Origin of the sequence: Streptomyces sp. MS06 (genome assembly GCF_047200655.1) — a bacterium.
In the GTDB taxonomy this organism is placed as follows: Bacteria; Actinomycetota; Actinomycetes; order Streptomycetales; family Streptomycetaceae; genus Streptomyces.
Genome location: NZ_JBJZOJ010000015.1, coordinates 1 through 56,706, shown reverse-complemented (window position 1 = coordinate 56,706; position 56,706 = coordinate 1). Strand labels below are relative to the sequence as shown.

53 protein-coding genes (1 of these 53 only partly in view) are annotated in these 56,706 nt (G+C 73.4%); 30 read left to right on the top strand and 23 right to left on the bottom strand.

Annotation, left to right across the window (positions count from 1 at the left end; genetic code table 11):
* Positions 1-309: the 5' portion of a succinate dehydrogenase, cytochrome b556 subunit gene (gene sdhC / locus ACL02U_RS10505; protein ID WP_412790434.1), read on the bottom strand. 72 nt of this gene lie to the left of the window's left edge; 309 of the gene's 381 nt are visible here — the first part of the coding sequence; its start codon is at positions 307-309; its stop codon lies beyond the left edge, outside the window.
* Positions 310-465: 156 nt separating this feature from the next.
* Positions 466-996 carry a 2-oxo-4-hydroxy-4-carboxy-5-ureidoimidazoline decarboxylase gene (locus tag ACL02U_RS10500; protein WP_412790508.1) on the bottom strand — a complete coding sequence of 177 codons (531 nt, stop codon included), beginning with the start codon at positions 994-996 and terminating at the stop codon, positions 466-468.
* Between the two features lie 211 nt (positions 997-1,207).
* On the opposite strand from ACL02U_RS10500, the gene ACL02U_RS10495 reads away from it, so the two are divergent.
* From ACL02U_RS10495 to leuE, 10 genes are all read left to right on the top strand, one after another.
* Entirely contained in the window at positions 1,208-2,851 is a 1,644-nt protein-coding gene (locus ACL02U_RS10495; RefSeq protein WP_412790433.1) for a beta-N-acetylhexosaminidase, read from the top strand.
* Between the two features lie 315 nt (positions 2,852-3,166).
* Positions 3,167-3,730 carry a hypothetical protein gene (locus ACL02U_RS10490; RefSeq protein WP_412790432.1) on the top strand — a complete coding sequence of 188 codons (564 nt, stop codon included), beginning with the start codon at positions 3,167-3,169 and terminating at the stop codon, positions 3,728-3,730.
* A gap of 597 nt (positions 3,731-4,327) precedes the next feature.
* Complete coding sequence (locus ACL02U_RS10485; RefSeq protein ID WP_412790431.1) at positions 4,328-4,723, top strand: hypothetical protein; 396 nt, start codon at positions 4,328-4,330, stop codon at positions 4,721-4,723.
* 208 nt (positions 4,724-4,931) lie between these two features.
* Positions 4,932-5,366, top strand: a complete 435-nt coding sequence (locus ACL02U_RS10480) for a hypothetical protein (protein ID WP_412790430.1) — start codon at positions 4,932-4,934, stop codon at positions 5,364-5,366.
* Positions 5,367-5,642: 276 nt separating this feature from the next.
* Positions 5,643-6,272 carry an RNA polymerase sigma factor gene (locus ACL02U_RS10475; RefSeq protein ID WP_412790429.1) on the top strand — a complete coding sequence of 210 codons (630 nt, stop codon included), beginning with the start codon at positions 5,643-5,645 and terminating at the stop codon, positions 6,270-6,272.
* A 169-nt stretch (positions 6,273-6,441) separates the two neighbouring features.
* Complete coding sequence (locus tag ACL02U_RS10470; protein ID WP_412790428.1) at positions 6,442-7,275, top strand: hypothetical protein; 834 nt, start codon at positions 6,442-6,444, stop codon at positions 7,273-7,275.
* Between the two features lie 673 nt (positions 7,276-7,948).
* The gene (locus ACL02U_RS10465) at positions 7,949-8,623 is read left to right on the top strand and encodes an RNA polymerase sigma factor (protein ID WP_412790427.1); all 675 of its coding nucleotides are present in this window, start codon (positions 7,949-7,951) and stop codon (positions 8,621-8,623) included.
* A complete protein-coding gene (locus ACL02U_RS10460; RefSeq protein ID WP_412790426.1) occupies positions 8,623-9,690 on the top strand; it encodes a hypothetical protein in 1,068 nt (355 codons plus the stop codon). The genes ACL02U_RS10465 and ACL02U_RS10460 overlap by 1 nt, the downstream gene beginning before the upstream one ends.
* A 552-nt stretch (positions 9,691-10,242) precedes the next feature.
* Positions 10,243-11,823, top strand: a complete 1,581-nt coding sequence (locus ACL02U_RS10455; RefSeq protein WP_412790425.1) for a methylmalonyl-CoA mutase — start codon at positions 10,243-10,245, stop codon at positions 11,821-11,823.
* A gap of 93 nt (positions 11,824-11,916) precedes the next feature.
* On the top strand, positions 11,917-12,570 hold the full coding sequence (gene leuE, locus ACL02U_RS10450; protein ID WP_412790424.1) for a leucine efflux protein LeuE: 654 nt from the start codon (positions 11,917-11,919) through the stop codon (positions 12,568-12,570).
* 170 nt (positions 12,571-12,740) lie between these two features.
* Here the strand turns inward: leuE and ACL02U_RS10445 are convergent, their stop codons facing one another.
* From ACL02U_RS10445 to ACL02U_RS10430, 4 genes are all read right to left on the bottom strand, one after another.
* Complete coding sequence (locus ACL02U_RS10445; protein WP_412790423.1) at positions 12,741-13,679, bottom strand: class I SAM-dependent methyltransferase; 939 nt, start codon at positions 13,677-13,679, stop codon at positions 12,741-12,743.
* Positions 13,680-13,959: 280 nt separating this feature from the next.
* Positions 13,960-15,123 (bottom strand): acyltransferase family protein, encoded by a 1,164-nt coding sequence (locus ACL02U_RS10440; protein ID WP_412790422.1) that lies wholly within the window; start codon positions 15,121-15,123, stop codon positions 13,960-13,962.
* Between the two features lie 274 nt (positions 15,124-15,397).
* On the bottom strand, positions 15,398-16,777 hold the full coding sequence (locus tag ACL02U_RS10435; protein ID WP_412790421.1) for an alpha-2,8-polysialyltransferase family protein: 1,380 nt from the start codon (positions 16,775-16,777) through the stop codon (positions 15,398-15,400).
* Positions 16,774-17,751: a glycosyltransferase family 2 protein gene (locus tag ACL02U_RS10430; protein WP_412790420.1), complete on the bottom strand. Its 978-nt coding sequence runs from the start codon at positions 17,749-17,751 to the stop codon at positions 16,774-16,776. The genes ACL02U_RS10435 and ACL02U_RS10430 overlap by 4 nt, the downstream gene beginning before the upstream one ends.
* 199 nt (positions 17,752-17,950) lie before the next feature.
* Here ACL02U_RS10430 and ACL02U_RS10425 point away from each other — a divergent pair, with 199 nt between their 5' ends.
* From ACL02U_RS10425 to ACL02U_RS10370, 12 genes are all read left to right on the top strand, one after another.
* Positions 17,951-19,285 carry a DUF6716 putative glycosyltransferase gene (locus ACL02U_RS10425; RefSeq protein ID WP_412790419.1) on the top strand — a complete coding sequence of 445 codons (1,335 nt, stop codon included), beginning with the start codon at positions 17,951-17,953 and terminating at the stop codon, positions 19,283-19,285.
* Between the two features lie 59 nt (positions 19,286-19,344).
* A complete protein-coding gene (locus ACL02U_RS10420; RefSeq protein ID WP_412790418.1) occupies positions 19,345-20,640 on the top strand; it encodes a cytidylyltransferase domain-containing protein in 1,296 nt (431 codons plus the stop codon).
* A 14-nt stretch (positions 20,641-20,654) separates the two neighbouring features.
* Positions 20,655-21,593, top strand: a complete 939-nt coding sequence (locus tag ACL02U_RS10415; protein WP_412790417.1) for an N-acetylneuraminate synthase family protein — start codon at positions 20,655-20,657, stop codon at positions 21,591-21,593.
* A gap of 37 nt (positions 21,594-21,630) precedes the next feature.
* Positions 21,631-22,764, top strand: a complete 1,134-nt coding sequence (locus ACL02U_RS10410; RefSeq protein WP_412790416.1) for a hypothetical protein — start codon at positions 21,631-21,633, stop codon at positions 22,762-22,764.
* A gap of 506 nt (positions 22,765-23,270) precedes the next feature.
* Positions 23,271-24,497, top strand: coding sequence for a M20 family metallopeptidase (locus tag ACL02U_RS10405; RefSeq protein ID WP_412790507.1), 1,227 nt, complete (start codon positions 23,271-23,273; stop codon positions 24,495-24,497).
* 299 nt (positions 24,498-24,796) lie between these two features.
* Positions 24,797-25,858: a BMP family lipoprotein gene (locus ACL02U_RS10400; RefSeq protein WP_412790415.1), complete on the top strand. Its 1,062-nt coding sequence runs from the start codon at positions 24,797-24,799 to the stop codon at positions 25,856-25,858.
* A 198-nt stretch (positions 25,859-26,056) separates the two neighbouring features.
* Positions 26,057-27,583: an ABC transporter ATP-binding protein gene (locus ACL02U_RS10395; protein ID WP_412790506.1), complete on the top strand. Its 1,527-nt coding sequence runs from the start codon at positions 26,057-26,059 to the stop codon at positions 27,581-27,583.
* Complete coding sequence (locus tag ACL02U_RS10390) at positions 27,580-28,704, top strand: ABC transporter permease (RefSeq protein ID WP_412790414.1); 1,125 nt, start codon at positions 27,580-27,582, stop codon at positions 28,702-28,704. Before ACL02U_RS10395 ends, ACL02U_RS10390 begins: the two co-directional genes overlap by 4 nt.
* The gene (locus ACL02U_RS10385) at positions 28,704-29,990 is read left to right on the top strand and encodes an ABC transporter permease (RefSeq protein WP_412790413.1); all 1,287 of its coding nucleotides are present in this window, start codon (positions 28,704-28,706) and stop codon (positions 29,988-29,990) included. The genes ACL02U_RS10390 and ACL02U_RS10385 overlap by 1 nt, the downstream gene beginning before the upstream one ends.
* Complete coding sequence (locus ACL02U_RS10380) at positions 29,987-30,388, top strand: cytidine deaminase (RefSeq protein WP_412790412.1); 402 nt, start codon at positions 29,987-29,989, stop codon at positions 30,386-30,388. Before ACL02U_RS10385 ends, ACL02U_RS10380 begins: the two co-directional genes overlap by 4 nt.
* 112 nt (positions 30,389-30,500) lie before the next feature.
* Entirely contained in the window at positions 30,501-31,784 is a 1,284-nt protein-coding gene (locus ACL02U_RS10375; protein ID WP_412790505.1) for a thymidine phosphorylase, read from the top strand.
* Between the two features lie 97 nt (positions 31,785-31,881).
* On the top strand, positions 31,882-32,274 hold the full coding sequence (locus tag ACL02U_RS10370) for an STAS domain-containing protein (protein WP_412790411.1): 393 nt from the start codon (positions 31,882-31,884) through the stop codon (positions 32,272-32,274).
* On the opposite strand, the gene ACL02U_RS10365 is transcribed toward ACL02U_RS10370, so the two are convergent.
* Both ACL02U_RS10365 and ACL02U_RS10360 read right to left on the bottom strand, forming a co-directional pair.
* Positions 32,155-33,168 carry a sigma-70 family RNA polymerase sigma factor gene (locus tag ACL02U_RS10365; protein WP_412790410.1) on the bottom strand — a complete coding sequence of 338 codons (1,014 nt, stop codon included), beginning with the start codon at positions 33,166-33,168 and terminating at the stop codon, positions 32,155-32,157. The two genes, ACL02U_RS10370 and ACL02U_RS10365, sit on opposite strands and share 120 nt — an antisense overlap.
* A 192-nt stretch (positions 33,169-33,360) precedes the next feature.
* Positions 33,361-34,671 carry an MFS transporter gene (locus ACL02U_RS10360; RefSeq protein WP_412790409.1) on the bottom strand — a complete coding sequence of 437 codons (1,311 nt, stop codon included), beginning with the start codon at positions 34,669-34,671 and terminating at the stop codon, positions 33,361-33,363.
* Between the two features lie 63 nt (positions 34,672-34,734).
* Here ACL02U_RS10360 and ACL02U_RS10355 point away from each other — a divergent pair, with 63 nt between their 5' ends.
* Entirely contained in the window at positions 34,735-35,685 is a 951-nt protein-coding gene (locus ACL02U_RS10355) for a LysR family transcriptional regulator (RefSeq protein WP_412790408.1), read from the top strand.
* Positions 35,686-35,698: 13 nt separating this feature from the next.
* On the opposite strand, the gene ACL02U_RS10350 is transcribed toward ACL02U_RS10355, so the two are convergent.
* A complete protein-coding gene (locus ACL02U_RS10350) occupies positions 35,699-36,460 on the bottom strand; it encodes an alpha/beta hydrolase (protein ID WP_412790407.1) in 762 nt (253 codons plus the stop codon).
* Positions 36,461-36,573: 113 nt separating this feature from the next.
* Between ACL02U_RS10350 and ACL02U_RS10345 the strand changes: the two genes are divergently transcribed.
* A complete protein-coding gene (locus ACL02U_RS10345; RefSeq protein WP_412790406.1) occupies positions 36,574-37,737 on the top strand; it encodes an adenosine deaminase in 1,164 nt (387 codons plus the stop codon).
* Between the two features lie 137 nt (positions 37,738-37,874).
* Positions 37,875-38,228, top strand: coding sequence for an ATP-binding protein (locus ACL02U_RS10340; protein WP_412790405.1), 354 nt, complete (start codon positions 37,875-37,877; stop codon positions 38,226-38,228).
* Between the two features lie 92 nt (positions 38,229-38,320).
* On the opposite strand, the gene ACL02U_RS10335 is transcribed toward ACL02U_RS10340, so the two are convergent.
* The 5 genes from ACL02U_RS10335 to afsQ1 all read right to left on the bottom strand — a co-directional run bounded on the left by ACL02U_RS10335 (position 38,321) and on the right by afsQ1 (position 42,475).
* Positions 38,321-38,524 carry a PspC domain-containing protein gene (locus ACL02U_RS10335; RefSeq protein ID WP_412790404.1) on the bottom strand — a complete coding sequence of 68 codons (204 nt, stop codon included), beginning with the start codon at positions 38,522-38,524 and terminating at the stop codon, positions 38,321-38,323.
* 237 nt (positions 38,525-38,761) lie between these two features.
* Positions 38,762-39,307 carry a VanZ family protein gene (locus ACL02U_RS10330; RefSeq protein ID WP_412790403.1) on the bottom strand — a complete coding sequence of 182 codons (546 nt, stop codon included), beginning with the start codon at positions 39,305-39,307 and terminating at the stop codon, positions 38,762-38,764.
* An 80-nt stretch (positions 39,308-39,387) separates the two neighbouring features.
* Positions 39,388-40,041 carry a hypothetical protein gene (locus ACL02U_RS10325; RefSeq protein WP_412790402.1) on the bottom strand — a complete coding sequence of 218 codons (654 nt, stop codon included), beginning with the start codon at positions 40,039-40,041 and terminating at the stop codon, positions 39,388-39,390.
* Positions 40,042-40,115: 74 nt separating this feature from the next.
* A complete protein-coding gene (locus ACL02U_RS10320; protein ID WP_412790401.1) occupies positions 40,116-41,801 on the bottom strand; it encodes a sensor histidine kinase in 1,686 nt (561 codons plus the stop codon).
* Entirely contained in the window at positions 41,798-42,475 is a 678-nt protein-coding gene (gene afsQ1 / locus ACL02U_RS10315) for a two-component system response regulator AfsQ1 (protein ID WP_412790400.1), read from the bottom strand. Before afsQ1 ends, ACL02U_RS10320 begins: the two co-directional genes overlap by 4 nt.
* Before the next feature lie 267 nt (positions 42,476-42,742).
* Here afsQ1 and ACL02U_RS10310 point away from each other — a divergent pair, with 267 nt between their 5' ends.
* Positions 42,743-43,498, top strand: a complete 756-nt coding sequence (locus tag ACL02U_RS10310; protein WP_412790399.1) for a SigE family RNA polymerase sigma factor — start codon at positions 42,743-42,745, stop codon at positions 43,496-43,498.
* Positions 43,499-43,799: 301 nt separating this feature from the next.
* Here the strand turns inward: ACL02U_RS10310 and ACL02U_RS10305 are convergent, their stop codons facing one another.
* Positions 43,800-44,516: a uridine kinase gene (locus tag ACL02U_RS10305; protein WP_412790398.1), complete on the bottom strand. Its 717-nt coding sequence runs from the start codon at positions 44,514-44,516 to the stop codon at positions 43,800-43,802.
* 59 nt (positions 44,517-44,575) lie between these two features.
* Between ACL02U_RS10305 and ACL02U_RS10300 the strand changes: the two genes are divergently transcribed.
* Positions 44,576-44,980: a hypothetical protein gene (locus ACL02U_RS10300; protein ID WP_412790397.1), complete on the top strand. Its 405-nt coding sequence runs from the start codon at positions 44,576-44,578 to the stop codon at positions 44,978-44,980.
* Positions 44,981-45,039: 59 nt separating this feature from the next.
* Here ACL02U_RS10300 and ACL02U_RS10295 read toward each other — a convergent pair whose 3' ends face one another.
* The 5 genes from ACL02U_RS10295 to deoC all read right to left on the bottom strand — a co-directional run bounded on the left by ACL02U_RS10295 (position 45,040) and on the right by deoC (position 49,089).
* Entirely contained in the window at positions 45,040-45,291 is a 252-nt protein-coding gene (locus ACL02U_RS10295) for a type II toxin-antitoxin system RelE family toxin (protein ID WP_412790396.1), read from the bottom strand.
* Positions 45,288-45,542: a type II toxin-antitoxin system Phd/YefM family antitoxin gene (locus ACL02U_RS10290; RefSeq protein WP_412790395.1), complete on the bottom strand. Its 255-nt coding sequence runs from the start codon at positions 45,540-45,542 to the stop codon at positions 45,288-45,290. The genes ACL02U_RS10295 and ACL02U_RS10290 overlap by 4 nt, the downstream gene beginning before the upstream one ends.
* Before the next feature lie 244 nt (positions 45,543-45,786).
* A complete protein-coding gene (locus ACL02U_RS10285; RefSeq protein WP_412790394.1) occupies positions 45,787-46,701 on the bottom strand; it encodes an aldehyde dehydrogenase family protein in 915 nt (304 codons plus the stop codon).
* Positions 46,694-48,130, bottom strand: coding sequence for an aldehyde dehydrogenase family protein (locus ACL02U_RS10280; RefSeq protein WP_412790504.1), 1,437 nt, complete (start codon positions 48,128-48,130; stop codon positions 46,694-46,696). Before ACL02U_RS10280 ends, ACL02U_RS10285 begins: the two co-directional genes overlap by 8 nt.
* A complete protein-coding gene (gene deoC / locus ACL02U_RS10275) occupies positions 48,130-49,089 on the bottom strand; it encodes a deoxyribose-phosphate aldolase (RefSeq protein ID WP_412790503.1) in 960 nt (319 codons plus the stop codon). The genes ACL02U_RS10280 and deoC overlap by 1 nt, the downstream gene beginning before the upstream one ends.
* A gap of 111 nt (positions 49,090-49,200) precedes the next feature.
* On the opposite strand from deoC, the gene ACL02U_RS10270 reads away from it, so the two are divergent.
* Positions 49,201-49,905 carry a PH domain-containing protein gene (locus ACL02U_RS10270; RefSeq protein ID WP_412790393.1) on the top strand — a complete coding sequence of 235 codons (705 nt, stop codon included), beginning with the start codon at positions 49,201-49,203 and terminating at the stop codon, positions 49,903-49,905.
* 303 nt (positions 49,906-50,208) lie between these two features.
* Here the strand turns inward: ACL02U_RS10270 and ACL02U_RS10265 are convergent, their stop codons facing one another.
* From ACL02U_RS10265 to ACL02U_RS10255, 3 genes are all read right to left on the bottom strand, one after another.
* Positions 50,209-51,840, bottom strand: coding sequence for a phospho-sugar mutase (locus tag ACL02U_RS10265; protein WP_412790392.1), 1,632 nt, complete (start codon positions 51,838-51,840; stop codon positions 50,209-50,211).
* A 56-nt stretch (positions 51,841-51,896) separates the two neighbouring features.
* A complete protein-coding gene (locus ACL02U_RS10260; RefSeq protein ID WP_412790391.1) occupies positions 51,897-52,721 on the bottom strand; it encodes a purine-nucleoside phosphorylase in 825 nt (274 codons plus the stop codon).
* Between the two features lie 218 nt (positions 52,722-52,939).
* Entirely contained in the window at positions 52,940-53,377 is a 438-nt protein-coding gene (locus ACL02U_RS10255) for a gamma-glutamylcyclotransferase (protein ID WP_412790390.1), read from the bottom strand.
* A 107-nt stretch (positions 53,378-53,484) separates the two neighbouring features.
* Here ACL02U_RS10255 and ACL02U_RS10250 point away from each other — a divergent pair, with 107 nt between their 5' ends.
* Positions 53,485-54,933 (top strand): NAD(P)H-quinone dehydrogenase, encoded by a 1,449-nt coding sequence (locus tag ACL02U_RS10250; RefSeq protein WP_412790389.1) that lies wholly within the window; start codon positions 53,485-53,487, stop codon positions 54,931-54,933.
* 167 nt (positions 54,934-55,100) lie between these two features.
* Positions 55,101-56,066 (top strand): DeoR/GlpR family DNA-binding transcription regulator, encoded by a 966-nt coding sequence (locus tag ACL02U_RS10245; protein ID WP_412790388.1) that lies wholly within the window; start codon positions 55,101-55,103, stop codon positions 56,064-56,066.
* Positions 56,067-56,706: the final 640 nt, after the last annotated feature.

The window sequence follows — 56,706 nt, the reverse complement described above, 5'->3', positions numbered from 1 at the left end:
CAGGCCTACGGCGGCCCAGAGCATCTGCTTCTGGTAGCGCGGGCCCTTCGACCAGAAGTCGACGGCGATGACGCGCAGGCCGTTGAGCGCGTGGAAGAGGACGGCAGCCACCAGGCCGTACTCGAGTACGGCGACGACGGGCGTCTTGTACGTGGCGACGACCCTGTCGTAGTCGTCGGGAGAGACGCGGACGAGTGCGGTGTCCAGCACGTGAACGAACAGGAAGAAGAAAATGAGGACGCCGGTGACTCGGTGAGCCACCCAGGACCACATTCCTTCCCGGCCGCGGTACAGCGTTCCAGCCGGCACGGAATTTCCTCCGGGAGCGGGGATTGGGGCCGCGCCGGCTTGTGCTGTCGGTCGGGCCCGGCCGGGTACGGTCCACCGGCCCCCAGCATGGTAGCCATGCACTGCCGCCGGCCTTACGGGGGGCCTACCTGTGTGATCAAACTGGCACCGGACGGACTACCGCGGCACGCCTTCCGGGGCCTGTGCGTCGCCCAGCGCCCGCACCAGCCGCTGTCTGGCCAGTCGCCGCAGCTCCTCCGCCGCCAGGACCCGCTCCTCCTCCGCGTCGTGGGCGAGCCGCGACCGGACACCCTCCAGGACGCGGTCCAATACCTCGGTCGGGGGAACCCCGTCCAGACAGATGACGAACGCGTGTCCGAATCGGGCCTCGTATGCCGCGTTCGCCGCGCTCAGGGCGGTGTGCGCCGCCCCGTACGTGCCGTCCGGCAGCGTCGGCAGGGACTCGGCCGCCAGGGCCTCCGCGAGGTCGGCGGGCACCAGGTCGTACGCCGCCTCGTCGGCCGCGGCCAGCAGGGAGCCGAGATCCGGGTAGGGGCGGTGGTCGGCCACCCGGCGCGCCCACCGGAGGCTGCGGAGGCAGCCGAGGAGGGTGCGCCGGGCCCGCTCGTCGGCCGCGGCGTTGAAGGCGTCCAGCGCGCGGGGGCGCCGCGGCAGGCGCGGCTGTTCGGGCAGGGCGGGTATGGCGATGCGGCCGGGGAGCGGGGGAAGACGGTGCGCAGGCAGCGTGAGTCCTCGGCGTGGGGTGGGAAGGCCGGCGGGGGCACAGATGAGAGTCGTGCCACAGCTTATCGAGAGTGGTCATGATGTATCCGATGGATACCCGGATATCACCCGGACGAGAGAGTTTCGGAACGTGCGGTGGACGGCGTGGTGGACGCCGGGAACGTAGGTTGGCGGCGTGAGTCAGCACAGGCGCAGGGTCCCGAACCGGAATCTCCCGAGGAGGCGGCTGGTCGTCGCGGCGGTGTTCGCCGTGATCGTCGCGTTGGGCGTCGGGCTCGGCGTGTGGGCCTCCGGGGACGACGGCGGTCCCGCGGGGCAGGCCGGGCGGCAGCCGTCCGCAGTCCCTTCCACCGGCCGGGCCGGTTCGCCGAGTCCGAGCCCGACGCGCTCCTACCCGCTGTCGAAGACCCCGCGCACCATCCCCGCCGTACGCGAGCACACCCCTGCCCGCGGTCCGGGATGGCGCCCCGCGAAGGGGGAGCGGGTGGTGGTGGACGACGCCGCACTCGCCGACGAGGGCCGGCTCATCGCGAGCGAGCTGGGACTGTCCTACGCGGGCGAGTCGGACGAGGTGCGCACCGGCGACGTACGGCTGGCGCTGGAGGGCGGCGCGGGCGGCGGCCCGGAGTCGTACACCCTGACGGTGCGCGGCGGCCGCGTGGTGATCAGCGGGCCCGGTGAGGCGGGCGTCTTCTACGGCACCCGCACCCTCAAGCAGGAGGTCCACGGCGGCGGTACCGCCCCCGAGGGCGTCGTCCACGACGCGCCGGCGAAACCGGTGCGCGGGTTCATGCTGGACATCGCCCGCAAGCCGTTCAGCGCCGCGTGGATCGAGGACCGGGTACGGGAGCTGGGCGATCTCAAGTTCAACGAGCTCGGCCTGCACTTCTCCGACGACCAGGGCTTCCGGATCGAGTCCGACACCCACCCCGAGATCGTCTCGAAGGACCACCTGACCAAGGCCCAGGTCAAGGAGATCGTCGACCTCGCGGCCGCCCGCCACATCACCGTCGTGCCCGAGATCGACTCGCCGGGGCACCTCGGCGCCGTGATCGACGCCCACCCCGGCCTCCAACTGCGCAACGTGCGCGGGCTGGCCGCACGCGGAGCCGTCGACATCTCCCAGGACGCGTCCGCGAAGATCGTCGACGATCTGCTCGACGAGTACTCCGGCCTCTTCCCCGGCGGTTCCTGGCACCTCGGCGGGGACGAGTACCAGGCCCTGATGGTGTCCCACCCCGAGACCAGCTACCCGCAGCTCGCGGCCGCCGCCCGCAAGGCCTACGGCTCCGGGGCGGGCATCGCCGACCTGGCCACCGGATGGCTGAACGACCGCGCGGACACCGTGCGCACCCCCGGCCGCACCCTGCGGGCCTGGAACGACGGCTTCTACCGCGGCACGTCCGTGAAACCGGCGAAGGACCTCCGCGTCGCCTACTGGACCGGCAAGGAGATCGGGGCCCGGCAGCCGGTGGAGTACCTCAAGGAGGGGCGCCGACTCGTCAACTACAACGACGAGTTCCTCTACTACGTGCTCGGCGAACCGAACACCTTCGTCTACCCGACCGGGCAGCGCATCTACGAGAAGTGGACCCCGCGCGTGCTGCGGGGCACTACGGCGGTACCGGCGCAGTACGACGACCAGATCCTCGGCGGGACCTTCGCCGTCTGGTGCGACCTGGCGAACTCCCAGACGCAGGCCCAGGTCGCGGCCGGGATCCGGATGCCGCTGCGGGCCACCGCGCAGAAGCTGTGGGACGCGGGGTGGCCGCCGCTCACCTGGACGCAGTTCCGCGCCCTGGCGGACCGCCTGGGCTGAGCGGCCCCCACCCACCCGGTGTCCCGGCGTCCCGCCGTCGGTCCGCGTACCGGGCGCGGCTCCCCTCCGGCTGTGATCCGGAGGCGGCCGCGATCCGGAGGCGGCCGCGATCCGGAAGGTGCCGCCCCTCCCTCCGGCCGCGATTCGCGGGTTCGGCGCGCCGTTCGCCCGAGGCGATCGGTTGGCCGAAATTCTTCGGTTCCGCCCCCGGGGCACCTTCAGCGTGGTACCCCTGTGACACTACTGGGTCATTGCACGCAGTAAGGGGAAGTGTGGGCTCCGTATAGAGATGGCGCCCCGTCGAGGGAGGCGTGGATGAGCCTGGTGGATCTCATCGCTCAGGCCGACGAGCGCGGACTGGCTGCGAGCGGATTGGCTTGTTTGGATCGGTGCGTGCCCCTGCTGGGTGGGGACGACGAAACCCTGCGCCCGGTGTGGGGCGGCCTCGCCCAGGGGGCTCCCGCAGACGCCTGGGAGACCGCGCTGGAACAGGTGCGCGGCAAGCTCGCCGGGGCGGACGCGGCCGCCGCCGGGGAGGACGAGGCGGTGCTGCTCGCGGGGCGGATGCTCGCGGCGGCCCCTGACGACCGGTCGGCCGCCGGGGTGCGGGAGTGGGCCGACGCCTGCTCGGTCGCCTCCCTCCAGATCCACCGGCTGCTCGACCCCGCCGAGGACGACGCGCCGGTCGACTCGCGCCGGCAGGGCCGTACGGACGGCATGTCCCCGCTGGTCGCCGCCGAGCTGCGCCGACAGATCACCGTGCTGGAACTCCTCGCCGACCACGGTGCGGCCGGGCTGCGGCCCGCTCTGGAGGTGTCCACCGAAGGGCGCCGGGTACTGCGGGCGGCGGTGTCCCGCCGCACCAGGCTGCGCGGCTGAACCCGTGCCCGCGGCGGCGGCCACCGCCGGCATGCCCGCAGCCCGTGCCGCGGCTGCGCCCGCCGGGACGGCAGCGCCCGCCGAGAAGGCTGCCTCCGTCACAGCGGCAGTCCTCCCGCGGTGCGGGGTGCGCGCGCCCGCAGGACGCCGCCCGGCCCCGGCGGGCCGTACCGGTCCGGCGCGGCGCGGACATGCCGTCCGGCCCCCGGATCGTCGCGGCGGGGGCGGCGGTGGCGGTGGCCTCGGTGTCCGCCGGTGCCGCCGCCCGCTCCCGGGGCGGCACCCCGCGCTCGGAGTGACTCCTTCCTCCGCTCACCCCAGCGCACCGGAGGCCGAGAACGTCACCCGCCCGTCCGCACCGCCGGCCGGAGCGGTCCCGCCGCGCCCCGAGCGCCGGAGCCCGAGCCCGCCACCGCCCGAGCGGCGGCTGCGCTCGTCCCGCTGCCCCCGCTGCCCCCGCTGCCCCCGCAGGGCAGGGCGCACGGCGCGTTCCGCGGGGGTGCGGAGGTGCGCGGCGGAGCCCTGGCGGTGCGCACCGGTCGCCGGGTGCCGACGGCGTCAGGGTGACGGATCCGCCGGCCGCAACGCTCTGCGAATGTGACTACGACACCACAGGAGACCAGGACCCCGGCGGCGGCGAGACCTGCGCGGTGGGCGGCAGACACGGTCACGGCGATGCGCGAGGGCGCCGGGCTGCACCTCGACTACTCGGCGCAGAGCCTGTGGCGTGTGGACCGGACGATCTCCGAGATACGCCGGGACGGCGCACCCCTCGCGGCCGTGCAGCACACGCTGCGCGGCTTCGGCGCCTACGCGGGCGAGGTCATCGTGCGCCAGGCCGGCGCCCAGTGGTGGGCGGCGGACGGCGGCCACCGGGTGCGCACCCAGGACGGCAGCCTGTGGGACCCGATCGAGGAGGCCCGGCGCTGCTTCGCCGGCCAGGGCTCACTGCGGCTGCTGTGCCGGGACGCCACCCGCGCGGCCGGCGGATGAGCGCAGGCCACTGCCGGCCGGGCCCGGGCGGCGCCCGCGTGCGGCGGCCCGGCGGACGTGCGAGCGGCGGGAAGGTTGTACGGCCGGCGCCCCCCTGCCGTGTGGCGAGGGACACTTCCGCAACCCGTGACGCCGCGCCGACCCCGCCCGCTGGGACTTGCGGGGGAGATGTCGCAGATCCCCGAGCCGAGTGGAGGGACGAGCGGCCATGAGCGCAGTGCAGGAACGACTCCCGTGCGCGGCGGGCATGCGGGCCCACGCAGCCGCCTTCGTCGCGCGGGCCACCGCCCGGAGCCGGCTGCCGCTCGACTACTCCGTGCCCAGTCTGCGCGTCGTCGACCACCTGCTCGACGGGCTGCGCAAGGGAGGCGCCGACCGCGACCGCGCGGCCGGCGCCCTCTTCGGTCTGGGAGCGTACGTCGGCGAGGTGCTGGTGCGCCGGGCCGGAGCGGTCTGGGTCGACTTCGACGTCGAGCAGCGGGCCTACTTCGGTCAGCGGGTCGGCGTGCGGATGCCGGACGGGCGGGTGTGGAACCCGCTCGGCAAGGTCGCCAACCGCCTCGCCTGCGGCGGTCCGGAGGAGTCGCTGCAGACCTTCTATCTGACCCTGCACGGCAGGGCCCGACGGACGGACGGCTGCTGACCGGGCCACCGGCGCTCCGCACCGTCTCCGGCGACGACGGGCCCGTCGTCCCGGGCGACGACGGGCCCGTCGTCCCCGCCCGGACCGGTGCCGCCGCGTCGCCGCGGCGGCACGGACGGAGGGGTGCGCAACCGGGGCCCTGTGACACTTATGTGAGCCCGGACGCTGATGATCGTGAGGGTACGGACGCCAACGGAGGACACGGCACGGCGGGGGACACGCCCCCACTGCGGCCACGACACGGTGGTCGGCACATCGGTATGAACGAGGACGGTCTTGGGCCAGCAAGGCAAGCCCCGGCGCGTACAGGCTTACGACGGGGAGTTGGGCGCGGCGGTTGCGCGGGCCCAGGAGGGGGACGAGGCCGCCTTCACGGCGGCCTACCGGCTCGTGCATCCGGGCCTGCTCGGATATCTGCGCGGGCTGGTCGGGGATGACGCCGAGGACGTCGCCTCGGACGCCTGGCTGGAGATCGCCCGTGACCTCGGACGGTTCAGAGGCGACGGGGCCGGGTTCCGCGGCTGGACGGCCACCATCGCCCGCCACCGTGCGCTGGACCATCTGCGCCGCCAGCGGGTGCGTCCCCGGCCGACCCAGTTGGAGGCGGACGTGCTGGACCTGCCCGGACCGCACAGCACCCACGACCAGGCGTTGGAGTCGCTCTCCACGGAACGCGCGCTCGACCTGGTGCGGGGCCTGCCGCGCGACCAGGCCGAGGCGGTGCTGCTGCGGGTCGTCGTCGGCCTGGAGGGCCCGGCCGCCGCACGTGTTCTGGGCAAGCGCCCCGGAGCCGTGCGCACCGCCGCCTACCGGGGTCTGAAACGCTTGGCCCGCGAGCTGGGCACGACCGGCCGGCGCGCCGGTGTGACGGATGAGGCGCCGCGGACGCTGGGGGAGTCGACATGACCGCCACCGGCCCCCGCGGCTGCCGGGGCGAAGCGGGCAGCGGCGCCCCGGCGCGGGCGCGCACCATCGGCCGCGACCGCGTGGGCTGCCTTCGGGGCAGGTCGCTCGCGAGTACCGCAGGGCCCGCAAGGGCCGGAGAACACCGAGACCGGACAGGGACGGAACAGACATGGGTGAACGGCTGAGCGGCCACGGCATCCCCGGCCGTCGGCGTGCGCAGCCGGACGACGCCGGGCCCGGGGTGGTCCAGGACCACGCCGGACTGGAGGCTCTGATCGCCTCGGCGATGCGGCGGGACACCGGTGACGCAGGCGCCGAACGGCGAGCGGTGGCCGCCTTCCGGGAAGCCCGGGAGAGCGGGGCGCACCGGACCCGCACCCGGCGCCGCGACGACTGGCGACCCGAGCGGCAGGGCACCCGCCGCACGGTCCGGGCAGGCCTGTCGGTGCTGGCGGCGAGCCTCACCCTGGGCGGCGTGGCCTACGCCGCGATCGGCGGTCCGTACGGCGCCGGCGCCGACGACCCGGGCGGGCGGCCCGGCACGAGCAGCACGGAGCGGCCTGGCACCGCGTCCCCGGCCGCCTCCCCGGCCGCGTCCGGAGCCGGGGTCGGAGCCGGGGTCGAGGACGGCGGCGGAACGCCCGAGCCCCCGGACAGTGCCCAGGACAGTGCCCAGGACATCGAGGCCCGCTGCCGCGCCTACGCGCAGGTGAAGGACCCGGCGCGGGCGGCGGACGCGAAGGCCTGGCAGCAGCTGGTGGCCGCAGCGGGCGGCGCCGACGAGGTCGACGCCTACTGCGCCCGGCAGACCGCGCAGCCGTCGGAGACGCCGTCGGCCGCGCGCGGCAACTCGGACCGGGCCGCCTCACACCTGCCGACGGCCGGGGCTTCCCTTCCCCCCGCGGCGACGAACGCGCCCACCGAGGCCGGCACCGGTATCGGCGCGGGGAACGCGGACGGGACGCCGGACCCCCGCCCGAGCGGCACCGGCAAGCGGCCCTAGCGGAGGGGTCCGGCCCGCCCTCGGGGCCGTCACCTGGCCCCGCGGAGTCGCGACGGGCCTCCGGCGCGCCCACGCCCTGCCGCCCGGCGGCGCTGCCGGACGGACAGCCCGGCCCGATCGGATCGGCGAGGTCGGCGACCGGCCGCCCGGAGGAAGCAAGAGGTCGTCGTCCCCGCCACGGCCGCGGGCGAGGGCCCGCAGGCCTTCCGCGCGGGGATCGTACGTGCCCGGCGAGTCAGGCCGGCCGCCGTCCGTCAGGGGACGGGCGGCTCCGGGGCGGGCCCGACGCATCGTGCGGACGGGAACGGGCCGACGGGGCCCCTGGCGTCGGGTGCCCGGCCGGTGGGTCGCCACTGGGGCGTTCGGCCGCGGACTCCGCGCAACGACGCAGTTCGGAGCGGTGGAACCGAGGCAACGGCCGAGGCCGCCACCCCCCACAGGAGAGGCCCCGGCCGTCGCGCGGCACGGGCCGCGCGGCGGCCCGTACTCCCTACAGCGCCGCGAGTGCGTTTTGTGTCACACCCCACCGTGTCACGAGTTAGTTGCATCCTGTACTGACATGGACGGGTAGTGGTTTCACGCCGTAACGTGCATTTCGCACCGTGCTGTGGGGGCGGCCGGGCTACCGCAGTGACCTGCGGTCCTGCAAACGACCAATGATCGAGGAACACAGGTGCTGGGGGACGACGCGGAGTTGACTGCCGCGGTGCTTGCGGCGCAGGGCGGGGACGAGACCGCGTTCCGTACCGTGTACCGCGCGGTGCATCCGCGGTTGCTCGGGTACGTCCGGACACTCGTCGGCGACATCGACGCCGAGGACGTCGCATCCGAGGCGTGGCTGCAGATCGCGCGCGACCTCGCACGGTTCGACGGGGACGCGGACCGCTTCCGCGGCTGGGCCGCCCGGATCGCCCGCAACCGCGCCCTGGACCACATACGCATGCGCGGCCGCCGTCCCGCCATCGGCGGCGACGAGACGGAGCTGGCCGACCGGCCCGCCGCGTGCGACACCGCCGGAGAGGCCATCGAGACCCTGGCCACCGACCGCGCCCTCACCCTCATCGCCCGGCTGCCGCAGGACCAGGCCGAGGCCGTCGTGCTGCGGGTGGTCATGGGCCTGGACGCGAAGACCGCGGCCGAGACGCTCGGCAAGCGGCCCGGAGCGGTCCGCACGGCCGCCCACCGCGGGCTGAAGAAGCTCGCCGACCTCCTGGGCGGCAGCCCGGACGGCGATCCGGAATCGGCGGGAGCGCTCGACGCGCTGCCCGCTCCGCGAGAACCGCGCGGCCGCGCGGTGACGTCCGCCGGTGTGACGCATCCATGCGTGCGGACGCAGAAGGACATGTGATGGCCGACGAGCAGTACAGGTGGCTGGACCGCGGGACAGCCGAGCGGTTGCTGCGCGGCGAACCACTGGACGCCGTCGAGCCCCGGGCCCGCAACGAGGCCGAACGGCTGGCCGAGACCCTCCGGGAACTGGCCGCCACATCGGCTCCCACCTGCAGCGAATCCCCCGGCGAGGCCGCCGCGTTGGCCGCCTTCCGCGCCGCCCGCGACGACGGCCGCCCTCCTCTGCGGACGGACGGAACGGCCCCGTCCGCTGACGTCGGCGACGCCGGGGTCATCCAGCTCGGTGCCGCCTCCGGCACACCCGGCCGACCGCGCTGGGGCCGGCGGGTGCGGCTGGGGCTCGCCGCCGCGGTGACCGTCGGCATGGCCGGCGGTGTCGCGGTCGCGGCGGGAAGCGGAGTGATCTCCACGTCGTTCCCCGGCATCGGTCCGGAGCGCCCCGACTCCTCCGTCTCGGCCGCCGACACCCCCGGACCCGTCCGGTCGACGCCGTCCGCGCCCGCATCGGACGGCACCGGCGGCACGGCCGGGGCGGACGGCGGCGCCACGGCGCCCCCCGTCCCCGCCCCCGCCCGCGGCACCACCGGCAGCGGGCTGCCCCGGGCCCGCGAGTCCGGCACCCCCGTTCGGGGAGACGCCTCCTGGCGCACGGTCACCGACGCCTGCCGCGACGTACGGGCCGGGCGGCGACTGGACGCCGAGCGGCGCCGCACCCTGGAGGGAGCGGCCGGCAGCGCCGGCCGCGTCACCACGTACTGCCGGACCGTCCTGTCCGGGTCCGGGTCCGGGAACGGCGAGGAGGGCTCCGGCGGTACCGCGAGCGGCTCGGCCGGCACCGAAGGCGGGGGCGGCGACTCGGCGGCCGGCGGCGACGCCGGAGGCGGCGACGGCAAGGGCGGCCGGGGCGACGACGAGGACCGCGGCTCGTCCGGAGACCGCGGCCACCGGGATGCCGCGACGAGTGGCGGGAGCGGTGGGAGCGCCGGCCGGGACGGGCACGGCTCCGCGGGCGCGGGCGGCGGGAACGGCGAGGGCGGCCGGGGGCACGGCCGCCGGTCCGGATGAAGAGGACACCTGCCCCGTCCCGTGGCTCCGCCCTCGCCCGAGCCCGCTCAACACCTTGCTGACCTGCGAATTCGCGAACGCCGAGATTTTTTTCGGCTCGGGTGTGACGTTTTCCGGGGCCCGTGCGCAGTAATGAGTGAGCCGACTGGTCATCGGCCTCGCACAGAGCCGGGGTTCCCCCCGTACCCACGGCTCGTGCACTCGGCGCGGGCGGGGCACGTTCCCCCGGTCCCGCCCGCGCCCCGCATCCCCCTCCCCACCCGGCGCCCGTCACCGACGGTCCGCCCCGCCGCGCACCCGTTCGAGGAGTCGCGCGCTCGCCGCCCCGCCCCCTGCGCCCGCACCGTCGGGACGCCCGTTCGCCGCCCGGGCCGTGCGCTCTCACCACCGCCGCGGCCGACGGTTCCCCGGACGTGCCGAGTCGCGCACGACACTGCACCGTTGTGAGCAAGGTCCCAGCGTGGGGCACTGCACCCGGCGCGCGGGCGCCGATACAGTCCGTGGCGAGGGTCCCCCTGTACCGACCAGTAACACAGCAGCGCGGAGGCAAGCATGACACGCGAGTCGGAGTCCGGACTGCCCATCGAGCCGGTCCAGGGACCGGCGTCGCTGGAGGGCTGGGACCCGGCGGAGAAGCTGGGCGAGCCCGGCTCGTACCCCTTCACGCGCGGCGTGTACCCGACGATGTACACCGGTCGCCCCTGGACGATGCGCCAGTACGCCGGCTTCGGCACCGCGACGGAGTCCAACGCCCGGTACAAGCAGCTGATCGCCAACGGCACGATGGGCCTGTCCGTCGCCTTCGACCTGCCCACCCAGATGGGCCACGACTCCGACGCGCCGATCGCCAGCGGCGAGGTCGGCAAGGTCGGCGTGGCGATCGACTCGATCGACGACATGCGGGTGCTGTTCGGCGGGATCCCGCTGGACAAGGTGTCGACGTCGATGACGATCAACGCGCCGGCCGCGCTGCTGCTGCTCCTCTACCAACTGGTCGCGGAGGAGCAGGGGGTGCCCGCGGACAAGCTGACCGGCACCATCCAGAACGACGTGCTCAAGGAGTACATCGCCCGCGGCACGTACATCTTCCCGCCGAAGCCGTCGCTGCGGCTGATCGCGGACATCTTCAAGTACTGCCGGGCCGAGATCCCGAAGTGGAACACGATTTCCATCTCCGGCTACCACATGGCGGAGGCGGGCGCCTCGCCCGCGCAGGAGATCGCCTTCACCCTGGCCGACGGCATCGAGTACGTGCGCACGGCCGTCGCGGCCGGCATGGACGTCGACGACTTCGCCCCGCGCCTGTCGTTCTTCTTCGTGTCCCGCACCACCGTGCTGGAGGAGGTCGCCAAGTTCCGTGCCGCCCGCCGCATCTGGGCGCGGGTGATGAAGGAGGAGTTCGGCGCGAAGAACCCGAAGTCGATGATGCTCCGCTTCCACACCCAGACCGCGGGCGTGCAGCTCACCGCGCAGCAGCCGGAGGTCAACCTGGTCCGGGTCGCGGTCCAGGGGCTGGCGGCGGTGCTCGGCGGCACCCAGTCGCTGCACACCAACTCCTTCGACGAGGCGATCGCGCTCCCCACGGACAAGAGCGCCCGCCTCGCCCTGCGCACCCAGCAGGTGCTCGCCTACGAGACCGACGTCACCGCCACCGTCGACCCCTTCGCCGGCTCCTACGTCATAGAGACGATGACGGACGACGTGGAGGCGGCGGCACTGGAACTGATGGCGAAGGTCGAGGACCTCGGCGGCGCCGTCAACGCGATCGAGCACGGCTTCCAGAAGAACGAGATCGAGCGCAACGCCTACCGGATCGCCCAGGAGACCGACGCCGGGGACCGGGTCGTCGTCGGCGTCAACCGCTTCCAGCTCGACGAGGAGGAGCCCTACGAGCCGCTCCGCGTCGACCCCGTCATCGAGGCCCAGCAGGCCGAACGCCTGGCGGCGCTGCGCGCGGAGCGCGACCAGCAGGCGGTGGACTCGGCTCTCGACGCGCTGCGGAAGGCCGCCGAGGGGGAGGACAACGTCCTGTACCCGATGAAGGACGCGCTGCGGGCGCGGGCGACCGTCGGAGAGGTCTGCAACGCGCTGCGGGAGGTGTGGGGCACCTACGTGCCCACCGACGCGTTCTGACCGCCTCACGCCCCCCCTCGCCCCTTCGGGGGCCGGGCGGGCCGGGCACCCCGGAGGGAGTGCGGTGTCGTACCTCCGTGCGACACTCCTGGCATGTTCGGCGTCACCGACCTCCCCACCTACCTCGCCGGCCTGGTCCTCATCGTCCTGCTGCCCGGCCCCAACTCGCTCTACGTCCTGTCCGTCGCCGCCCGCCGCGGAATCCGCGCCGGATACACCGCGGCGGCGGGCGTCTGGTGCGGGGACACCGTGCTGATGACGCTGTCGGCCGCCGGGGTCGCCTCCCTCCTCCAGGGCAACGCCCTGCTCTTCGGGATCGTGAAGTACGCGGGAGCGGGATACCTCACCTGGCTCGCCGTCGGCATGCTGCGCTCGGCGCGGGCGATGTGGCGGGCACGGCGGGAGCGCACCGCACCGGAGCCGCCGCCCGCCGCCCAGGACGCCGAGGAACGGCCTTACCGCCGGGCGCTGGTGGTCAGCCTGTTCAACCCGAAGGCGATCCTGTTCTTCGTCGCCTTCTTCGTGCAGTTCGTCGACCCGGGCTACGCCTACCCTGCGCTCTCCTTCGTCGTCCTCGGCACCCTCGCCCAGATCGCCAGCTTCCTCTACCTGAGCGCGCTGATATTCGGCGGCACCAGGCTCGCCGACGCCTTCCGCCGTCGCCGGCGCCTCGCCGCGGGAGCCACCTCCGCCGCGGGAGCGCTGTTCCTGGGCTTCGCGGTGAAGCTCTCACTGGCGAGCTCCTGACCCTGCGGGGCGCCACCACGCGGCGGTCGCGCCCCCGTCCCGGCGGGGCGGCACCCGATGCGCGCCGTGACGGGCGCGAGGCGGTCGGGCGTGAGGCGGAGTGCGAGGCAGGCGGTCGGGCGTGAGGCGGAGTGCGAGGCAGGCGGTCGGGCGTGCGCGCGAAGGCCGGGTCAGGGGCGCGCCCGCAGATAGCCCGAGTTGGCGACCTGGCCGAGGAACTCGAAGCGGGTCTCCGTGACCATGTGCTTGTCGAAGGCCTCCTCGATGCCCGGCCACTTGGGGTGCCCGAAGTCGTCCAGCACCACGATCCCGCCCGGCGCGGCGATCTGCTCGGCCCACTCCAGGTCGGCGGCCACCCCGGCGGCCGAGTGGTCGCCGTCGACGACGATCACGCCGTAGGACCGGTCCGACACCTTCGCGCGCAGCTCGGGGTCCTCCGAGAAGCCCTGCTCGATCCGGGCGGCGGCCCCGGCCTCGCCCGCCAGGGCCAGGTTGGTGCGCACCGCGGCCATCCGGACCGGGGTCCCCGTCGGGTCGGCGCTCTCCTTGGTGCCGGGCTGGAGCTGCAGGCCGGCGAGCGGGTCGACGATGGTCAGCCGCGGGACGCGCCCGGCGCGTTCCACCATGCGGATCAGCGCCGCGCCGAACATGCCGTAGAGGGTGCCGATCTCGAGGATGTCGTCGTTCGGCGGGTCGAGCAGCGGCACCGCCGCGAGCTTGCCGCAGATGTTCAGGGTGCCGCCCGCGATACGGCCGACGCCCAGCGACTCCAGCGCCGCCAGCAGCCGGAACGCCTGCGCGAGGTTCCGTTCGGAGCCCGCCCGGTCCCCGGTCACCTCCGCCAGCTCGTCGACCGCACGGTCGAGATGCACCTGGCCCGGGAGCCGGGACACCCCGCGTCCGGTGCCGTCGAGCAGGAGTTCCAGTGGGCGCTGGCGGTTGCGCAGCTCGGCCAGTTCGCGCTTCAGCTCGGCTATCTCACGCCGTGCTCCGTCGTCGGTGCGGTTCGCCGCGGAGCGCCGGATCTGCCGCTGGATCCGCTGATCGACGAGATCGGCGATCGGGCGCAGCGTACGCCGGGCCGTCTTCGTCCTGAGGAGTGCTCGCATCGCTTACGTGACCCTCACAGATATCAGGGGAAATGCCGCCCCGTACGCGGCACCCGGGAGGAGGAGAGGCACCGCGACGTACGGACGCGGTTGCCTCCAGTTCTGTGATTCAAGGAAGGGCGGCCACCCGGTCCGCCATGGAATTCCGGCAGAACCGGCAGTGGCGGCCGCGCGGCGGAAAGGCTGCCCGCCTTTCCACCGCCCCTCTTTTCGGAACGGCCGGCGGGCCGCGACGCCCGATTCCCCGGGACGCCGGGCTCCCCGGGAGTGCTTCCGCCGGTCATTCCCGCGGCTTCGCGAGGACCGAACGCAGTCTGGGGGTGAACCGCCGCTCCACGAACCGGTTCAGCAGCCAGGCCAGCAGCAGCATCGACGCCGCCGTCAGCACGAAGGTGGCGTACGACGGGACGCCCAGCCCGCGGTGCAGGCCCTCGATGACCACCCAGCCCAGATGCTCGTGCACCAGGTAGAACGGGTACGTCAGCGCACCCGCCACGGTCAGCCACCGCCAGTTCGCCCAGTCCAGCCAGCCCAGCCCGATCGCGGCGACGGCGAGGAAGGCCAGGGTGACGACCAGGATGATGCCGTAGGCGCTGCGGTAGGAGAACTGGTCCGCCTGCCAGGGGTGCCAGTGGGTGCGGACCGCGGCGTACTGGGCGAGGCACCAGCTGACGCCGACGATGCCCCACGCGTAGGGGTCGGTGCGGTCGCGGTGCACCAGGTACAGGCCGACACCGCCGATGAAGAACGGCGCGTAGTCCGGCATCGCCAGCACTTCCAGCAGCGGCTGGTCCAGCCCGCCCGAGATCGCCACCGCCAGCGTCCAGCAGGCGCAGAACATGATCACGCGACGGCGGGTCGCGCCGGGTATGACGATGCACAGGGCGAACAGGGCGTAGAAGCGGACCTCGGCCCACAGCGTCCAGCACACCCCGAGCACCCGGTGGGCGCCGGCCGGAAGCTGCAGCATGGAGAAGTTCAGCAGCGTCTCGGTCGGGGTGACCGTCTTGAACGACAGGAACGGCAGCGCCATCACCGCCGTCACCAGTACCAGAGCCGCCCAGTAGGCGGGCAGCAGCCGGGCGGCGCGGGAGGCGAAGAAGGAGCGCAGTGAACGCCCCCAGCCGCTCATGCAGATGACGAAGCCGCTGATCACGAAGAAGACCTGGACGCCCAGACTGCCGTAGGCGAACAGGGTGTGCAGTGTGGGGAACTGGTAGCGCGGTGAGGAACCCCAGGCGCGGGTGACCTCGCCGCCCCGGCCGCCGTAGTGGTACCCCGCCACCATCAGCGCGGCCACCAACCTGAGTCCGTCCAGGGCCCGCAGCCGGGTCTCGCGGGGCTTGGCCCGCCCTGTCCCGGCGGGAGACGCGGACGACGGGACGGCAGTGCGCACCACGGTGCCCGTGGCGGCCGTCGGGGTGTCCGCGGACGTGTCGATCACAGGTTCCCCTTGACATGACTCGGTGAGGCGGTGCTCAGCGGGTGGTTGTGCACAGTAGTCCGAGAGGACGGCCGCTCCCGGGCCGCGGAGGAAGTCTTCGCGCCGCCGTCCGCGAGAGTTCACCTCGGTGTCCCGCGGACGGTCCGGACGGCGGGGAGCCGGGCGGGGGCCCGGACGGGCGGGGAGCCGGGCGCGCTCGCCGCGGCCGCGCGCCCCGGGCCCGTCGACCGCCCCGGCCCGTCGACCGCCCCGGCCGCGGTGCCGCCCCCGCCGGTCAGCGCCCCGTGGCGCGCCGCCGCAGCGAGCGGGCCCGGCGCGCCACACGGCGCACCGTCGCGTTGCGCGGGATGAACGCAAGCTGCGCCGGCACCCCGCCGGGCAGGCCCAGGGAGGTCAGCCGGCGCCGCTTGAAGTAGCGCCAGGTGTACCGGTCCAGACGCCGGGTCAGGTACTGCTCGGCGGCCGGCCGCAGCTCGGGATAGATCTTCGCCTGCATCGCGAAGCCGACCGCGCGGACCAGGGCCGTCAGCCCCTCGACGTCCGTACCGCGGCGCTGCTCGGCCACCGCCGCCGCGTCCGCCAGGTCCGGCAGCAGCGCGTCCACCACCGTCACCGGCACCCGGTTGCTGTTCTCGTACGGCGTCAGCCGCTCCAGCAGCACCCCCGTGCCGGTGCGGGCGACGGGCAGTCCGTACAGCGCCGACGCGGTGAGCAGGGCGGTGGAGAAGCAGCCGACGACGAGCGCGGGACGCATCCGCTGGTACAGCACCTCGGCGAGCACCGGAGTGTCGAACACGGTCAACTCCGCGCCCAGCCGCTCCGCCTCCCGCTCCAGCGCCCGCGACCAGCGGGCCGGGGCGGACGGGTGCGGTTTGAACACCACCCGCCGGTGGCCGAGTTCCACCGCGCCCCGCAGCATCCGCACATGCAGGTCCTCCTCCTCCTCGCCGGTGAGGATGCCCAGCGCGGACAGGTACTGGCCGAGCAGCAGGGCCGGCTCCTCGACCGCCGGCAGGCCCTCCGCGAGACCCGCGAGCCCCTCCAGCACCTTCAGGAAGGCCTCGGACGGCACCAGTTCCGGCGCCACCCCGAACTCGGTGAGCAGCAGGGGCTCCAGTCCCGGCACCAGGTCCAGGTGGAGCACCCGCCGCACCCGGGAGCCGACCAGCGGGTCGATCCTGAACCGGGTCGGGCCGTAGCTCATCAGGCCGTCCGCGTACACGTCGACCGGGGCGCCGCCGAACACCTGGCAGACCGCCAGTGCCGGATTGACCTGGATCGACTCGACCGCCAGCTCGACCCGGTCCTCACCCAGGTCCCACAGCATGCGCAGATACCGCTCCCACAGGACCTGGTCGTCGGGGCGCGGGCTCCAGCCGCTCGGGTGGAACGGGGCGACCGCCTCGTTCCAGGACAGCACGCCGTCGAAGCGGTCCCGCAGGTGCGCGAAGGCCGGCGAGGAGTCGAAGGCCGGACTCAGCTCCGGCGTCGCACTGTTGTTGGTGACCACCAGCAGCCGCCGGTCGGCCGGTGCGAAGCAGTCCGAGTCGAGGGCGGCGGCCAGGGTGGCGGCCCCGTACAGCGTCGACGCGCAGAAGATCTGCGTGGTGCGCCGCGGCCGGTCCGCCCGGCCGGAGGGGAGCGGGGCGGTCATGCGGCCGCCTCCGGGGCCGTCGACGGCCGGCGGCGCAGCCGGCGCAACTGGGTGGCGCGGGAGAGGTCCATGGAGTCCAGGGTTTCGTTGAGCAGGTGCTGCGGCATCCGGCGCAGGGCAGAGGCGCTCATCGAGCGGAGTCTGCGGGCCACATGCGGCTCGAACTTGTCGATGGTCGCCAGGTGGTGGCTGATGATGGCGCAGTAGGTGCGCACGGCCTTCGGCAGGAACCGGTCGGCTTCGGCGTCCTCGGCGGTCTCCGCCAGCACCCGGTCGAAGGAGCGGATGAAGTCGAGCTGCCGGGTGTCCCCGATCTGCGTGAGCGAGGAGGTGACGCCCCGCCGGTAGAAGACGCCGTACACGCTCGGCACGGCGAACGACCGGGCCTTGCGGTGCAACCGCCAGATCCACGGCCGGTCCTCCGCGGTGCGCAGGTCCTCCGGGAAGTGCAGCAGCCCCTCGTCGACCAGCCGGCGGTGGTAGGCGCCGGCCCAGGAGTACGGGTAGTCGACCGGCGTGGAGCGCTCCGCCGGAAGGATCACGGCGCGCGGGCTGACCACGGTGTCGCGCGGCCCGAACGGCACCCGGTGGAGGGTGCGTTCGGCACCCGTGAAGCGCACGTGGTCGGTGCGCACGAAGTCGCAGCCCAGCGACTCGATCGAGGCGAGCAGAAGGGCGAAGTAGCCGGGCGCCGCGTAGTCGTCGCCGTCCAGGAAGGTCAGGTACTCACCCCGCGCCGCGTCGATGCCGGTGTTGCGCGCCCCGGACACCCCCTTCTCGCTGCGCCGGACGAGGACCGCACCGGGAATCTCGCGCTCGGCCCGGTCGAGCAGGTCCTCGGTTCCGTCCGTCGACGCGTCGTCGACGAGAATGAACTCGATGTCCTCGCGCGCGTTGGCGCGCAGGGACTTCAGGGCGTCGGGTGCGTACGGCCGCACATTGTGAAACGGCACGATGACGGAGAGCTTGACCACGGACGTGACGTTAGACGGCAGCTCCCACCCGCGTCTTTACCGTCAGTTTGAGGAAGCGTGAACGCCGTGTGGCGAGGGAGTGAATCGGGAATTCCCAGGTCTCTTTCCGGGCCCGATTCGCTCACCGTCGATTCCCTGTTAACCCTTTGTTGCTGCCGGGTTGGGGGGAACCTAGAAAAGCCTTCCTAAGTTCTTACCCGTGCCAGCAAGTGCAACCGAGGCCCCGCGCGTGGCCGTTCTCGCGGATTCCGACACCCGGTGGAAATGGGGTGCGCTCACCGCGCAGCGCATCACCGCCCCCGACGGTGCGGCCCTCCGCCTGGACGGCTACCTGCTGCGGGGCCGCGCCACCCCGACACCCCGCCAACTGCGCGAGGTCGGCGTGCGCGCCGACTCCCTGAGCGAGGTGACCGCCGCCGAGTTCCTGCGCGCCATGGGCGAGGAGGAGCCCGGCCGGGAGCCCTACGACGTCCTCGTGCTCGCCCTGGTCGGCGGGGGTGTGCAGGCGATGCTGCACGGACTGCGGCACGTCTGGGCGGGCCGCGCCCGCCGGCCCGTGGTCGTCACGGGCTACGTCGGCGTCGTCTACGAGAAGCTCACCGACGGCCTGCTGCTGCGGCACGGCGCCGACCTCATCCTCGCCAACTCCCGTCAGGACGCCGCCCGGTTCCGCGCCGTGTACGAGGGCGTGGACGCCGGCGCCGAGTCGGTGACGGAGGTCGCCCTGCCGTTCCTCGGCGGTACGCCCTACACCGGTGAACGCGACCCGTACACGGTCGTCTTCGCCGCGCAGCCCTCCGTGCCGGACAGCCGCGCGGACCGCGCCTACCTGCTGGACCGCCTGGTGGGCCACGCCCGCCTCCACCCCGAGCGGGAGGTGCTCCTCAAGCTGCGCTCCAGGCCCGGCGAGCACACCACCCACCTCGAGGAGGTGCCCTACCAGAAGCTGGCGCAGCGGGCCGGCGCACTGCCGCCCAACCTCCACCTGGTCTACGGCAACATGGGCGAGGTCCTGGACCGCACCGACCTGCTGGTGACGGTCAGCTCCACGGCCGCCCTGGAAGCGCTGCACCGCCGCATCCCGACCGCCGTCCTCACCGACCTCGGCGTGCGCGAGGTGCTCGGCAACCACCACTTCACCGGGTCGGGCTGCCTCGCCTCCTGGGACCGGCTCGACGCCGGCCACCGGCCCGTGCCGCGGGAGGACTGGCTGGCCCGGCAGGGGGTGGCGGCCGACGGCTCGTACGCCACCGCCTTCGACGCCGCCCGCGCCCGTATCGCCGAACTGCGCGCCCGGTCCGGCGGGCTGCCGCCCCTGGACCCCTACTACACCCCGCGGACCGCCCCCGGCTACCTGCCCGGCCTCCTCGCCCGCCACCACCTCGGCCCCGACGGCGCACCGCTGCCCGGCGCCCCCGCCGGCGACCGGCGCCCCGGCCCCGTACGGCAGATCGTGCGCCGCGCCGCCCGCGGCGCCTACCGGCACGGGGTGCAGCGGGTGGCGCCCGCCATCCGGCGGATGGGGGAGCTGTGAGCGGCGCGGCCGGCCGGCGGTCCGTGAGCCGTCCCGACCCATCCGAAGGAGTGGACCCCATGTCCGAACCGCAGGCGGTCCCCGCCGCCTCGACGCGCCGGGTGCTCGCGGTGATCCCCGCCCGCGGCGGCTCCAAGGGCGTACCCGCGAAGAACCTCGCGACCGTCGGCGGCGTCCCGCTGGTGGCGCGCGCCGTCCGCGAGTGCCGCGCCGCCCCGCTGGTCACCGACGTCGTGGTCTCCACCGACGACCACGCCATCGCCGACGCCGCCCGCACGGCCGGCGCCGAGGTGGTGCTGCGGCCCGCCGACATCGCCGGGGACACCGCCACCTCCGAGGCGGCCGTGCTGCACGCTATGGACGTCCACGAGGCCCGGCACGGCGCCCCCGTGGACGTGGTGCTGCTGGTGCAGTGCACCAGCCCCTTCCTGCACCGCGAGGACGTGGACGGAGTCGCCGCCGCGGTCGCCGTCGACGGCGCGGACAGCGCGGTCACCGTGGCGCCGTTCCACGGCTTCGTCTGGCGCGACGCGGACGAGGCGGAGCCCGTGCCGGGCGGCGCCCACGACGCCGACGCCACCGGGGGGTACGGCGTCAACCACGACAAGTCCCACCGCCCGCGCCGCCAGGACCGCCCGCAGGACCTGCTGGAGACCGGCGCCGCCTACGCGATGGACGCCGCCGGGTTCCGCAAGGCCGGGCACCGCTTCTTCGGCCGCACCGCACTCGTGCGCACCGACCCCGCCCGGGTGCTGGAGATCGACGACCCGCACGACCTGGCCCGCGCCCGCGCCCTGGCCACGCTCCTCGACGCGGACCGGCCCGGAGCCCTGCCGACCGCCGAGGACATCGACGCGGTCGTGCTCGACTTCGACGGCACCCAGACCGACGACCGGGTGCTGATCGACGCCGACGGACGGGAGTTCGTCTCCGTGCACCGCGGGGACGGCCTGGGCATCGCCGCGCTGCGCCGCAGCGGCCTGCGGATGCTGATCCTGTCCACGGAGCAGAACCCGGTCGTCGCCGCCCGCGCCCGCAAGCTCCGGCTTCCGGTGCTGCACGGCGTCGACCGCAAGGACCTCGCACTCGCCCGGTGGTGCGAGGAGCAGGGCATCGCGCCGGAGCGCGTGCTCTACGTCGGCAACGACGTCAACGACCTGCCGTGCTTCGCCCTCGCCGGCTGGCCGGTCGCGGTCGCGAGCGCCCACGACGTGGTCCGCGGCGCCGCCCGCGCGGTCACCACCGCCTCCGGGGGCGACGGCGCGATCCGGGAGATCGCCGGCTGGATCCTCGGCCCCTCCCTCCAAGCGCCCGCCCGACCCCGGTCGCAGTCCCCCTCCCAGCCCCACAGCTAAGGACACCTTCCGCCATGAGCACCCACTCCCGCCTGCGTACCTTCGGCTCCCGCGAGGTCGGACCCGGCCGCCCCGTCTACGTCACCGGCGAGATCGGCATCAACCACAACGGGGACCTGGAGAACGCCTTCAGGCTCATCGACGCGGCCGCCGAAGCCGGCTGCGACGCCGTCAAGTTCCAGAAGCGCACGCCGGAGATCTGCACCCCGCGCGACCAGTGGGACATCGAGCGCGACACCCCCTGGGGCCGGATGACCTACATCGACTACCGCCACCGGGTGGAGTTCGGCGAGGAGGAGTACCGCCGGATCGACGCCCACTGCAAGGAGAAGGGCATCGCCTGGTTCGCCTCCCCGTGGGACACCGAGGCCGTCGCCTTCCTGGAGAAGTTCGACCTGCCCGCCCACAAGGTGGCCTCCGCCTCCCTGACCGACGACGAGCTGCTGCGCGAACTGCGCGCGACCGGCCGCACGGTCATCCTCTCCACCGGCATGTCGACGCCGAAGCAGATCCGCCACGCGGTCGAGGTCCTCGGCTCGGACAACATCCTCATGTGCCACGCCACCTCCACCTACCCGGCGAAGGCCGACGAGCTGAACCTCCGCGTGATCAACACGCTGGAGAAGGAGTACCCGAACGTCCCGATCGGCTACAGCGGCCACGAGACCGGCCTGCAGACCACGCTGGCCGCGGTCGCGCTGGGCGCGGCGTTCGTGGAGCGCCACATCACCCTGGACCGCGCCATGTGGGGGTCCGACCAGGCGGCGTCGGTGGAGCCGCAGGGCCTCACCCGCCTGGTGCGCGACATCCGCACCATCGAGGAGGCCCTCGGCGACGGGGTCAAGAAGGTCTACGACTCCGAGCTCGCCCCGATGAAGAAGCTCCGCCGGGTCGCCGGCGTCGTCGCCGAGGCGGAGATCGCCACGGCGGCCGGCGAGCCGGCCGCGGTGTGAGTGGTCCGCAGGTCCTCTGAGGAACGGTCGAACGCCGATGAGCCCGCGCGCCGGTCGGACCGGCACCACCCTCGCCTTCGTGGAGAGTCCGGTGCAGCTCCTGAACACCCTGGAGTGGGCGCACGCCCGCGGCGCCGGGCGGGTGCCGGCCGCGCACGCCCCGCCCGAGGGGGGTCCGGGTCCCGCACAGCGGACCCCGGACGCCCCCGGCACGGGGCTCACCCTCGTCGTCCTCGCCCCCACCGACCCGATGACCCGCGGCCAGCTGCGGCGGATGGCGGACCTGGCCCGCGACGAGGGGCACACCGTCCGCTGGGAGGAGGCGCGGGGCGGCGCGGCGGCCCCGTTCCGCACGGTCGGCGCGCTGGCCGGCCTGCTGCGGCACGCGGAGCGGGTCGTGGTGGGCGATCCGTTCTCCCGCTACGTGCAGCTACTGCTGACCATCACCCGCGCCGGTTCCCTGGTCGTCGTCGACGACGGCACCGCGACGATGGAGTTCACCGCCCAGCTCGCCCGCGGTGAGCGCCTGGTCCGCTGGCACCGCAAGGGCGGGCGCCGCGGACCGCGCGAGCTGCTGCTCGCACCGGTGTCGTCCTCCGCCCGGCGCCGTCTCACCCCGGACGCCGCCCGCCGGGTCGAGGTCTTCTCCGCCATGCCGATCGAGGAGACCCCCGAGGGGGTCGGCGTCACGGTGAACGACTTCGCCTGGACCCGGGCCCGCTTCGGCCCGCCCCGCCTCACCCGGAGCGCCGACCTGGTCGGCACCTCGCTCGTCGAGACCGGTGTCGTCGAGGCCGACCGCTATCTGGACGCCGTGCGCGCGCTGGCCGCGACCCACGGGGTCACCCGCTACTTCGCCCACCGCAGGGAGAGCACGGAGAAGCTGCACCGGCTGGCGGCGGCGACCGGACTGGAGATCGTCCGCCCGGAGCTGCCGCTGGAGCTGATCGCCCGGCGCGGCCCGATCGGCCGGACGATCCTCAGTTTCCCGTCCACCGTGGTGCACACCCTCCCCCTCGCCCTGACCGGGACCGGTGTCCGGGTGGCGGTCTGCGACATCGACCCCGCCTGGCTCACCCGGACCGCCTCACCCCGGGCCCAGGGCTTCCTGTCCGGTGTCACGGGGAGTGCCCGGGACGTGCACCGGCTGGCGGCGGTGAGCCCGGCCTGAGGACCGGACCTCGGTCGGAGAGCCGGATCTCGGCCTGAGGACCGGATCTCGGCCTGAGGACCGGACCTCGGCCTGAGGACCGGATCTCGGCCGGAGGACCGGATCTCGGCCTGAGGACCGGACCTCGGCCTGAGGACCGGACCTCGGCCGGAGAGCCGGACCTCGGCCCGAGGACCGGACGCGGCCGGGTCCGCCGCGGCGGGGCGTTCACGGGGGCGGGGTGTGGTGTTCCCCGAGACGTGGGGTCCGTCGAGACGTGGTATCCGTGAGGAAGGGAACACGATCGGCGCGTCCGCTCCCGCGTTCACCGCTCCGGGTGTGCGGCGGGCGCCGGGCGGCCAGGTCAGCGGCATGATCAGCCGGCCGGAGGGCGCAGAATTGTACCCATCCCCATGGGGTGCCATGCGTCGGACGGCCAGATTTTCTTCCCCTAACGGGTTGAAGTTTGTTGATCACGGGTCAGTTTTCCCCCTCGGCGCCCTACTCTTCAGAGGGTGAAGCAATTGATGTCGCCCCAGTCCGAGGCCGATCCGCCCGGGGACGCGGTGCTCCCCGGCACGCTGGCGGACGAGCTGCGTGCCGAGCTCGTCGCCTTCCGTCGCGACCTGCACATGCACCCCGAGCTCGGCAACCAGGAGTTCCGCACCACCGCGGCCATCAAGGCCCGGCTGGAGCAGGCCGGCCTGCTCCCGCGCGTGCTTCCCACCGGCACCGGCCTGGTCTGCGACATCGGTACCGCCCCCGGCGTACCCGGGGACGGCATGCTCGCCCTGCGCGCCGACATCGACGCCCTGCCCATCCCGGACACCAAGAGCGAGTGCCCCTACCGTTCGACCGTGCCCGACCGCGCCCACGCCTGCGGGCACGACGTGCACACCACCGTCGTCCTCGGGGCCGGTCTGGTGCTCGCCGAACTGCACCGGCAGGGCCGGCTGCCCCGGCCGGTGCGGCTGCTGTTCCAGCCCGCCGAGGAGGTGCTGCCCGGCGGCGCCACCGAGGCGATCACCGGCGGGGCGCTCGAAGGGGTGCGCCGGATCATCGCCGTGCACTGCGACCCGAGGGTCGACGCCGGCCGGATCGGGCTGCGCACCGGCGCGATCACCTCGGCCTGCGACCGTCTGGAGATCTCCCTGGACGGTCCGGGCGGCCACACCGCCCGCCCGCACCTCACCACCGACCTGGTCACCGCCGCCGCCCGGGTCGCCACCGACGTGCCCGCTCTCGTCGGCCGCCGCGTCGACACCCGGGCCGGACTGGCGGTGACCTGGGGGCGGATCGAGTCCGGGCACGCCCCCAACGTCGTCCCGCAGCACGCGGAGCTGTCCGGCACCGTCCGCTGCCTGGACCTCGAGACCTGGCGGCAGGCGCCGGACCTGGTCGTCGCGGCCATCGACGAGGTCGCCAACCTGCACCGGGCCAAGTCCGAGATCAACTACGTGCGCGGGGTGCCGCCCGTCGTCAACGACCCGGCCGTCACCGAGCTGCTGCACGACGCGATGACCGTCCGGCGGGGCGCCGACGCGGTGGAGGGCACCGAGCAGAGCCTCGGCGGCGAGGACTTCTCCTGGTACCTGGAGCACGTGCCCGGGGCGATGGCACGGCTCGGCGTCCGCACCCCCGGCGAGCGCACGGTCCGTGATCTGCACCAGGGCGACTTCGACGCCGACGAGCACGCGATCACCGCCGGCGTGGAGCTGTTCACCGCCGCCGCGCTGCTCGACGCAGTGGGCTGAGCAGCGGCTTCGCCCGTCCGGGGCGGGGGAGCGGTGAGTGCCGCTTCCCCGTGCCGCGCAAGAGGCCCGTAAGCCAATCGTGCATACGCGGCGACGCTCGGCGAGCGGCGGCAGAGTCTGAGTTCAGACGCTGTTTGCCTCGAATCGATAACGGCTTCGGAAGAGGTCTCTTTCCGACATCTACGCGCGTTACGATGCCGCGAAGCCGACGCCGCCAGTGGCGTCCGGCCTCGGGTACCGGCACCGGTGCCCGCAACAAGGCGCCGACAAGGCGCTCAGGTCAGGTGAAGGAGCCTCCCGTGCGCCGGGTAGCAAAGCTTTCTGCTGCGTGCATCGCATCCGCAGCTCTCGCACTGTCTGCCACCGCCTGTGGCAGCACCTCCTCCGAGAAGTCCGGCTCGTCCTCGTCCTCGGGCGACACCCAGGGCGAAGGCGTCAAGATCGGCCTCGCCTTCGACGTCGGCGGCCGTGGCGACCGTTCCTTCAACGACTCCGCCGCGCGCGGTGCCGACAAGGCGAAGGAAGAGTTCGGCGGTTCGATCAAGGAGCTGACCGCCAAGACCTCGGACACCGAGGCCGACCGCGAGCAGCGCCTCACGGACCTCGCCCAGGCCGGCTACAACCCGATCATCGGTGTCGGCTACGCCTACGCCACCTCGATGGGCAAGGTGGCCGCCAAGTACCCCAAGACCAGCTTCGGCATCGTGGACTCGGTGGTCGACGCCAACAACGTCGACAGCATCACCTTCACCGAGGAGCAGGGCTCCTACCTGGCCGGCGTCGCCGCGGCGCTGAAGACCAAGAAGGACCACGTCGGCTTCATCGGCGGCGTCGACGTCCCGCTGATCAAGAAGTTCGAGGCGGGCTACGTCCAGGGCGTCAAGGACACCAACCCGAAGATCAAGGTCGACGTCCAGTACCTGAGCCACGGCTCCGACACCTCCGGTTTCGCCAGCCCCGACAAGGGCAAGGCGGCCGCCAAGGGCATGCTGGACAAGGGCGCCGACGTGATCTACTCGGCGGCCGGCTCCTCCGGCAACGGCTCCATCGAGGCCGTCAGCGCGGTGAACGGCGCCTGGGCGATCGGCGTTGACTCGGACCAGTACAACATCCCCGGTCTGGCCAAGTACAAGGACTCGATCCTGACCTCCGTGGTCAAGAACGTCGACGTCGGCGTGTACGACTTCATCAAGTCCGTCCACGACGGCAAGCCGCTGACCGGCACCAACACCTACTCGCTCGCCAAGGGCGGCGTGTCGCTGGCCACCAGCGGCGGCTTCATCGACGACATCAAGCCGCAGCTCGACGCTGCCAAGCAGAAGATCGTCTCCGGCGAGATCAAGGTCAAGACCACTCCGTGACCTGACCGGTCCGACCGGACCCGGGCTCGACGAGGGGCCCGCTCAGCAGCCCCTCGTCGAGCCATAACAATGTGTCAACTCTACGCGTGTAGCATGGAGTTGCCGCGCTAGCGTCGCCGACGCCTGCCTCCCCTACGCAGCCCTTTTCCCCGAGGAGAGTGCGCCATCAACGCGTCCAGCCCTCCCGCTGCCGTCGAACTGCGCGGCATCACCAAGCGTTTCCCCGGTGTCGTGGCCAACAAGGACATCGACATCACCGTCCGCTCGGGCACCGTCCACGCCCTCTGCGGTGAGAACGGCGCCGGCAAGTCCACCCTGATGAAGATCCTCTACGGCATGCAGCAGCCGGACGAGGGCACCATCACGGTGAACGGCGAGCGGGTCACCTTCCACACCCCCGCCGACGCCATCGCCCGCGGAATCGGCATGGTGCACCAGCACTTCATGCTCGCGGACAACCTCACCGTCCTGGAGAACGTCGTCCTCGGCGCGGAGAAGCTGTACGGCATCGGCGCCAAGGCGCGCGCCAAGGTCAAGGAGCTCTCCGACGCCTACGGGCTGAACGTCCGGCCCGACGTCCTCATGGAGCAGCTCGGCGTCGCCGACCGCCAGCGCGTGGAGATCCTCAAGGTCCTCTACCGCGGCGCCAAGACGCTCATCCTCGACGAGCCGACCGCCGTGCTGGTGCCCCAGGAGGTCGACGCCCTCTTCGACAACCTGCGCGAGCTGAAGTCCGAGGGCCTCACCGTCATCTTCATCTCCCACAAGCTGGGCGAGGTGCTCTCCGTCGCCGACGAGATCACCGTCATCCGGCGCGGCACCACCGTCGGCACGGTCGAGCCGGAATCCACCACCACCAAGCAGCTCGCCGAGCTGATGGTGGGCAGCGAGCTGCCCACCCCGGAGACCGAGGAGTCCACCGTCACGGCCGTCCCGCTGCTGGAGGTCGAGGGGCTGCACCTGGCCCGGACCGACCTCGACGGCGTCGAGCGGGTCATCCTCGACCAGATCTCGCTGACCATCCACAAGGGCGAGGTCCTCGGCATCGCCGGCGTGGAGGGCAACGGCCAGTCCGAACTGGTCGAGACGATCATCGGCATGCGCAACCCCGACGCCGGTGTCGTCACCCTCGACGGCACCGACATCTCCCGCCTGCACACCCGCCGGCGCCGCGAGTCCGGCATCGGCTACATCCCCGAGGACCGCCACCGCCACGGCCTGCTCCTGGAAGCGCCGCTGTGGGAGAACCGCATGCTCGGCCACGTCACCGAGCGGCCCAACTCGCGCGCCGGGCTCCTCGACATCAAGGCCGCCCGCGCCGACACCGAGCACATCGTCGAGGCCTACGACGTCCGCACGCCCGGCATCGACGTGACCGCCGCCTCGCTGTCCGGCGGCAACCAGCAGAAGCTGATCGTCGGCCGCGAGATGAGCCACACGCCGAAGCTGCTCATCGCCGCCCACCCCACCCGCGGTGTCGACGTCGGCGCCCAGGCCGCCATCTGGGACCACATCCGCGAGGCCCGCCGCGAAGGCCTGGCCGTGCTGCTCATCTCCGCCGACCTCGACGAGCTGATCGGACTCTCCGACACTCTGCGGGTGATGTACCGGGGGCGCCTGGTCGCCGACGCGGACCCCGCCACCATCACCCCCGAGGAGCTGGGTTCCGCCATGACGGGCGCCGCCTCCGGCCACCTGGAGCACCCTAAGGACGACGACCGATGAAGAAGCTGACCGCACGGATCGACAAGGAGCGGCTGCTCCTCGGCCTCGCCGCGCCGCTGCTCGCGCTCGTCGCCGCGGCCGTCGTCACCACCCTGGTGATCCTGGCCACCGGCAAGAACCCGGGCCCCGCCTACAGCGACATGCTGTCCTACGGCTCCGCCAGCGACAGCCAGGTCTACATCCTGAACAAGGCGACGACCTACTACCTGGCGGGCGTCTCGGTGGCCATCGGCTTCCGCATGAACCTGTTCAACATCGGTGTCGACGGCCAGTACCGGCTCGCCGCGTTCATCGCCGCCGTGCTCGGCGGCGCGCTGGCCGCCCCCGGCTGGATCGCCGTCCCGCTGATCATCCTGTGCGCCATGGCGACCGGTGCCATGTGGGCGGCCATCGCCGGCATCCTCAAGGTGACGCGCGGGGTCAGCGAGGTCATCTCGACGATCATGCTGAACTCGATCGCCACCGCGATCATCGCCTACCTGCTCCAGCCGTCCCGGCTCGGCCATCTCGACCCGGCGGGCACGCTGGTGTCCACCAGGCCGCTGCCCCACGCGGCCTACCTGCCGAACTTCGACGCGGGCCCGGCCGGCCAGGTCAACAGCCTGGTCGTGCTCGCCGTGCTGGTCGGCGTGGCCTACTGGTTCACGCTCGGCCGGACCCGCTTCGGCTACGACCTGCGGGCCGTCGGCCAGTCCGAGACGGCCGCGGCGGCCAGCGGGGTCAGCGTCAAGAAGATGGTCGCCACCAGCATGATCCTCTCCGGTGCGGTGGCCGGTCTGATCGGCATGCCCACGCTGCTGAACGAGAGCCACCAGTTCGACAACAGCTTCCCGGCCGGCATCGGCTTCACCGGTATCGCCATCGCACTGCTCGGCCGCAACAACCCGGTCGGCATCGCGCTCGGCGCCCTGCTGTGGGGCTTCCTGGAGCGCACCACCAACCACATGGAGTTCGAGGGCTACGACAAGGAGATCCTCGGCGTGATCCAGGGCGTCATCGTCCTCAGCGTCGTGATCGCCTACGAGGTCGTCCGCCGCTACGGCCTCAAGCGCCAGCAGCAGCGGGTCGGCGCCGAACTCGCCGCCCAGGCCGCCCCGACCGAGAAGCAGGAGGTGGCGTGATGACTGCCACGACGACCGACACGCCGCCGCCCGCGGCGCCCCAGAAGAACGGCGGAGGCAAGCCCTCGGGCCGCTCCCTCGGCCAGATCCTCATGATCGTCGCCGGTGGGCTGGCGCTGGTGGCCGCCGTCCGCCTCATCACCGGCGCCAACCAGCTCACCTCCGCCGGACAGGTCAACGCGGCCCTGAGCCTCGCCGTGCCGATCGGCCTCGCCGGCCTCGCGGGCCTGTGGTCCGAGCGCTCCGGTGTGATCAACATCGGCCTCGAGGGCATGATGATCCTCGGCACCTTCGGCGCCGGCTGGATCGGCTGGCAGAGCAGCCCCTGGCTCGGCCTGCTGTGCGGCATCGGCTTCGGCGTCCTCGGCGGCCTGATCCACGCCGTCGCCACCGTCACCTTCGGCGTCGACCACATCGTCTCCGGCGTCGCGGTCAACCTGCTCGCGCTCGGCGCCACCCAGTACCTCGCGAAGATCTTCTTCGCGGGCGGCAGCGCCGCCGCGGCGGGCGGCAACCCCAAGCAGTCGCCGCCCTCGGACTCCCTGGAACGCTTCGACGTGCCCGGCCTCTCCGACGCCCTCGGGTCGATCGAGAAGCACCACTGGTTCTTCGTCTCCGACCTCGCCGGCATCCTCGGCGGCCTGGTCACCAACGTGTCGGTGGTGACCGTCCTCGCCGCCGTGCTGTTCGTCGCGAGCTGGTGGATCCTGTGGCGCACCCCGTTCGGACTGCGGCTGCGCTCCTGCGGCGAGAACCCGACGGCCGCGGAGTCCCTCGGCGTCAACGTCTACAAGTACAAGTACCTCGCGGTGTCCATCTCCGGCGGTCTCGCCGGACTCGGCGGCGCCTTCCTCGCCCTGGTCACCTCGCACATCTACCTGGAGGGCCAGACCGGCGGACGCGGCTTCATCGGCCTCGCGGCCATGATCTTCGGCAACTGGCGGCCGGGCGGTCTGGCGATGGGCGCGGGCCTGTTCGGCTACTCCGACGCGCTCCAGCTGCGCAACGGCGGCCCCACGGTGCACGCCCTGCTGCTCGCGCTGGTGGTCCTGCTCGCGCTGCTCGGCGGCTGGAAGCTGTACCGCAAGGCGCACTGGCAGGCCGGGATCAGCTTCATGGTCGGCGCGCTCGTGCTGGTCTGGTACGTGTTCACGGACGAGGTGCCCAGCGACTTCGTCGGCGCCACGCCGTACGTCGTCACGCTGCTGGTCCTGTCGCTGTCCGCGCAGCGGCTGCGGATCCCCAAGGCGATCGGCATGCGCTACCGGAAGGGCCAGGGCAAGTGACCCCGCCCGCCGAGGCCGACTGGGAGCGGCTGCGCAAGGCGGCCCGGGAGGCGATGAGCCGCGCGTACGCCCCCTACTCGGGCTACCCGGTCGGTGTCGCCGCCCTGGTCGACGACGGCCGCACGGTCACCGGCTGCAACGTCGAGAACGCCTCCTACGGTCTCAGCCTGTGCGCCGAGTGCGGACTGGTCTCCCAGCTGCAGAACACCGGCGGCGGCCGCCTGACGCACTTCGTCTGCGTCGACGGCAACGGCCGGAGCCTGGTCCCGTGCGGCCGCTGCCGGCAGCTGCTGTACGAGTTCGGCGGCCCCGACCTGCTGCTGGAGACCCCGGCGGGCATCCTGCCGCTGTCCCGGATGCTGCCGCAGGCCTTCGGCCCGGACCATCTCGCCCAGTAGTACCCGTACGGCCCCTTCGAACCGCGTGTCCGCGCGAAGGGGCCGTGCTCTTTCCCACTCACCCGACATGACCGGCATGTTCGGCACATCCGGCACCATCGGAAGGAACGCCATGGCCATGGACGCCATCTCCGTCATCCGCACCAAGCGGGACCGCGGTGAGCTCAGCGACGCGCAGATCGACTGGGTCATCGACGCGTACACCCGCGGCGAGGTCGCCGACGAGCAGATGTCCTCGCTGGCGATGGCGATCCTGCTCAACGGCATGGACCGACGGGAGATCGCCCGCTGGACCGCCGCGATGATCGCTTCGGGCGAGCGGATGGACTTCTCCTCCCTGTCCCGCCCGACCGCCGACAAGCACTCCACCGGCGGCGTCGGCGACAAGATCACGCTGCCGCTGGCCCCGCTGGTGGCCGCCTGCGGCGCGGCCGTCCCGCAGCTCTCCGGCCGCGGACTCGGCCACACCGGCGGCACGCTGGACAAGCTGGAGTCGATCCCCGGCTGGCGGGCGCTGCTCTCCAACGAGGAGATGCTGTCCGTGCTGGACGGCGTCGGCGCGGTGATCTGCGCGGCGGGCGACGGCCTGGCCCCCGCGGACAAGAAGCTGTACGCCCTGCGCGACGTGACCGGCACCGTGGAGGCCATCCCGCTGATCGCCTCCTCCATCATGTCGAAGAAGATCGCCGAGGGCACCGGCTCCCTGGTGCTCGACGTGAAGGTGGGCACCGGCGCCTTCATGAAGACCATGGAGGACGCCCGCGAACTGGCCGCCACGATGGTGGGCCTCGGCACCGACCACGGCGTGCGGACGGTGGCTCTGCTGACCGACATGTCCACCCCCCTGGGGTTGACCGCGGGCAACGCCCTGGAGGTCCGCGAGTCGGTGGAGGTGCTGGCGGGCGGCGGCCCGGCGGACGTGGTGGAACTGACCGTCGCGCTGGCCCGCGAGATGCTCGACGCGGCCGGGATCAAGGACGCCGACCCGGCGAAGGCCCTGGCCGACGGCTCGGCGATGGACGTCTGGCGCCGCATGATCGCCGCCCAGGGCGGCGACCCGGACGCCCCGCTGCCCACCTCCCGCGAGCAGCACGTGGTGACCGCCCCCGCGACCGGCGTGCTGACCCGCCTCGACGCCTACGGCATCGGCGTCGCCGCCTGGCGGCTGGGCGCCGGACGCGCCCGCAAGGAGGACCCGGTGCAGGCCGGGGCGGGCGTGGAGATGCACGCCAAGCCCGGCGACACGGTGACCGAGGGCCAGCCGCTGCTGACCCTGCACACGGACACCCCGGAGCGCTTCGACTACGCCCTGCAGGCCGTCGAGGGCTCCTTCGACGTCGCCGCCCCGGGCGCCGCCTTCACGCCGACCCCGGTCGTGCGGGAGCGCATCGCCTGACCCGGGGCTTCCCGGGGGCGAACGGGATCTGCGGACCGCCGCCGATCCCGTTCGGCGCACCGGGACCGCGGGCGCGGCAGAGTCCCCGCAGCCCGCGATGAGTTGCGGCGCACCCCCGGGTCTACCGGTCGTGGACGCGACGACACCGCCCGTACTCACCCTCTCCGGACCCGCTGCTACCGGCGCCGAGGCGGTGGAACTGTGCGAGCAGGTGCGCCTGCTGCTGGAACGGACCGGCGCCGGGGTCGTCGTCTGCGAGGTGGGCGGACTGGGACCACCGGGTCCGGCGGCCGTCGACCTGCTGGCCCGGCTCGCCCTCGCCGCGCGCCGAGCCGGGGGCCGGATCCGCTTCCGGGGCGCCGACCGGGCGCTACGCGTCCTGCTCGCCCTCGTCGGGCTGCCCCTCGCCGAGCTGGAGGGGCAGCCCGAACAGCGGGAACCACCGCTCGGTGTCCAGGAAGCAGTGGAACCCGGTGATCCGCCCCTCTGACGTCTCCAGCACCTGCACCGCCCACGCGGTGAACCCGCCCGTCTCCGGGTCCGGCTTGTAGTGGGCGAACCCCGGCAGGCCGTTCGCCCGGACCGGCTTCAGGCGGGACCGCGCACAGGAGGCGCCGAGAGTGGTCATGAAGCCGGTGATGTCGGCCGGACCGGTCAGCCACAGATCGAACGGCGGCATCGTCATGACCGCGTCCTCGTGCAGCAGGGCCGTCAGAGCCGCCATGTCGTACCCCTCGAAGGCCGCCACATAGCGGTCCAGCAGCTTCTGCTGCTCCTCGTCCAGCGGGTCGGAGACGGCCGCGTCGGCGCCCGGCTCCGTGCGCTCGGCGAGGGTCGCGCGGGCCCGCTGCAGGGCACTGTTGACGGACGCCACCGAGGTGCCGAGCAGTTCGGCGACCTCGGCGGCCCTCCAGGCCAGCACCTCCCGGAGGATCAGCACCGCCCGCTGCTTCGGCGGCAGCCGCTGCAGGGCGGCCATGAACGCCAGCCGCACCGACTCCCTGGCGACGGCCGCCTCGGCCGGGTCCAGCTCCGCCGGCAGCACCCGCGCATCCGGCACGGGCTCCAGCCAGGTGTGGTCCGGGCGCGGCGAGAGCGCGGCCCGCGCCAGCGGCGTCGACTCCGTCAGGTCCATCGGTCTGGCCCGCTTGTTGCCCGCGGCGAGCATGTCCAGGCACACGTTGGTCGCGATCCGGTACAGCCACGACCTCAGGCTGGAACGGCCCTCGAAGCCGTCGTGACCCCGCCAGGCGCGGACCAGGGTGTCCTGCACCGCGTCCTCCGCCTCGAAGGAGGAACCGAGCATGCGGTAGCAGTACCCGGTCAGCTCCACGCGGTGCTGCTCCAGCCTGGAGTCCAGGTCCGTCGCCGTGCTCTCGCCCATCTCGTCCACCCGCCCCTGTGACCACCCGGCCCCGTGCCTGTCGCGCCGGCACTTCGGAAGCTACCCCAGGGCACTGACAACCGCCCGTGGAGAGAGGGCGGGGCGCTCCGGCGGTGAGCTGCGGCCCCGCCGGAGCGGCCGGGGCGGGGCCCGCGGGCCCGGGCCTGCGGCCGCCGACCGCGCCGGGGCGGGTCAGCAGGCGGCCACCGGGGACCGCCGCGCCGCGACCCGCGCCGCGCGGGTGCCCAGCGCGGTGATGGTGACGACGCCCAGCACGGCCAGCAGTCCGATGCCCACCGTCCCGGCCCAGCCGCCCGCGTGGAAGGCGACCGCCCCGACGGTGCTGCCCGCGCTGGAGCCCACGTAGTACGCCGACTGGTACAGCGCGGCCGCCTGCGCCCGCCCGGTCGTCGCGGTCCTGCCGACCGCCGAGGACGCCACCGCGTGCCCGGCGAAGAAACCGGCCGTGACCAGCACCAGCCCGAGCAGCACCAGCGGCAGCGAGCCGGCCAGGGACACCAGCAGCCCGGCGGCCGTCGCGCCGCCGGCCAGGTACAGCGCGCCGCGCCGGCCGAGGCGTCCCACCAGGCGGCCCGCCGCCGACGCCGAGACCGTCCCCACCAGGTACACCAGGAAGATCGAGCCGACGACGCCCTGCGGCAGGCCGAACGGCGCCCCGGTCAGCCGGTAGCCGATCACGGTGTAGACGCCGCCGAACACCGTCATGAACAGCGCGCCGATCGCGAACAGCCGGCGCAGCAGCGGATCGGCGAGGTGACCGCGGACGGTGCGGGCCAGCACCCGCGGGCGCAGCGAGCCGGGGCGGAAGTGGCGCGGCACCGGCAGCAGCAGCCGGAACGCCACCGCGCAGGCCACGGCGATCAGCCCGACCACCCCGACGGCGACCCGCCAGCCGCAGAGCTGCGCGACCCAGCCGGTGATCACCCGGCCGCTCATCCCGCCCACGCTGTTGCCCGCCACGAACAGTCCGATCGCCGTGACCAGCGCCCTCGGGCGGACCTCCTCCGCCAGGTAGGCGGTCGCCGAGGCCGGCAGCCCGGCCAGCGCCGCGCCCTGCACCGCCCGCAGCGCCACCAGCGCGCCCAGCGAGGGCGCGAACGGGACCAGCAGCCCCACACAGACCGCGACGGCCAGCGAGGCCGTCATGACCGCACGCCGTCCGAAACGCTCCGACAGGGCGCTCATCGGCAGCACGAAGAGCGCCAGCCCGCCCGTCGCGGCCGCCACCGTCCAGCTCGCCTCGCTCGCCGCGACCCCGAACTCGGCGGAGATCAGCGGCAGCAGCGCCTGGGTGGAGTACAGCAGGGCGAAGGTGGCGACTCCGGCGAGGAAGAGGGCCAGGCTCATCCGGCGGTAGCCGGGCCCGCCGGGAGACATCCGGGTGTCGGCGGCAGCGGGGGTGGGGATGCGAACGGGGGCGGGGGCGGGCACGGCGGTGGCGGCGCCCACGGTGGTGGACGCCCCGGTACTGGCGGGATTCATGCCTCGACGCTATGCGGGCCGTTCCTCATCCGTCCAATGCACGGAACGGCCATAATCGTTCCCATGGTGCATCAATCCAGGTCACAGAAGCGCCTGTCACGGTCCGGTGACACGGAGGACATGGTGACGTCGCTGGCTCCACGGCTGGCGTACTTCGCCGGCGTCGCCCGCACCGAGCACGTCACCCGGGCCGCGCAGGAGATGGGCGTCCCCCAGTCGACCCTCTCCCGGTCCCTGGTCCGGCTCGAACAGGACCTGGGTGTCGACCTGTTCGCCCGTCGCGGCCGCACCCTCGCGCTCACCCCGGCCGGCCGCGCCTTCCTCACCTCCGTCGAGCGCGCCCTGGCCGACCTGCGGCGCGCCGCCGAGGAGGTCCGCGCCGACGCCGATCCGGCCACCGGCAAGGTCGCCTTCGGCTTCCTGCACACCCTGGGCGCCGAGACCGTTCCCGGGCTGCTCCAGGCCTTCCGCGCCGACCATCCCCGGATCCGCTTCAGCCTCGTCCAGAACTACGGCGAGGCCATGCTGGAGGGGTTGCGCGCCGGCGACCTCGACCTCTGCCTGACCTCGCCGGTCCCCGACGCGCCCGATCTGGTCGCCCGCCGGCTCGACGAGCAGAAGCTGCGGCTGGTCGTGCCCGCCGACCACCGGCTCGCCGGCCGCCGCCGGATCCGCCTCGCCGAGGCCGCCGACGACACCTTCGTCACCCTGGAACCGGGCTACGGGCTGCGCCGCATCACCGACGACCTGTGCCGGGAGGCGGGCTTCTCGCCCCGCGTCGCCTTCGAGGGCGAGGAGGCCGAGACGCTGCGGGGACTGGTCGCGGCGGGCCTCGGGGTGGCGCTGCTGCCGCCCCCCGCCGTACCCCGCCCGGGCGTCGTGGAGCTGACGGTGACCGCCCCGCGGGCGATCCGCGAGATCGGTGTGGCGTGGCGGGCGTACCAGCCGGACACCCCGCCGGTGGCCGAGTTCAGGAGGTTCCTGCTGTCCCGACGCGGGAAGCTGCTGGCCTGACGCCGCCGTCCGCTCAGCGCCGCCAGGTCGACCCGAATCCCGCCGCCAGCGGCATCCGCAGCCCCAGCGGCGGCGGCGCCGCCAGGGCGTCCTGCACCGGCCGGGAGAACGCCCGTCCGAACAGCGCCCCCATGACGAAGTCCTCGGCCAGGGAGAGGACTTCGCCGCGGTGCTGCTGCAGACCGTGCCGGTCGGAGTGCACCTCGAACCGGCACACGTCCCGGTTCGCCTTCTTCGCCCGCTCCGCCAGCCGGAAGGACAGCTCCGGGTCGGTCCGCTCGTCGTTGGTGCCGTGCACCATCAGCACCTGCCGGCCGGTGAGCTGCTTCACCGGTTCGAGCGGCACCGCCACATCGTCCTCGGGCAGCCAGGGGGCGATCGACATGACCGAGTTGACCGCCTCGTGCCCGCCCGCGCGCAGTGCCGCCCGGGCGCCCATGTCGACCCCGACGAGGCACACCGGTACGTCCCCGTAGCGGCGTACCGACTCGTCGGCGGCCCAGGAGGCGTCCTGTGCCAGGTTCGCGTCGCCGCCGTTCCAGCCGCGGCAGTGGTAGTGCACCACGTGCACCGCCAGCCCCTCCGAGTGGCCGGCCCGGGCCAGACGGCGGCCCAACGCCCGCACGGAGGCGGCCGCCACCAGCGGCGACGGTCTGCGTGCGGAGGTCTCGTCACCGCCCGGGAGCAGCATCACCGCCCCGCTCACCGTCGTGGGCTCCGGCCCGAACACCCGCCCCAGCCGGACCGCGCGGACCGGCGTCGCTCGCTGTGCCATGACAGAACAGTCTCAGAAGCACGGGTGTACGCGACCCGTCCGTGCGGTCACCGTTACGTATCGGCCGCCGTGTACCGCATGCCGTCTACGCGCGTAGGAGTTAGAGTGCGGAAATGACGAGCCAGACCATGCCCACGGGTGGCAGTCCGACGCCGGAGCAGATCCGCCGGGCGCCCAAGGTTCTGCTGCACGACCACCTCGACGGCGGGTTGCGCCCCGGCACCGTCGCCGAACTCGCCCGCGAGTGCGGGTACTCCCGACTTCCCGAGACGGACCCCGACAAGCTGGGCCTGTGGTTCGCGGAGGCCGCCGACTCCGGCTCCCTGGAGCGGTATCTGGAGACCTTCTCCCACACGGTCGGCGTGATGCAGACCCGGGACGCCCTCGTGCGGGTCGCCCGCGAGTGCGCGGAGGACCTCGCCGAGGACGGCGTCGTCTACGCCGAGGTGCGCTACGCCCCCGAGCAGCACCTGGAGGGCGGGCTCACCCTGGAGGAGGTCGTCGAGGCCGTCAACGAGGGCTTCCGGCAGGGGGAGCGGCTGGCCCGCGAGAACGGCCGCCGCATCCGCGTCGGTGCCCTGCTCACCGCCATGCGGCACGCCGCCCGCTCCCTGGAGATCGCGGAACTGGCCAACCGCTACCGCGATCTCGGCGTGGTGGGCTTCGACATCGCCGGTGCGGAGGCCGGCTACCCGCCCACCCGGCACCTGGACGCCTTCGAGTACCTCAAGCGGGAGAACAACCACTTCACCATCCACGCCGGCGAGGCCTTCGGGCTGCCGTCCATCTGGCAGGCCCTGCAGTGGTGCGGAGCCGACCGGCTCGGGCACGGCGTCCGCATCATCGACGACATCGAGGTCGACGAAGACGGCACGGTGCGCCTCGGAAGGCTCGCCTCCTACGTCCGCGACAAGCGGATCCCGCTGGAGCTCTGCCCGAGCTCCAACCTCCAGACCGGCGCCGCCGCCTCCTACGCCGAGCATCCGATCGGGCTGCTGCGGCGCCTGCACTTCCGTGCCACGGTGAACACGGACAACCGCTTGATGTCCCACACCAGCATGAGCCGGGAATTCGAGCACCTTGTCGAGGCGTTCGGCTACACACTCGACGATCTGCAGTGGTTCTCCGTCAATGCGATGAAATCAGCGTTCATTCCTTTCGATGAACGACTGGCGATGATCAATGACGTCGTCAAGCCGGGATACGCAGAGCTGAAGTCCGAATGGCTGTTCCAGCAGACCGCTTCCACCAGGGGTTCTGCGAACACGAAAGAGTGACGGGGCGTATTCGGAGGTATCGGGTGCGGGCGGGTGTTCACCATCCGTCCGCATTTCGATGTTTGCAGCCTGCGCCGCACCGTGTTTACGGTCGTGGACCGCTCCATCCCCGTCATCTCATTTCGAGGACGCATTTCATGAAGCAGTCTGCTGCCAAGACCCTCGGTGTCGCCGCGCTCGGTGCCGCCTTCGCCGCAGCGGGTGCCGGTGCCGCGAACGCCGCACCCGCCGTCCCTGACGCCGGCCAGGCTCTCGACGGCCTCACCCGGACGCTCCCGGCGGAGAACGTCGGTCAGGCGCTGCCCGGTGCCACCGAGGCGCTGAACCAGGGCAAGACCGCGGTCGACGCGGGTCTGGCCGCCGCGCAGCCGGCCGCGGAGAAGGTCCTCGCCGACGGCCCGACCGCGCCGGTCTCCGGCCTGCTCGGCGGTCTTCCGGTGCAGGGGCTGCCGACGCACGGCCTGCCGGTGAACGGGGTGCCGCTGGGCTGAGTCCCCCAGCGGCCCTGGCGCGGGGCGTACTCCTGACGGGGTGCGCCCCGCCGGTCTGCGCGGTCCCGCGCGGGGTGCCCGACGTGCTCCCGTCACCAGGCGGCGGTGCGTGCCTTGTCCTCCGAGGGCAGCAGGATCCACAGCGCTATGTAGAGCAGGAACTGCGGTCCGGGCAGCAGGCAGGACAGCAGGAAGATCACCCGCACCGTCGTCGCGGAGACACCGAAACGCTGGGCCAGCCCGGCGCAGACGCCGGCGATCACACGGCCGTGGGTGGGGCGGACTAGCGCCGTCATGGGGCTCAGCTCCTCTTCGATGGCTCGGTCACCTCGGGGGCGCACGCCCCCTTCGGTTTGCCCGCGGCCCACCGGGGGCGGGCACGGCGGGCCCCGGCGGGCCGTGGCGTTCGCCCGCGCCCGGCCCGCTTCCGCGCAGGAACCTGCCGGCAGCCGCCGCGAGCGGGTTCCCCGACCGGGTCTCCCTTTCTCCAGCTGTCAACCAGGCTAGGCGTCCGCCGCGGCCGGTGCCTCGCGCTAGCGGCTGATACCGACCCTGGGAATCGTCGGGGTCCGACCCTGAGACGTCTCGGAGCGCGACGGACGGGCACGCGCCGTCCTGCGGCGCATCCAGCCCCGGACCGCCGGAACGCACGCCAGGTGCGCCAGCGCCACCCCGGCGGTGTTCAGCAGCAGCGAGTCGACGTCGACGATCTGGCCGGGGACGGCCGTCTGCAGCAGCTCGATGCCCAGGGACAGCAGCGCCCCGGCGGCGACCGTCCGGACCAGCGAACCGAACGGGGAGACGGACACACGGCCGTGCGCCATCGGGAGCAGCACCCCCAGCGGCGCCAGCAGCCCGAGCTGCCCGCCGATCCGCCGGGCCGCCTCGGCGGGCCCCAGCGCCAGGTCGGCGCGGATGCCCGCGAAGGGGCGCAGGTTGGGCGGCATCACCCAGGGGACGTGCAGCGGACGAAGCGTGAACCAGGCGACGAACACGAGGTGCGCGACGAGGAGAAGTCCTCCCGCCACCCGGACACGAAGCGCGGCGCTGTCGCCGACGAGGGAGCCTTGACGCTGCACGCCACCCAAGACGCGGCCTGCGGCACGATCGGTTCCGCTCCGTTCCCCGGCCGGAGGGGAGGCGTGCGCCACACCGCGGTTCAGCCGCCGGTCACCTCGCTGGAGGGCGGTTCCTCCTCGCCCGGCCGGGAGCGCACCCCGTCCGTGCAGGAGTAGCGGCGCAGCGGCAGGCCGTCCGGTCCGCCGAGGGTGACGGAGCCGTCGCCCTCGGCCGCCGCGGAGTCGGAGAGAGTGCAGACGATCTGTGCCAGGGCGAAGGCGGTGAGCCGGTCCGGCGGCGTGCTCAGGCGCAGGGCGTCGTCCGGGTCCTTCGGCTCCGGCGTGGTCACCGTCATGCCGCCGGGCACGTCGGTGGTGTAGCCGGCTTCCTTCTCGGCCGTCGACGGCGTCTGGGCGAGCTGGTCCAGCAGGCCCTGCGCGACCAGCACCCGCCGCTTGGAGTCGACGGCGCCCTGCGGCACCCGCACCGACCGGTCCACGGCCACCAGGGAGGAACCGCACAGCAGGAACACCTGCACGGGCACCCCGTGCGAGGTCTGCCAGGACAGGTCCGGCTCGGCCAGCGAGCAGCGCACCCGCGACGGGGCGGCACCGAAGTCGGTGGGCACCTCGGTGGAGCGGATCCCGCAGCCGGCCAGCACCGCGGCGAGCAGCGGAAGGGCCAGCAGCCGCCGGCGTACGCCCCCGCGGCCCCGGCGTGCGGCGCCCCCGCCCCGGCATGCGGTCCCCGGCATCCGGCGTGCGGTGTCCCCGCCCCGGCGCGCGGTCCCGGGGCCTCCGTTTACGGTCGCCGGGCCTCGGCGTGCGGTCATCGGGCTGAGTCCCCCTTCTGCATCCCGGCCCCGTCCCCGTCCGGGTCCCGGTTCTCCCTGCCGTCCCTGCCGTCGCGGCCGCCGTTCCCGCCGCGCCGGCCGTTCCTCCCCGGCACCCCTGCGGCGCGGTCGCCGTCGTCCCGTCCCCGTTCCGCCTCCCGGGTCAGCTCGGAGGCGTCCCGCGGCAGCCGGAGCGTGAACACCGCGCCGCCCTCCGGGGAGTTGGCGGCGCTGATCGCACCGCCGTGGATGTGGGCGTTGGCCAGCGCGATGGACAGGCCCAGCCCGCTGCCCTCCGAGCGCGGCCGGGAGGCGCTGGCCTTGTAGAAACGGTCGAAGACGTGCGGCAGGACGTCCTCCGGGATGCCGGGCCCGTGGTCGCGCACCGCGATCACGATCTCCTCGTCCGTCTCCCGTATGGAGACCCGTACCGGGGACCCGCCGTGCTTGAGGGCGTTGCCGATGAGGTTGGCGAGGATCACGTCCAGGCGGCGCGGGTCGAGCCGGGCGTGGATGCCGCGCTCGGCGTCCAGCTCCACGGCGTCCAGCCAGGCGCGGGCGTCGATGCAGGCGGTGATCTGGTCGGCGATGTCGACGTCGTCCAGCACCAGGCGGGCCGTGCCCGCGTCGAAGCGGGTGACCTCCATCAGGTTCTCCACGAGGTTGTTCAGCCGCCGCGTCTCACTGACGACGAGCCGCACCGCGGGTTCGATCATCGGATCGATTCCGCCGCTCTCGGAGTCCAGTTCCTCCTCCAGCACCTCGGTCACCGCGGTGATCGCGGTCAGCGGGGTGCGCAGTTCGTGGCTCATGTCGGCCACGAACCGCCGGGACGAGTCGTCCCGCGCCGCCATCTCCGCGACGCGTTTCTCCAGTGCCGCGGCCGCGTTGTTGAACGTGCGGGAGAGGTCGGCCAGTTCGTCCGTGCCGGACACCCGGAGCCGGGTGTCGAGCCGGCCCTCGCCGAGCCGCCGGGCGGCGACGCCGAGGCGGTGCACCGGTTTCAGCACCGTCGTCGCCGCGGCCTGCGCGAGCAGCGCGGCGCCGACCAGCGCGAGCGCGGTGGCGATGCCGAGCGACCAGGCCAGCGAGTTGATGTCCTTCGCCTCGGGTTCCAGCGACTTCAGCATGTAGCCGGTCGGACCGCCGCCTATCACCCTGCTGCCCGCCACCAGGTAGGGCGTGCCGTCGTCGACGACCCGCTGCCAGTACAGGTGGTAGGGCGACTTGTTCGTCGAGGAGAGCGGCTGCTGCCGGTTCACCGCCGCCCGCAGCGACTGCGGTACGTCCGTCAGCGCGAAGCCGTTGAGGCCGCCGGAGTTGGCGGACACCTTCCGGCCGTTCGCGTCGACGGCGACCAGCAGCACCGTGAAGCGCTGGCTGCTGTTGGCCATCTGCCCGGCGGCGCGCTGCAACTGGTCCTGTGTCGGATGCGCGGGCAGCGCGCCCGCCCGGTTCTGCATCTCCTGCTGGAAGTCGCGCAGCACCGCGTCCTGGGCGCGGGTCAGCACGGCCTCCCGGTTCAGCCAGTAGGCGATGCCGGACGCGGCCACCGCGGCCGTCAGCGCCACCAGGCCGAACACGACGACGAGCCGCAGCCGCAGACTGGTGAAGCGCAGCCGCGACAGGCCCTTCCCGCGGTCCGCGGCCCAGCCGCGGGCATCCTCTCCGGTGGTCGTCACTGAGGCGGGTCCAGGCGGTAGCCGACCCCGCGCACGGTACGGATGAGCGTCGGAGCCGACGGCACGTCCTCCACCTTGGCGCGCAGCCGCTGCACGCACGCGTCCACCAGCCGCGAGTCGCCGAGGTAGTCGTGCTCCCACACCAGCCGCAGCAACTGCTGCCGGGACAGGGCCTGGCCGGGCCGGCGGCTCAGTTCGAGCAGCAGCCGCAGCTCGGTCGGCGTGAGCTGCAGGTCCTCCCCGTTCTTCGTCACGGTCATCGCCGCCCGGTCGATGACCAGGCTGCCGAAGGTCGCCGCGTCGTTCGACTCCCGTTCCCCGCGCCGCAGCACGGCCCGGATGCGGGCGTCCAGCACGCGCCCCTGCACCGGTTTGACGACGTAGTCGTCGGCGCCGGACTCCAGTCCGACCACCACGTCGATGTCGTCGTTCCGCGCGGTCAGCAGGATGATCGGCAACTGGTCGGTGCGCCGGATGCGCCGGCACACCTCGAAGCCGTCGATGCCGGGCAGCATCACATCCAGCACGATCAGGTCCGGGCGCTGCTCGCGCAGCAGCTTCAGACCGTCCTCACCGCTGGCAGCGGTCGCCACGCGATGCCCCTGGCGCGTCAGTGAGAGCTCCAGGGCCGTCCGGATGGCGTCGTCGTCCTCGATCAGCAACAGGGAAGGCACAGGGCTCATTCTGGCCCATGGCGGGGGTCGTGTTCGACCCGCGGGTCCGACCGGCCCGGTCGGACCGCGCCGGGCCGGGTTCCGCCCGGACGGTGCGGGCAACGGCCGGGCCGGGCCCTGTGACAGGTCTGTGACAGTCGGCGGACACGGCCATGAAGGTGCGGAGGCAAGCTTTTCGGCACAGGCAAGGGGGCGGCCGGCCCTGATCGGGCGACCGGCCGGGCCGGAACGAAGTACACACCGGAAGTCCACGACGGGGGGCGCGAGATGAACACGCTGCACCGCACCGGCACCAGCGCTGTGGTCACGCGTCTGCACGACGTGCACACGAGCCGGGGCTCCGAGAAGTCCGGTGCCGTGAGCCCGCGGGGGTGCGCTCGCGGCACCGGGCGTCAGCACACCGGGCACATGACGGTGGTCGACGCGCACACGGGGGAAACGGAAACGGGGGCTCACGGGGGAGCCGCGTACGGGGAGGAACCGGGGGAGCGCCGCTCGCTGACGGAGGCGGAGTTCACCGCCTACGTACAGGAGCGCCGCGCCTCCCTGTACGCCACGGCCTACCACCTGACCGGTGACCGGTTCGAGGCCGAGGACCTGCTGCAGAGCGCGCTGTTCTCGACCTACCGGGCCTGGGACCGGATCACCGACAAGGCCGCGGTCGGCGGATACCTCCGCCGCACCATGACCAACCTGCACATCAGCGCGTGGCGCCGCCGCAAGCTGAACGAGTACCCGACCGAGGAGCTGCCGGAGACGGTGGGCGACACGGACGCGATGCGCGGCACCGAACTGCGCACGGTCCTGTGGCAGGCGCTCGCCCGGCTGCCCGAACTCCAGCGCACGATGCTGGTCCTGCGCTACTACGAGGGCCGCACCGACCCGGAGATCGCGGAGATCCTCGACATCAGCGTCGGCACGGTGAAGTCGAGCATCTGGCGGTCGCTCCGCCGGCTGCGCGAGGACGACGTCCTCAGCTTCGGCCGTGACCGGGAGGACGCCTTCGGCGAGCTCGTCGCCTGAAGGCCCTGGGGGAACACGGGGGAGCGGGAACACGGGGGACCCCACGGGGGCCCGTCGGGGGAGAGCACGGGGGACCCGGACGGGAGTGGGGGGAGCGGCAGCGGGACTGGAGGGCCGGGGGGTCCGTCCAGTCCCGCTGCCGTGCGTGCCGGCCGCTTCGGACGGAACCTCTTCGGACGGCAGGGCTTCCCGCAGGTCCCGGCTGCGACCCCGGTCCCGGCGGCCCCGGTTCTGGCGACCCGGTCCCGGCGACCCCGGTCGCCCGGCCCCGACTCCGGTCCCGGGACCGGTTCCCGTGCGTTCAGGCGGTCAGCGTGGGCGGCGCCGCGGCCTCCCGGGAGGACCGGCCGACCACGGCGGCCAGCCGGGTCCGCGCTTCGTCCCGGTCGCAGGCGTGGGCGCCCAACGCGGTCTGCCGGGCCACGATGGACCGCTCCGCCCGCATCAGCCGCCAACCGCGCCGCAGCAGCAGCGGCACCGACTTGCGGCCCTCCCGCAGGTCCCGCAGGAAGCGGCGGCGGAAGGTGGTCACCGGGCCGCGGCTCAGGCACAGCGCGTCGGCGAGCACTCCCAGTTCCCGGCAGCGGGCCACGATCTCCGCGGCGAAGACGCCCTCCGCGACGAACAGCCGGGCGGACCCTATGTCGGCCGTCTCGGCGCCGGTGCGGGCGCTCAGCGAGATGTCGTACACGGGGACGTCCGTGCGGCCGGTGCGGCACAGGGACACGATGGCGGTGAGGGCGGCGTCCGCGTCCCAGGAGTCCGGATGGTCCCAGTCGGTGTCGCGGCCCCCCGCCACCAGGGGAAGCGTCGGGTCCGCGCCCTCCTTGTAGAAGTCGTCGAGGCGCAGCACCGGAAGTCCGGAGCGGGCCGCGAGGAGGGACTTGCCGGAGCCGGAGGGGCCGCAGAGCAGCACGACGCGCGCGGAAACGGGTGGATGGGAGCTCACGGGACACCAGTGTGCGGCATCGCCCGATCGGCGAACGACCCCGCGGGTCGGCTTTGAAGCACGCGTCACACCTCAACTACCCTTCGTGTCGACACCGTTACCCCAAGCTCCAGAAGGCGGCTCCGGCGATGGCCCGACACGACTCCTCCCCGACCTCCTCCGGCCGACGCGCGCTGGCCGTCCTCGCGACCGCGGGGGTGGCGCTGGGCGCGGGCGCGGCGACCGCCTCCGCGGCCACCGGGCCGGTGGTGGACGCCGTGCGCACGCACCCCACCTCCCTGGGCCACGTCGACCCGGAGGCCGGCCTGCAGACGCTGACCGGCACGCTCGGCTACGTCACGGGCCCGGTGTCCGACCTCAAGCCCAACCCGCTCGCCGGAACCGGCGTCGACCCGCTCGACAACGGCGTCGGCACCCAGCTCGCCGACTTCAAGCCGCTGACCTCGCAGGCGCTGACCGGACCGGTGGCCGAGGCGCAGTCGATCGGCGCCCTGCCCGTGGTGGGCACGGTGACGGGGGCGCTGGGTGGGTGAGCGCGGACAGTACGGAGAGCCGCGCCTCGCTGCACGGAGGGGGCGGCTCTCCGCTGTGCTCAGGGCGTCCGGCCGAGGTGGGTGACGAGGACGCGGATCACGCCGTCGTCGATGGTGTAGAGCACCCGGTAGTCGCCGACGTGCAGGCGTCGCACATCGGCTGACCCATACGGAACGGACGTCGCCGGCCGGGGCTCGTGGGCCAGCTTGTCGATGGTGTCGAGGACCATGGCGAGTCCGCTCGGATCCTCCTTCGGGAACCTCGCCGCGGAGTCCAAGGCCCGCGGTTCGAAGATGATCTCGTAGGTCACTTCTTCTCGAGCCCCAGCCGCCGACGCACCTCGTCCATGGGAATGCCCGGTTCGAGAGTGCCCTCCGCCTTGCGGCGCTGGTAGTCGGCGAGGGCGAGGGCGTCTTCGAAGTCCTCTATCACTTGGGGAGACACCAGGAGGGCGGCCACGTGTCCGTGGTCGGTGAGAGCGATGGTCTCGCGGCCGTGGGCGGCGCGGCGGACCAGGTCGCCGAGCTGGGAGCGGGCGGAGCTGATGGTGATCTCAACCATGTGCACATGGTTGCACGAGATGCATGTTGTGAACAATTCAGCAGGGAGGGGGACGGTCAAGGTCGATTGCCGCCGAGAAGTCGGCGGCGCTGAGACCCGGTGAGGCGTACGTGTGGGCCGGGAAGTGCCACGCGGCATGGGGGCGCGACACGCACGGCGCTTGGCTGATCTCGGCCAGAGGAGAGCCGCGCCCTCCTCGGACGGGAGGTGGGCGCGGCTCTCCGGCTCGGCGGGCTCGGCGGGTTCAGTACGCGGAGCCGGACGCGCCCAGGGATCCGGTCGGGTGCCAGACCGTCTTGGTCTCCAGGAACGCCGTCATGCGGTCGAGTCCGGGGGCCTCGGACCAGTTGTCCACAGGCTGTGGACGCAGTACGCGCTTGAGGTTGTCCGCGGCCGCGACCTCCAGCTCCTTCGCCAGCTCCTCGTCCGCGCCCGCCAGGTCGATCGCGTTGACGTCCTGGTGCGAGGCGAGGGGCGCCGCGATCTCCGCGGTACGGCCGGAGAGGACGTTGACGACACCGCCAGGCACGTCGGAGGTGGCCAGCACCTCCCCGAGGGACAGGGCCGGGAGCGGGCGCCGCTCACTGGCGACCACCACGGCCGTGTTGCCCGTCGCGATCACCGGGGCCAGCACCGACACCAGGCCCAGGAACGAGGCATCCTGCGGTGCCAGCACGGCGACGACACCCGTCGGCTCGGGGGAGGAGAGGTTGAAGAACGGGCCGGCGACCGGGTTGCCGCCGCCGGTCACCTGGGCGATCTTGTCCGTCCAGCCGGCGTACCAGACCCAGCGGTCCACCGTCGCGTCGACGACCGCCGCCGCCTTCGCCTTCGACAGCCCCTCGGCGTCCGCGACCTCCCGCACGAACTGGTCCCGGCGGCCCTCCAGCATCTCCGCCACGCGGTAGAGGACCTGACCGCGGTTGTACGCGGTCGCCCCCGACCAACCGCCGAACGCCTTGCGGGCCGCCACGACGGCGTCCCGGGCGTCCTTGCGGCTGGACTGCGGGGCGTTCGCCAGCCACTTGCCCTTCGAGTCCGTCACCTCGTACACCCGGCCGCTCTCGGAACGCGGGAACTTCCCGCCCACGTACAGCTTGTAGGTCTTGAACACCGACAGACGGTCGAAACGGTCGGTCTTTTCCGTCTTCTCAGACATCGAGGTACGCCTCCAGGCCGTGGCGGCCGCCCTCGCGGCCGAAGCCCGACTCCTTGTAGCCGCCGAACGGCGAGGTCGGGTCGAACTTGTTGAACGTGTTGGACCACACCACGCCGGCGCGCAGCTTGTTCGCGACGGCCAGGATCCGGGAGCCCTTCTCGGTCCAGATGCCCGCGCTCAGGCCGTACGGCGTGTTGTTGGCCTTGGCGACCGCCTCGTCGGGGGTGCGGAAGGTGAGGACCGACAGCACCGGGCCGAAGATCTCGTCCCGGGCCACGGTGTGCGCCTGGGTGACCTTCGTGAACAGCGTCGGCGCGAACCAGTAGCCGCTGTCCGGCAGCTCGCAGGCCGGGGACCAGCGCTCGGCGCCCTCCGCCTCGCCCTGCTCGGCGAGCGCGGTGATGCGGGCGAGCTGCTCGGCGGAGTTGATCGCGCCGATGTCGGTGTTCTTGTCCAGCGGGTCGCCCAGCCGGAGGGTGGCCAGCCGGCGCTTCAGCGAGGCCAGCAGCTCCTCCTCGATCGACTCCTGGACCAGCAGGCGGCTGCCCGCGCAGCACACCTGGCCCTGGTTGAAGAAGATCCCGTTGACGATCCCCTCGACCGCCTGGTCGATCGGGGCGTCGTCGAACACGATGTTGGCGCCCTTGCCGCCCAGCTCGAGGGTCAGCTTCTTGCGCGTGCCCGCCACCGTGCGGGCGATCGCCTTGCCGACGCCGGTGGAGCCGGTGAAGGCCACCTTGTTCACGTCCGGGTGCGCGACCAGCGCGGCACCGGTGTCCCCGTAACCGGTGAGGATGTTGACCACGCCCTTCGGCAGGCCCGCCTGGCGGCAGACGTCCGCGAAGAACAGCGCGGACAGCGGCGTGGTCTCCGCCGGCTTCAGGACGACCGTGTTGCCGGTGGCCAGCGCCGGGGCGATCTTCCACGCCAGCATCAGCAGCGGGAAGTTCCAGGGGATGACCTGCCCGGCCACGCCCAGCGGCCGCGGCGACGGACCGAACCCGGCGTGCTCCAGCTTGTCCGCCCAGCCCGCGTAGTAGAAGAAGTGCGCGGCCACCAGCGGCAGGTCGGCGTCCCGGGTCTCCCGGATCGGCTTGCCGTTGTCCAGGGTCTCCAGGACGGCCAGCTCGCGGCTGCGCTCCTGGATGATCCGGGCGATGCGGAACAGGTACTTGGCGCGCTCGGAGCCGGGCAGCGCCGACCACTTCGCGAAGGCCTTCCGGGCCGCCCGGACCGCGCGCTCGACGTCGGCCTCGCCCGCCTGGGCGACCTCCGACAGCACTTCCTCGGAACTCGGGCTGACCGTCTTGAAGACCTTGCCGTCGGCGGCCTCCGCGAACTCGCCGTCGATGAACAGACCGTACGAGGGCGCGATGTCGACGACCGCGCGGGACTCGGGTGCGGGTGCGTACTCGAAAGCCATGGGGATCAGTCCACCGTCACGTAGTCGGGGCCGGAGTAGCGGCCGGTGGCCAGCTTCTGGCGCTGCATCAGCAGGTCGTTCAGCAGGGAGGAGGCGCCGAAGCGGAACCAGTGGTTGTCCAGCCAGTCCTCGCCCGCGGTCTCGTTGACCAGGACGAGGAACTTGATCGCGTCCTTGCTGGTGCGGATTCCGCCGGCCGGCTTCACACCCACCTGCACCCCGGTGGCGGCGCGGAAGTCGCGGACCGCCTCCAGCATCAGCAGCGTGTTCGCCGGCGTCGCGTTCACGGCGACCTTGCCGGTGGAGGTCTTGATGAAGTCCGCTCCGGCCAGCATGCCGAGCCAGCTCGCCCGCCGGATGTTGTCGTACGTGGACAGCTCGCCGGTCTCGAAGATGACCTTCAGCCGGGCGTTCGTCCCGCAGGTCTCCCGGACGGCGGTGATCTCCTCGAAGACCTTCAGGTACCGGCCGGCGAGGAACGCCCCGCGGTCGATCACCATGTCGATCTCGTCGGCGCCCGCGGCGACGGCGTCCCGCACGTCCGCCAGCTTCACGTCGAGCGCGGCGCGGCCCGCCGGGAAGGCGGTGGCGACCGAGGCGACCTTCACGCCCGATCCGGCCACGGCCTCCTTGGCGACGGCCACCATGTCCGGATAGACGCAGACCGCGGCGGTCGTCGGCGTCGTACGGTCGGTCGGGTCGGGGCGGACCGCCTTGGCGCCGAGCGCCCGGACCTTGCCCGGGGTGTCCGCGCCTTCCAGCGTCGTCAGGTCGACCATCGAGATGGCCAGGTCGATCGCGTACGCCTTCGCGGTGGTCTTGATGGAACGGGTGCCGAGCGAGGCGGCGCGCGCCTCCAGGCCGACCGCGTCGACGCCGGGCAGCCCGTGGAGGAAGCGGCGCAGCGTGCTGTCGGACGCGGTGACGTCGCTCAGAGCAGGTGCGGCAGGTGCAGTAGTGGGCATGGTCACCAGACGAGCATATCTACGCGCGTAGCGGCTGTACAGCCCCCGTGCTCGTCCTCCCGGAAGGGACCGCACGTGAGCCGCGCCCGGGCGTCGGGCACAATCGGGGCCATGAGCACCCCGGAACAGCCCCCGTCAGCAGCGCCGCAGCCGCCGCTGCCCGCAGCCAGGGACCGCGTCTACCGGTCCCCCGCGGGCATCGCCGGAGGCGTCCTGCTGCTCGCCCTCATCTGCTGGCTCGGCATCGACGCGATCGTGGTCGGACACGGCAGCACACCCTGGCTGTCGCTCGCCGGACTGCTGGTCGCCGTGCCGACGGTGACCACCTACACGCTGCGCCCCGCCGTCTTCGCCAACCAGGACCGGCTGCGCGTGCGCAACCCGCTGCGCGTGGTCGTCCTGCCCTGGGGCGAGGTCGAGCGCCTGCGCTCCGGGTACTCCAACGAGGTCGTGGCCAAGTCCGGCAAGAAGTTCCAGCTCTGGGCCGTGCCCGTGTCGCTCCGCGCCCGCAAGAAGGCGGCGCGTCAGCAGGCCAGGGCCGAGACCGCCGCCCGCCGCGGAAGCCGGGGCGGCGGCCGGGGCGGCATGTTCGGGGCGACGGCCGGCGGGGCGGTGGCCGGCGGCCCCGAACCCGAGTCGGACGGCCCGGTGCGCGCCGAGACCGACAAGATCATGGACGAGCTCAAGGAGATGCTCGACGCCCGCGGCCCGGCGAAGACCTCGCAGGGCGAGGTGACCGTGCGCTGGGCGTACGAGGTCGTCGCGCCGGTCGCCGCCGGACTGGTACTGCTGGCGATCCTGCTCGCGGTCGGCTGACCGGGGACGGCCCCCGGCCGAGGCCGGGGGCCGGACCGGCTGCCCGGCTGCGGCCGGGGGCCGACCGACTGTCCGGCTGCGGCCGGGGGCCGACCGACTGTCCGGCTGCGGCGTGCGGCGCGGGCCGGGGACCGGGTGCCGCGCGTCCGGGCCCGGCGCGTCCGGGCCCGGCGCGTCCGGGCCCGGCGGCTGCGGTAGCGGTCCTGTTGCGGCTGCGGCTGCGGCTGCGGCTGCGGGGGCGGCCACGACGTGGCGGGCGGGCGAGTGCCTTCCTTCCGGCGAGGCCCTCCGCACCCCGGGGATTCAGATACCGGCCGCCGCCGACAGGTCCCGCTTGATGGCGGCCAGGCGTTCGGCCGCCTCGGTGCGGGCCGCGGGCAGCTCGGCGTGCGTGCCGACCGGCACGACCACCTCCAGGTAGCACTTGAGCTTGGGCTCGGTGCCGCTGGGGCGGACGACGACGCGGGCGCCCTCGAGGGTGTAGCGCAGGCCGTCGGTGGGCGGCAGCCGGTCCGAGCCGCGACTCAGGTCGTCGGCGCCGGTGACCGGCAGGCCCGCCAGTTCGGCCGGCGGCTGCTCGCGCAACCGGCGCATGGCGGCGGTGATCACCGACAGGTCCTCCACCCGCACCGCGAGCTGGTCCGTGGCGTGCAGCCCGTGCTCCACGGCGAGGTCGTCGAGCAGGTCGAGCAGCGTGCGGCCCTCCTCCTTGAGCTGCGCGGCGAGTTCGGTGACGAGCAGGGCGGCCGTGATGCCGTCCTTGTCGCGCACGCCGTCCGGGTCCACGCAGTAGCCGAGGGCCTCCTCGTAGCCGTAGCGCAGGCCGTCGACGCGGGCGATCCACTTGAAGCCGGTCAGCGTCTCCTCGAACGGCAGTCCGGCCTCGGCGGCGATCCGGCCGAGGAGGGAGGAGGACACGATCGACTCGGCGAAGGTGCCCCGCGCACCGCGCCGCACCAGGTGGGCGGCGAGCAGGGCGCCCACCTCGTCGCCGCGCAGCATCCGCCAGTCGGTGCCGTCGTGCACCGCGACCGCGCAGCGGTCGGCGTCCGGGTCGTTGGCCACGACCAGGTCGGGGTGGTGCTTCCGGGCCGCGGCGAACGCCAGGTCCATCGCCCCCGGCTCCTCCGGGTTCGGGAAGGCGACCGTGGGGAAGTCCGGGTCCGGCTCGGCCTGCTCCGCCACCAGCACCGGCTCCGGGAAACCGGCCCTGGCGAACGCGGCCAGCAGCACGTCCCGGCCTACGCCGTGCATGGCGGTGTAGACGGTGCGGGCGGTGCGCGGGGAACCCGGCGCCAGAACCTCGTCGGTGCGGGCCAGATAGGCGTCCAGGACCGAGTCGTCGAGGGTGTCCCAGCCCTCGTCCGGGCGCGGGACCGCGGCCAGTGAGGGGATCGCCTCGATCTCGGCGGCGATGCCGGTGTCGGCGGGCGGCACGATCTGGGAGCCGTCGCCGAGGTAGACCTTGTAGCCGTTGTCGCGGGGCGGGTTGTGGCTGGCGGTGACCTCCACGCCCGCGACCGCGCCGAGGTGCCTGATCGCGAAGGCGAGCACCGGGGTGGGCAGCGGCCGGGGCAGGACGGCCGCGCGCAGGCCGGCGCCGGTCATGACGGCGGCGGTGTCCCGGGCGAAGTCGGCGGACCTGTGGCGGGCGTCGTAGCCGATGACGACGAGTCCGCCGGCGTGGCCGTTCTTCTTCAGGTAGGCGGCGAGACCGGCGGCCGCGCGGATGACGACCGAGCGGTTCATGCGCAGGGGGCCGGCGCCGAGTTCGCCGCGCAGGCCCGCCGTGCCGAACTGGAGCGTGCCGGCGAAGCGGGCGGCGAGCTCCTCGACGTCCTCCGCCTCGATGAGCCGGGCCAGTTCCTCGCGGGTCTCCGGGTCGGGGTCCTCGGCGAGCCAGGCCTCGGCCCGGGCGATCAGGTCCTCGTGCACGTCGGGTCAGCCTCTCGTGTCGTGTGTGCGGTGGGTGCGCGGTGCCGGCGGTGCCCCTACAGCCGTCCGAGCACCTGCGCGAGCAGGGAGCCCATCCGGGTCGCCGAGTCGCGGCCGGCCTGGAGCACCTCCTCGTGGTTCAGCGGCTCGCCCGTCATGCCGGCGGCGAGGTTGGTCACCAGGGAGATGCCCAGCACCTCCGCGCCCGCCTCGCGGGCCGCGATGGCCTCCAGCACGGTCGACATGCCCACCAGGTCGGCGCCGATGACGCGGGCCATACGGATCTCGGCCGGGGTCTCGTAGTGCGGGCCGGGGAACTGGGCGTAGACGCCCTCCTCCAGGCTGGGGTCGACCTCCTTGCACAGGGCACGCAGCCGCGGCGAGTACAGGTCGGTGAGGTCGACGAAGTTGGCACCGACGATCGGGGAGGTGGCCGTGAGGTTGATGTGGTCGCTGATCAGCACCGGCTGGCCGGGGCGCATGCCCTCGCGCAGGCCGCCGCAGCCGTTGGTGAGGACGACCGTCTTGCAGCCGGCGGCGACCGCGGTGCGCACGCCGTGCGCGACGGCGGCCACGCCCCGGCCCTCGTAGTAGTGGGTGCGGCCCAGGAAGACCAGGGCCCGCTTGTCGCCGATGCGGTAGGAGCGGACCTTGCCGCCGTGGCCCTCGACCGCCGGCGGCGGGAATCCCGGCAGCTCGGTGACCTGGAACTCGGCGTCGGGCGTCCCGAGGGCGTCGACGGCCGGGGCCCAGCCGGAGCCCATCACGAGGGCGACGTCATGGGTCTCGGTGCCGGTGATGGTGCGCAGGTGCGCGGCAGCGGCGTCGGCGATGGCGTGCGGGTCGCCCGGGAGGTGGTCCGGAAGAAGAGATGCGTTCACGCGGACGAGGGTAACCGCTCTCGGCCTACGCGCGTAGATGACAGACCCCACGGGATGGCGATCGTTGTCTTGTCGTTTCCGACGAGCGGGGTGGCTCCGCGGGGCGGCGCGACGCCCGGGGCGAGGCCGCCGCCGCCCGCCCGCAGCGGCGCCGGGCGGGGTTGCCGGCGCGGCTCAGCAGGGTCGCCGGCGGTGCCGGGCGGGGTGCCCGGTCCGGCTCAGCAGGGCCGTTTCCGCAGCTCCATCACGTAGTCGTGCGGAGCGCCCGCCGACTCCGCCGCGTCCGCGATCTCGCCGAGGTAGCGCGCCGACGGCAGCCCGCCCTCGTAGCCGTTGAGGACGTAGGACCACGCCGGCTCCTCGCCGTCCAGCGTGTGGGCGCGCACCCGCGTCCGGCGGTAGATGTCCAGATTCACACCGACCCACCGGTCGAGGGACTCCTCGTCCATGGGTGCGATGTCGTAGAGAGCGACGAAGACCTGCGAGACGGGGTCCTCCACCAGTGTCGCCAGCGCGCCCTCCCAGCCGAGCTGCTCGCCGCCGAACGTCAGCCGCCATCCGTTCAGCCAGCCGGTGGCGCGCAGCGGCGAGTGCGGTGCGCGGCGGGTCATCAGCCGCGCGTCGAGGTTGCCGGCGTACGCGGCGTAGAGCGACATGGGGGAGAGGGTACGGCAGCGGTCCGGCACGCCCCGGACGTCACTTGCGTAACGGTGGCGCACCGGGCGAGCCCCCGGGGCGGTGTCTCGTCGAGGCGTGCGGGACAATGGAGTACGTGACTCGGATCGTGATCATCGGTGGCGGCCCCGGCGGATACGAAGCGGCACTGGTGGCCGCGCAACTCGGCGCGGAGGTGACCGTCGTCGACTGCGACGGCCTCGGCGGTGCGTCGGTGCTGACCGACTGCGTGCCGTCGAAGACCCTCATCGCCACGGCCGAGGTGATGACCACCTTCGACTCCTCGTACGAGGAACTCGGCATCATCGTCGCCGACGACACCCCGCCGCTGGAGCGGGCGGCCCGGGTCGTCGGCGTGGACCTGGGCAAGGTCAACCGCCGGGTGAAGCGGCTGGCCCTCGCCCAGTCGCACGACATCACCGCCTCCGTGACCCGCGCCGGGGCACGGGTGGTGCGCGGGCGCGGCCGGCTGGAGGGCATGCAGGCCCTCGACGGTTCGCGCAGGGTCGTGGTCACGGCGGCGGACGGCAGCGAGGAGACCCTCACCGCCGACGCCGTCCTCCTCGCCACCGGCGGTCACCCGCGCGAGCTCGCCGACGCCCGTCCGGACGGCGAGCGCATCCTGAACTGGACCCAGGTCTACGACCTCACCGAGCTGCCCGAGGAACTCATCGTGGTCGGCTCCGGCGTCACCGGTGCCGAGTTCGCCGGCGCCTACCAGGCGCTCGGCTCCCGGGTCACCCTCGTCTCCTCCCGCGACCGCGTGCTGCCCGGCGAGGACCCGGACGCCGCCGCCGTCCTGGAGGACGTCTTCCGGCGCCGCGGCATGAACGTCATGGCCCGCTCCCGCGCCGCCGCCGCCAAGCGGGTCGGCGACCGGGTCGAGGTCACCCTCTCCGACGGCCGGGTCATCACCGGCAGCCACTGCCTGATGGCCGTCGGCGCGATCCCGAACAGCGAGGGGCTCGGTCTGGAGGAGGCCGGCGTCAGGGTCCGGGAGTCCGGCCACATCTGGACCGACAAGGTGTCGCGGACCACCGCTCCCGGCGTGTACGCCGCCGGCGACGTGACCGGTGTCTTCGCCCTCGCCTCGGTGGCCGCCATGCAGGGCCGCATCGCCATGTACCACTTCCTGGGTGACGCGGTGGCCCCGCTGAACCTCAAGACGGTCTCCTCCAACGTCTTCACCGACCCCGAGATCGCCACCGTCGGCTACACCCAGGCCGACGTCGACGCCGGCAAGATCGACGCCCGGGTCGTGAAACTGCCGCTGCTGCGCAACCCGCGCGCGAAGATGCAGGGCATCCGCGACGGCTTCGTGAAGATCTTCTGCCGGCCCGGCACCGGCATCGTGGTCGGCGGCGTCGTCGTCGCCCCCCGCGCCTCGGAACTCATCCACCCGATCTCGATCGCGGTCGACAACAATCTGACGGTCGAACAGATCGCGAACGCGTTCACCGTCTACCCCTCCCTTTCGGGGTCGATCGCGGAGGTGGCCCGGCAGCTGCACACCCGCAAGACGGGGGCCGAGGCCTGACGGCCGGAACCGGCTTGCCGCTGGTCACGGGGTGCTGCCGGGTGTGCCGGCGGCATAGGCGGCGGGGATAGGCTGCTATACCACTTCCCGTTGCCCCGTGCGAACATCTTCTGTTATTCGGCGCATACAGCTGAAACCAGACGGTCGCCCGCGTTACTGTCAGTTTCGTGTTCGCTGCAGAACGTCGCCAATTGATCCTCGAAATGGTGCGAGCGAACGGTGCCGTGTCGCTCCGTGAGCTCGCCCGCGTCGTCCAGACCTCCGAAGTGACCGTACGGCGGGACGTGCGTGCGCTGGAGGCAGAAGGACTCCTCGACCGCCGGCACGGCGGTGCGGTGCTGCCCGGAGGCTTCACGCGGGAGTCCGGCTTCCCGCAGAAGTCCCACCTAGCGACCGCCGAGAAGACCGCCATCGCCGACCTCGCCGCGGGCCTCGTCGAAGAGGGCGAAGCCATCGTGGTCGGTGCGGGTACCACCACCCAGGAACTCGCACGCCGCCTCGCCCGGGTGCCGGGACTGACCGTCGTCACCAACTCCCTCCTCGTCGCCCAGGCCCTGGCACACGCCAACCGGGTGGAGGTCGTGATGACGGGCGGCACCCTGCGCGGGTCCAACTACGCCCTGGTGGGCAGTGGCGCCGAGCAGTCCCTCCAGGGGCTGCGGGTGTCCAAGGCCTTCCTCTCCGGCAGCGGGCTCACCGCAGAGCGGGGCCTGTCCACGTCCAACATGCTCTCCGCGTCCGTCGACCGGGCCCTCGTCCAGGCCGCCGCCGAGGTGGTGATCCTCGCGGACCACACCAAGCTCGGCACGGACACCATGTTCCAGACCGTGCCGACGGACCTGATCACCCGGCTCGTCACCGACGCGCCACCCGCCCACGACGACCGCGCCACCACCGAACTGCAGGCCCTCGCAGATCAGGGGGTGCAGATCGCCGTGGCCGGGGCGAACGGGAACCAGGGGGGTGACGACGTCCCGGCGCGCCGTCAGCAGCGTCGGGACGTGGCCCTGCCCGGGCCGCGCCGCGGGCAGGGCCCGGGCGCCGGTCCGAGCGGGCTGCGGGCGGCCGCCGTCCTCGGCGAGCAGGCACCCGCCGCCGAACGGGCCCGGGTGGCCGACCTCCGGCGGCGCTGAACCCGGCCCCGCCGGGGGCACGAACCCCCCGCCCGCCGCCGCGCCCGCCAGCCAAGCCGTTCGGCCTATGCAGGCCGTTCGGAGCGCATGAGCCGTTCGGGCCGCACGGTCCGCGCGGGGCGCACGGTCCGCGCGGGGCGGTGAAACCGGCATCCGCCGGCGCCCGCGGCAGGTGAGACCCGCGCTCGCGGCGGGTGGGACCGGCGCCCGCGGCGGGTGGGACCGGCGCCCGCGGCGGGTGGGACCGGCGCCCGCGGCGGGTGGGACCGGCGTCCGTCGGCACCTGCGGCGGGTGGGACCGGCCTCGTCGGCGCCTGCCGGGGCCACGGTCCGCCCCGGGGCCGGGCACCCGCCCGGGCCGGGGCACGGGACGGCACGCGATGCCGGGCAGAGGTACGGGTGCTCGGGCCCGGACGCGGCGTCGGCCCTCGGTGGCGCACTTCCCGGCGGCCGGCCGTCCGGCCGTGCGCGTCCGCAGTGCACCTCCAGGCACCCGGCCGTCCCCGCGGCGCACCTCCGCGGCCGAAGCGCCGGCGGCACCGCGCCCGTACGGGTGCCGACGCACGCAGCGCCCGGTGGGAACGGTTGCTCCGTTCCCACCGGGCGCTGCGCGGGGTGCTGCGGGGCTTGGCCGCCCGGG

Bases quoted from the DNA above. Each gene is read 5' to 3' on its own strand.
- ACL02U_RS10355 (WP_412790408.1), top strand. From the start codon at position 34,735: ATGGTGCATCAATCCAGGTCACAGAAGCGCCTGTCACGGTCCGGTGAC.
- ACL02U_RS10420 (WP_412790418.1), top strand. From the start codon at position 19,345: ATGTCCGAACCGCAGGCGGTCCCCGCCGCCTCGACGCGCCGGGTGCTC.
- ACL02U_RS10300 (WP_412790397.1), top strand. From the start codon at position 44,576: ATGGCCCGACACGACTCCTCCCCGACCTCCTCCGGCCGACGCGCGCTG.
- leuE (WP_412790424.1), top strand. From the start codon at position 11,917: ATGTTCGGCGTCACCGACCTCCCCACCTACCTCGCCGGCCTGGTCCTC.
- ACL02U_RS10290 (WP_412790395.1), bottom strand. From the start codon at position 45,542: ATGGTTGAGATCACCATCAGCTCCGCCCGCTCCCAGCTCGGCGACCTG.
- ACL02U_RS10405 (WP_412790507.1), top strand. From the start codon at position 23,271: ATGTCGCCCCAGTCCGAGGCCGATCCGCCCGGGGACGCGGTGCTCCCC.
- ACL02U_RS10345 (WP_412790406.1), top strand. From the start codon at position 36,574: ATGACGAGCCAGACCATGCCCACGGGTGGCAGTCCGACGCCGGAGCAG.
- ACL02U_RS10325 (WP_412790402.1), bottom strand. From the start codon at position 40,041: ATGCCGGGGACCGCATGCCGGGGCGGGGGCGCCGCACGCCGGGGCCGC.
- ACL02U_RS10360 (WP_412790409.1), bottom strand. From the start codon at position 34,671: ATGAATCCCGCCAGTACCGGGGCGTCCACCACCGTGGGCGCCGCCACC.
- ACL02U_RS10375 (WP_412790505.1), top strand. From the start codon at position 30,501: ATGGCCATGGACGCCATCTCCGTCATCCGCACCAAGCGGGACCGCGGT.
- ACL02U_RS10350 (WP_412790407.1), bottom strand. From the start codon at position 36,460: ATGGCACAGCGAGCGACGCCGGTCCGCGCGGTCCGGCTGGGGCGGGTG.
- ACL02U_RS10335 (WP_412790404.1), bottom strand. From the start codon at position 38,524: ATGACGGCGCTAGTCCGCCCCACCCACGGCCGTGTGATCGCCGGCGTC.
- ACL02U_RS10480 (WP_412790430.1), top strand. From the start codon at position 4,932: ATGAGCGCAGTGCAGGAACGACTCCCGTGCGCGGCGGGCATGCGGGCC.
- ACL02U_RS10255 (WP_412790390.1), bottom strand. From the start codon at position 53,377: ATGTCGCTCTACGCCGCGTACGCCGGCAACCTCGACGCGCGGCTGATG.
- ACL02U_RS10285 (WP_412790394.1), bottom strand. From the start codon at position 46,701: ATGTCTGAGAAGACGGAAAAGACCGACCGTTTCGACCGTCTGTCGGTG.
- ACL02U_RS10365 (WP_412790410.1), bottom strand. From the start codon at position 33,168: ATGGGCGAGAGCACGGCGACGGACCTGGACTCCAGGCTGGAGCAGCAC.
- ACL02U_RS10415 (WP_412790417.1), top strand. From the start codon at position 20,655: ATGAGCACCCACTCCCGCCTGCGTACCTTCGGCTCCCGCGAGGTCGGA.
- ACL02U_RS10385 (WP_412790413.1), top strand. From the start codon at position 28,704: ATGACTGCCACGACGACCGACACGCCGCCGCCCGCGGCGCCCCAGAAG.
- ACL02U_RS10250 (WP_412790389.1), top strand. From the start codon at position 53,485: ATGGAGTACGTGACTCGGATCGTGATCATCGGTGGCGGCCCCGGCGGA.
- ACL02U_RS10435 (WP_412790421.1), bottom strand. From the start codon at position 16,777: ATGACCGCCCCGCTCCCCTCCGGCCGGGCGGACCGGCCGCGGCGCACC.
- ACL02U_RS10410 (WP_412790416.1), top strand. From the start codon at position 21,631: ATGAGCCCGCGCGCCGGTCGGACCGGCACCACCCTCGCCTTCGTGGAG.
- ACL02U_RS10455 (WP_412790425.1), top strand. From the start codon at position 10,243: ATGACACGCGAGTCGGAGTCCGGACTGCCCATCGAGCCGGTCCAGGGA.
- ACL02U_RS10470 (WP_412790428.1), top strand. From the start codon at position 6,442: ATGGGTGAACGGCTGAGCGGCCACGGCATCCCCGGCCGTCGGCGTGCG.
- ACL02U_RS10340 (WP_412790405.1), top strand. From the start codon at position 37,875: ATGAAGCAGTCTGCTGCCAAGACCCTCGGTGTCGCCGCGCTCGGTGCC.
- ACL02U_RS10490 (WP_412790432.1), top strand. From the start codon at position 3,167: ATGAGCCTGGTGGATCTCATCGCTCAGGCCGACGAGCGCGGACTGGCT.
- ACL02U_RS10270 (WP_412790393.1), top strand. From the start codon at position 49,201: ATGAGCACCCCGGAACAGCCCCCGTCAGCAGCGCCGCAGCCGCCGCTG.
- ACL02U_RS10460 (WP_412790426.1), top strand. From the start codon at position 8,623: ATGGCCGACGAGCAGTACAGGTGGCTGGACCGCGGGACAGCCGAGCGG.
- ACL02U_RS10390 (WP_412790414.1), top strand. From the start codon at position 27,580: ATGAAGAAGCTGACCGCACGGATCGACAAGGAGCGGCTGCTCCTCGGC.
- ACL02U_RS10445 (WP_412790423.1), bottom strand. From the start codon at position 13,679: ATGCGAGCACTCCTCAGGACGAAGACGGCCCGGCGTACGCTGCGCCCG.
- deoC (WP_412790503.1), bottom strand. From the start codon at position 49,089: ATGCCCACTACTGCACCTGCCGCACCTGCTCTGAGCGACGTCACCGCG.
- ACL02U_RS10370 (WP_412790411.1), top strand. From the start codon at position 31,882: ATGAGTTGCGGCGCACCCCCGGGTCTACCGGTCGTGGACGCGACGACA.
- ACL02U_RS10310 (WP_412790399.1), top strand. From the start codon at position 42,743: ATGAACACGCTGCACCGCACCGGCACCAGCGCTGTGGTCACGCGTCTG.